32 protein-coding genes and 1 pseudogene (1 of these 33 running past the window's edge) are annotated in these 57671 nt (G+C 60.3%); 5 read left to right on the top strand and 28 right to left on the bottom strand.

Features of this window, described 5'->3' with window-relative positions; genetic code table 11:
• The 4 genes from J2X24_RS20945 to J2X24_RS20930 all read right to left on the bottom strand — a co-directional run.
• Positions 1 to 1155: the 5' portion of a tryptophan halogenase family protein gene (locus J2X24_RS20945; protein WP_209725805.1), read on the bottom strand. The gene continues 351 nt to the left of window position 1, outside the view; the window shows 1155 of its 1506 coding nt (coding positions 1–1155); its start codon is at positions 1153 to 1155; the stop codon falls past the left edge of the window.
• A complete protein-coding gene (locus tag J2X24_RS20940; RefSeq protein WP_209725803.1) occupies positions 1136 to 3049 on the bottom strand; it encodes a glycoside hydrolase family 3 protein in 1914 nt (637 codons plus the stop codon). Before J2X24_RS20940 ends, J2X24_RS20945 begins: the two co-directional genes overlap by 20 nt.
• Before the next feature lie 213 nt (positions 3050 to 3262).
• Positions 3263 to 6070: a TonB-dependent receptor gene (locus J2X24_RS20935; RefSeq protein WP_209725800.1), complete on the bottom strand. Its 2808-nt coding sequence runs from the start codon at positions 6068 to 6070 to the stop codon at positions 3263 to 3265.
• A gap of 314 nt (positions 6071 to 6384) precedes the next feature.
• On the bottom strand, positions 6385 to 7440 hold the full coding sequence (locus J2X24_RS20930; RefSeq protein ID WP_209725797.1) for a LacI family DNA-binding transcriptional regulator: 1056 nt from the start codon (positions 7438 to 7440) through the stop codon (positions 6385 to 6387).
• 179 nt (positions 7441 to 7619) lie between these two features.
• On the opposite strand from J2X24_RS20930, the gene J2X24_RS20925 reads away from it, so the two are divergent.
• Entirely contained in the window at positions 7620 to 10697 is a 3078-nt protein-coding gene (locus J2X24_RS20925) for a glycoside hydrolase family 2 protein (protein ID WP_209725795.1), read from the top strand.
• A gap of 3 nt (positions 10698 to 10700) precedes the next feature.
• Here J2X24_RS20925 and J2X24_RS20920 read toward each other — a convergent pair whose 3' ends face one another.
• The 9 genes from J2X24_RS20920 to J2X24_RS20880 all read right to left on the bottom strand — a co-directional run bounded on the left by J2X24_RS20920 (position 10701) and on the right by J2X24_RS20880 (position 24011).
• Positions 10701 to 11351: an HAD family hydrolase gene (locus tag J2X24_RS20920; protein ID WP_209725793.1), complete on the bottom strand. Its 651-nt coding sequence runs from the start codon at positions 11349 to 11351 to the stop codon at positions 10701 to 10703.
• Complete coding sequence (locus J2X24_RS20915) at positions 11344 to 12303, bottom strand: N-acetylglucosamine kinase (protein WP_209725792.1); 960 nt, start codon at positions 12301 to 12303, stop codon at positions 11344 to 11346. The genes J2X24_RS20920 and J2X24_RS20915 overlap by 8 nt, the downstream gene beginning before the upstream one ends.
• A 3-nt stretch (positions 12304 to 12306) precedes the next feature.
• Positions 12307 to 13488 carry an SIS domain-containing protein gene (locus J2X24_RS20910; RefSeq protein WP_209725790.1) on the bottom strand — a complete coding sequence of 394 codons (1182 nt, stop codon included), beginning with the start codon at positions 13486 to 13488 and terminating at the stop codon, positions 12307 to 12309.
• Positions 13481 to 14782 carry a D-tagatose-bisphosphate aldolase, class II, non-catalytic subunit gene (locus tag J2X24_RS20905; RefSeq protein WP_245345009.1) on the bottom strand — a complete coding sequence of 434 codons (1302 nt, stop codon included), beginning with the start codon at positions 14780 to 14782 and terminating at the stop codon, positions 13481 to 13483. The genes J2X24_RS20910 and J2X24_RS20905 overlap by 8 nt, the downstream gene beginning before the upstream one ends.
• A gap of 190 nt (positions 14783 to 14972) precedes the next feature.
• A complete protein-coding gene (locus J2X24_RS20900; RefSeq protein WP_209725786.1) occupies positions 14973 to 15878 on the bottom strand; it encodes a DMT family transporter in 906 nt (301 codons plus the stop codon).
• A 2-nt stretch (positions 15879 to 15880) separates the two neighbouring features.
• Complete coding sequence (locus tag J2X24_RS20895) at positions 15881 to 17962, bottom strand: glycoside hydrolase family 36 protein (RefSeq protein ID WP_209725784.1); 2082 nt, start codon at positions 17960 to 17962, stop codon at positions 15881 to 15883.
• Positions 17963 to 18091: 129 nt separating this feature from the next.
• Positions 18092 to 18886 carry a transcriptional repressor AgaR gene (agaR, locus tag J2X24_RS20890; protein ID WP_209725780.1) on the bottom strand — a complete coding sequence of 265 codons (795 nt, stop codon included), beginning with the start codon at positions 18884 to 18886 and terminating at the stop codon, positions 18092 to 18094.
• A gap of 149 nt (positions 18887 to 19035) precedes the next feature.
• Positions 19036 to 20538, bottom strand: coding sequence for a tryptophan halogenase family protein (locus J2X24_RS20885; protein ID WP_209725777.1), 1503 nt, complete (start codon positions 20536 to 20538; stop codon positions 19036 to 19038).
• 110 nt (positions 20539 to 20648) lie between these two features.
• Positions 20649 to 24011 carry a TonB-dependent receptor gene (locus tag J2X24_RS20880; RefSeq protein ID WP_209725774.1) on the bottom strand — a complete coding sequence of 1121 codons (3363 nt, stop codon included), beginning with the start codon at positions 24009 to 24011 and terminating at the stop codon, positions 20649 to 20651.
• A gap of 500 nt (positions 24012 to 24511) precedes the next feature.
• On the opposite strand from J2X24_RS20880, the gene J2X24_RS20875 reads away from it, so the two are divergent.
• Positions 24512 to 26401, top strand: coding sequence for an NPCBM/NEW2 domain-containing protein (locus tag J2X24_RS20875; RefSeq protein ID WP_209725771.1), 1890 nt, complete (start codon positions 24512 to 24514; stop codon positions 26399 to 26401).
• Between the two features lie 350 nt (positions 26402 to 26751).
• Here the strand turns inward: J2X24_RS20875 and J2X24_RS20870 are convergent, their stop codons facing one another.
• The 6 genes from J2X24_RS20870 to J2X24_RS20845 all read right to left on the bottom strand — a co-directional run bounded on the left by J2X24_RS20870 (position 26752) and on the right by J2X24_RS20845 (position 39007).
• Positions 26752 to 27852: an amidohydrolase family protein gene (locus J2X24_RS20870; RefSeq protein WP_209725768.1), complete on the bottom strand. Its 1101-nt coding sequence runs from the start codon at positions 27850 to 27852 to the stop codon at positions 26752 to 26754.
• Between the two features lie 45 nt (positions 27853 to 27897).
• Positions 27898 to 29358, bottom strand: a complete 1461-nt coding sequence (locus J2X24_RS20865; RefSeq protein ID WP_209725766.1) for a DUF4832 domain-containing protein — start codon at positions 29356 to 29358, stop codon at positions 27898 to 27900.
• 214 nt (positions 29359 to 29572) lie between these two features.
• Positions 29573 to 32371, bottom strand: a complete 2799-nt coding sequence (locus J2X24_RS20860) for a TonB-dependent receptor (protein WP_209725764.1) — start codon at positions 32369 to 32371, stop codon at positions 29573 to 29575.
• Between the two features lie 476 nt (positions 32372 to 32847).
• Positions 32848 to 34533, bottom strand: a complete 1686-nt coding sequence (locus J2X24_RS20855; protein WP_209725762.1) for a glycoside hydrolase family 43 protein — start codon at positions 34531 to 34533, stop codon at positions 32848 to 32850.
• A complete protein-coding gene (locus tag J2X24_RS20850) occupies positions 34523 to 35797 on the bottom strand; it encodes an MFS transporter (protein ID WP_209725760.1) in 1275 nt (424 codons plus the stop codon). The genes J2X24_RS20855 and J2X24_RS20850 overlap by 11 nt, the downstream gene beginning before the upstream one ends.
• Positions 35798 to 36070: 273 nt before the next feature.
• Positions 36071 to 39007, bottom strand: a complete 2937-nt coding sequence (locus J2X24_RS20845) for a TonB-dependent receptor plug domain-containing protein (protein ID WP_209725758.1) — start codon at positions 39005 to 39007, stop codon at positions 36071 to 36073.
• Positions 39008 to 39593: 586 nt separating this feature from the next.
• Here J2X24_RS20845 and J2X24_RS20840 point away from each other — a divergent pair.
• A complete protein-coding gene (locus J2X24_RS20840) occupies positions 39594 to 40370 on the top strand; it encodes a FadR/GntR family transcriptional regulator (RefSeq protein WP_209725748.1) in 777 nt (258 codons plus the stop codon).
• A gap of 200 nt (positions 40371 to 40570) precedes the next feature.
• Here the strand turns inward: J2X24_RS20840 and J2X24_RS20835 are convergent, their stop codons facing one another.
• Complete coding sequence (locus tag J2X24_RS20835; RefSeq protein WP_209725746.1) at positions 40571 to 43258, bottom strand: TonB-dependent receptor; 2688 nt, start codon at positions 43256 to 43258, stop codon at positions 40571 to 40573.
• A gap of 504 nt (positions 43259 to 43762) precedes the next feature.
• Here J2X24_RS20835 and J2X24_RS20830 point away from each other — a divergent pair.
• Both J2X24_RS20830 and J2X24_RS20825 read left to right on the top strand, forming a co-directional pair.
• Complete coding sequence (locus J2X24_RS20830) at positions 43763 to 45229, top strand: tryptophan halogenase family protein (protein ID WP_245345005.1); 1467 nt, start codon at positions 43763 to 43765, stop codon at positions 45227 to 45229.
• Positions 45230 to 45508: 279 nt separating this feature from the next.
• A complete protein-coding gene (locus J2X24_RS20825; protein ID WP_245345004.1) occupies positions 45509 to 46303 on the top strand; it encodes a GntR family transcriptional regulator in 795 nt (264 codons plus the stop codon).
• 85 nt (positions 46304 to 46388) lie between these two features.
• Here J2X24_RS20825 and J2X24_RS20820 read toward each other — a convergent pair.
• From J2X24_RS20820 to J2X24_RS20785, 8 genes and pseudogenes are all read right to left on the bottom strand, one after another.
• Positions 46389 to 46631: pseudogene (locus J2X24_RS20820) on the bottom strand (Ca2+-dependent phosphoinositide-specific phospholipase C); the annotation flags it as partial.
• A 73-nt stretch (positions 46632 to 46704) separates the two neighbouring features.
• Entirely contained in the window at positions 46705 to 47151 is a 447-nt protein-coding gene (locus J2X24_RS20815; RefSeq protein ID WP_209725742.1) for a DUF7919 family protein, read from the bottom strand.
• Between the two features lies 1 nt (position 47152).
• Positions 47153 to 50239, bottom strand: coding sequence for a putative adhesin (locus tag J2X24_RS20810; protein WP_209725740.1), 3087 nt, complete (start codon positions 50237 to 50239; stop codon positions 47153 to 47155).
• Between the two features lie 83 nt (positions 50240 to 50322).
• Complete coding sequence (locus tag J2X24_RS20805) at positions 50323 to 51072, bottom strand: tetratricopeptide repeat protein (RefSeq protein WP_209725738.1); 750 nt, start codon at positions 51070 to 51072, stop codon at positions 50323 to 50325.
• Positions 51072 to 51887 (bottom strand): hypothetical protein, encoded by an 816-nt coding sequence (locus J2X24_RS20800; protein ID WP_209725736.1) that lies wholly within the window; start codon positions 51885 to 51887, stop codon positions 51072 to 51074. The genes J2X24_RS20805 and J2X24_RS20800 overlap by 1 nt, the downstream gene beginning before the upstream one ends.
• 98 nt (positions 51888 to 51985) lie before the next feature.
• Positions 51986 to 52180: a hypothetical protein gene (locus tag J2X24_RS20795; RefSeq protein WP_209725734.1), complete on the bottom strand. Its 195-nt coding sequence runs from the start codon at positions 52178 to 52180 to the stop codon at positions 51986 to 51988.
• A 126-nt stretch (positions 52181 to 52306) separates the two neighbouring features.
• Positions 52307 to 52720, bottom strand: coding sequence for a hypothetical protein (locus J2X24_RS20790; RefSeq protein WP_209725732.1), 414 nt, complete (start codon positions 52718 to 52720; stop codon positions 52307 to 52309).
• Positions 52707 to 57203 carry a LysM peptidoglycan-binding domain-containing protein gene (locus J2X24_RS20785; RefSeq protein WP_209725729.1) on the bottom strand — a complete coding sequence of 1499 codons (4497 nt, stop codon included), beginning with the start codon at positions 57201 to 57203 and terminating at the stop codon, positions 52707 to 52709. The genes J2X24_RS20790 and J2X24_RS20785 overlap by 14 nt, the downstream gene beginning before the upstream one ends.
• Positions 57204 to 57671: the final 468 nt, after the last annotated feature.

Genomic DNA, 57671 nt, shown 5'->3' with positions numbered 1-57671 from the left:
AATGCGTGAAAACTCGAACTCGCTCTGGGCGTTGAACTCATCGATGGTGCGCGGGTCAAAGGCTGTGTCCGGGAAGAGCGACAAGAGACGCAGCAGATGGCTCTGGATCAGGTGAATGCTGGTCGATTCCAGCGGCTCGAGGAAACCGCCCGAAAGCCCGATGGCCACGACATTGCGATTCCACGACTTTTTACGGCGGCCCGTGGTGAAGCGGATGACGCGCGGATCAGCCAGGGCCTCGCCATCAAGATTGGCCAGAAGCGTCGCTGTCGCCTCGTACTCGCTGATGTGGGCGCTGGAAAAGACATAGCCATTGCCTATGCGGTGCTGCAATGGGATGCGCCACTGCCAGCCGGCGGCGCGCGCCGTCGCCTTGGTATAGGGCACGAAGTCGGGCGTCGAGGCGCACGGCACCGCCACGGCGCGGTCGCACGGCAGAAGGTGCGTCCAGTCTTCATAACCTGTCTTCAAGGTCTGTTCGATCAGCAGGCCGCGCAGGCCTGAGCAATCAATAAACAGCTCGCCGTCGATGCGCTCGCCGCCTTCCAGCACCACCGCCTCGATGAAGCCATCGTCGCTGCGTTGCGCCACGTCGATGATCTTGCCTTCGGTGCGGCGGACGCCCCTGCCCTCGGCCTCACCGCGCAGGAAGCGGGCAAACAGGCCGGCGTCGAAATGGTAGGCATAGGCGATGTCACGCAGCGGGCTCTCCGGCATGTCCGGCCGCGAGCGCATGAAGCGCCCGGCATAGGCTGCCGCCGTGTTGATCGAATAGTCCGCCAGGTTTTGCGGCACGCGGCCGCTACCACGCGCCTTGACCCAATAGTGGTGCATGCGCAACCAGCCGAGGTCCTGCCCTATCTTGCCGAAGCCGTGCATGTAGCTGGAACCTTCGCCGTTCCAGCCGTTGAACGCGATGCCCAGCTTGAACGAAGCCTGGGTCGCCCGCATGAAGGCGTCTTCGTCGATCCCGGCCAGGCGGTTGAAGGTCTTGATCGCGGGGATAGTCGCCTCGCCAACCCCAATCGTACCGATCTCATCGGACTCGATCAGGCGAATGTCGAGATTGGTTGCCAGGCGCGACAGGAGGGCGGCGGCCATCCAGCCGGCGGTCCCTCCCCCCGCGATGACGACTTTACGGATTGGCTGCGGCATGCGTGGGACACCCTGTCACATTCGCCACGTCCAGCGTGGCCGTTGCCGCAGGTTTAGCATAGCTGAGGCCATAGCCCACCGGGAACAATGCCGCGCCTTCGCACGGCGTCGCCGGCCACGAGAACGGCAGGACGCCATGGAAGTCCTTGCTGCCGAACAGGACGTCGGTGACGCCCTTGCCTTCGGTGCCCGGCAACCAAGCGGCCACGAACGCGTCCGAGGCATTGATCAGGTCATTGGCATAGACGGTGCGGCCGGATTCAAAGACAGTGACCACCGGCTTGCCCTTGCCCGATACGGCCTTCAAGACATCAAGATCGGCCGGGAAGCGCGCACTGTGTGAGATCAGCTTACCCGGCTTGATGTCCCCCGCCCCTTCGGCATAGGGCGTTTCGCCGATGACGGCGATGACGGCGTCGAACTGGCTGACATCGACATCGGCGCCCGTGGCGCTGTAGGTGATCGTGCCGCCGGTATTGGCCGATTTGATCGCGCTCAGCACGCTGTCGGCATTGGGATAGTCAACATTGGTATTACCCGTGCCCTGCCAGGTGATGCTCCAGCCGCCAGCTTGGTTGGCCAGGTTGTCGGCGCTCTTGCCGACGACCAGCAGCTTGCTCCCGGCCTTCAGCGGCAGGGCGGCCTTTTCGTTCTTGAGCAGGACCAGGGTTTCGGCGACGGCGCGGCGGCCGAGTTCGCGCGCCAGCAGTGCCGAAGGTTTGCCGGCATAGGCATTGGCTGACGGGCGGGCGCCAAACAGGCCGGCGCGGACCTTGACCCTCAGGATGCGTGTGACGGCGTCATCGATTCGGGCCTGCGAGATCGTGCCCGCCTCGACATCGGCGACGGTCTTGTCGATGAAATTTTTCCAGTCGAACGGCACCATGATCATGTCGACCCCGGCATTGATGGCCTGCGGGCAATGGTCGTTGCTGCAGCCGGGGATCTGCGAAATGGCGTTCCAGTCCGAGACGACGAAGCCGTCAAAACCCATCTTGTCCTTGAGGACGTCGTTGAGCAGGTAGCCATTGCCGTGCATCTTGCCCCAGGCCTTGCCCGTCACCGGATCGGTCCAGCTGTTGTAGGATACCATGACGGTCTGGGCGCCGGCCTCGAGCGCGCCGAAATAGCCAGGCGCGTGGGTATTGATCAGGTCGGTCTCGGAGACTTTCGTGATGCCCTGGTCGATGCCTTGGTCGGTGCCGCCGTCACCGATGAAGTGCTTCGCCGTGGCAATGATATTGCCGGCCTTTTTGAAGTCGCCCTGCATGCCGGTCGTGTAGGCCTCGCCATAGGCGCGGACCAGTTCAGGGTCGGACGAAAAGCTTTCATAGGTGCGGCCCCAGCGCGGGTTCTGCACGACGGCGACGGTCGGCGAAAACGCCCAGTTGACGCCGGTGGCGCGCGCGGCCCTTGCCGTGGCGACGCCGATCTCGCGGACCAGTTCCGGGTTGCGCGCAGCGCCCAGGCCGATATTGTGCGGGAAGATGGTGGCGCCGTAGACGTTGGAATGGCCGTGCACCGCGTCCGTGCCCCACAGCAGCGGAATCTTCGCGGCATTGTAGAAGCTGTCGGCCATGGTGATCCAGGTTTTCGGCGTCGCGTGCTTGTCCATATTGGGCCACGAGCCGCCGCCATTCAGCACCGAGCCGAACTGGTAGGCCTTGATGTCCGCCGGGGTGACGGTTTTGATCTCGACCTGCGTCATCTGGGCGATCTTCTGGCGCAGCGTCATGCCGGCCAGCAGTTTCGCCACCTTCGCCTCGACGGCCGCATCGGGAGAAATCGCGGAGGTTATCTTCGGCCACCCTTTCAGCGGCTCGGCGGAAACGGAGCCGGCGGCCATGACGGCGGCCATCATGGCGATGCGTGCGGCGGTATTGAGCAGGGACATGGCGATATCCTCGCGGCTTTAGCGCTGCCGCGTCATGAAACTTGATATTCGGGAAAAGGACGGAGGGATCCTGGGGATCGATCCCTCCGCCAAAGGACCTTGCTGCCGGTTCGGTTCCGGCAACCAGGGAGAAGGCTATGCTTTATCGCAATAACTAGCCGAAAACCGGTGACCACTTTTGGCTACGCCGAACGTTGTTTCGGCATATTGCGACTACTGGAACTTATACGAGAAGCCGAACAGGATGGTCTGGCCGTATTCCTCGTAGTTTTCCGGGAAGGAGGTGCCGTCGGCCGCGCGGTTTTCGCTGACCTTGAGCTGGGTCTGATAGTCCGAATTGGCCAGGTTGTAGCCCTGGATCATCCAGGTCACGCCTTTAAGCGGCCCATCCTGCATCTCGTAGCTCAACTGCGCGTCGACCTGGTTGTCGGCCAGGATACGGGTAACGGCGCGGTTGGCATAAAGCGCATAGGCTTCGCCGAGGAAGGCCGAGCGATAGCGATAGCTGACGCGCGCCGAGAAGCCGTTCTTCTCGTAATAGCCGGTGACATTGGCGACGTCGCCCGAGAAGCCCGGAAGCTTGGACGGATCGATCGGATCTCCGGACTCGACGTCGGTCCAGCCTCTGGCGAAGCTGCCGATGACGCCAAAGCCCTGCAGCCAGTCGGCCACCAGGGCGCCGTCGAGCGCACCCGAAAGCTCGATGCCGCTGACATTGCCGCCGCTGTCGTTCACCGGCAAGGTAAAGCGGCCGATATTGCTGATCGGCGGGATACCCGACGGATTGGACCAGCCGGTGAAATCATAGGCTGTTGTCTGGCTGCGGATATAGTTGCGCAGCACCTTCTGGAAGAAGGCCGCGCCGATATAGCTGGTGCGGTTGAAGTAGCGCTCGTAGGAGAAGTCGAAACCGTCGGCGATCCACGGCTTCAGGTTCGGGTTGCCGCCACCACCGCTCCAGGTGCCATCGACGCCGACGCCGGCATTGCGGCTGGCGCGCATGTCGTCCATGCGCGGACGGGCCATCGAACGCGCCGCTGCGAACCGTACCACCGAGTCGTCAGTCACATCCAGGATCAGGTTCAGGCTTGGCAGGAAATGGCCGTAGGTGGTGTCGGTCGACACCCACTTGCCGACCGCCGGAACCAGGGGCCCGTTGGCGCGCGACACGATTTCGTTGCCGGCCGAGGTCTGCTTGGCCTCGACATATTGCAGGCCGAAATTGCCGCGCAGGCCGTGCGAACCGAGCGCGCTGTCGATGGTGAATTTGGCGTAGGCCGTCAGCAGCTCTTCGTCCACCTGCCAGTATTTGTTGAGATTGTCCTCGTTCTTGATGGCGCGGCGGTCGTAATACTTGCCGACGACATTGGTCAGGTCGTAGGACAGCACCCCGCCGAAATTGGCCCAGTCGAGATTGGTCGGCTCGTTGAGGTCGGCATCGGCGACGCGGACACGCGTGCCGTGGCAGTCGCTGGTTACCTGGTCCCAGCCCTTCAGGCACAGGTCCCACTCATCGACGCCCTTGGTCTTGGTCCGGTGCGAGAAGTCGACGCCGAATTCGACGCCCTTGACGCCGCCCCATTCGACATCGTGCGCGGCCGAGATGCGCGAGGTCAGCAATGCATCGGTCACCCGCGGCGTACGGATGGCGCCGTCGTGGCCCCAGCCGCCCCAGGGGGCAGCATCGCCGAGATAGACATTGTTGGCATCGGCGTAGTTGAAGCCCGGATCGAGCGACGGGAAACCGCCGTAGGCGATGTTTTCCTTGATGGTGTCGAACGTGCGCGTAACCGGCGTCGGGCTGGTGCCATAGCCGGCATAGGTTTCGGCGATGGTTTCCTTGCGGACGGAACGCGAATAGCCGAGATCGACGACGGTGCGCCAGTCGCCGATATTGAAGCGGTTGTTCGAGCCGAACGAGAACATTTCGTCGCGGCGCAGGTTGTTGTCGTTGCGCACAATCGGCGCGACGCCGCTGACGGTCGCTTCCTGCACGACCGGCGAGCCGCCGATATCGGACACCTTGACGTCCGAGAAGCGGACATCGTCGGTCCACTGGGTCTGGTACCACTGGGCGCCGTGGGTCACTTCGTCCTGGTCAAAGACCGAGTAGTAGAAGTCGTTCACGCTGCGGAAATTGTCGTTCGGCTTGAAGTCAAGAACGGCCATGTAGCCATCGCGGGTCTGGTCGCGCGACGTCGCCCAGATCTCGACGCCGTGCAGGCCCATGGCGTCGCCATTGCCGGCGCCGAAGCGCGGCACAGCCGGCGATGAACCCGGGACATCGCCCTGCTTGTCCCACCACCAGCTCTTGGAATGCTGGAGCTGCGACGGATCATCGAGGTGGGCATAGGACAGGGCCACGCCCAGCTTGCCATCCATGAACTGGTCGATATAGGCGACGCTGAGGCGGCTGCCCCAGACGCTGGTGTCGGCGTTGAGTTCGCCATTGGTGTTGTAGGAGCCGCGGACATTGACCGACAGGACGCGCTGCTTGTGATCGAGCGGGCGCACCGTATTGAGCACCACCGTGCCCGACAGGCCCTGGCCGGTCAGCGACGCGTCCGGCGTCTTGTAGACGATGGCCGAGGCGACCATTTCAGACGGATACTGGTCGAATTCGGCGGCGCGGTTATCACCCGATGACACCTGCAGGCGGCCATTCAGAAGCGTCGCGGCGAAGTCGCCCGACAGGCCACGAATCGAAATGGTCTGCGAACGGCCGCCGACGCGCTGGGCGGCCAGGCCCGGCAGGCGGGCCAGGGATTCGGCGATTGAGGCGTCCGGCAGCTTGCCGATGTCTTCGGCGGAAACGGCTTCGACGATCGAGGTGCTGCGCTTCTTCAGCGTCAGCGAGTCCTGCAGGCCGCGGCGGATGCCGGTAACGACGACGGCGTCGCCCTCTTCGCTGGGTGCGGTCTCAGCTTGGGTCGTCGCGGTATCCTGCGCATAGGCGCCGGTCGCGGCCATGGCGAGGATCAGCGCACACGCGGCTGTGGCGTGACGGTGTCTGGCTTTCATTTGTTTTCCTCCCGTATCGGAATATGTGCCCCCGCCCTCTTGACGGAGCGGAATTGGAAGCGCTTCCAACGAATGCGCAGATACGCCGGTTCATGTCAAGTCCAACATATCGAAGATTTTTGAAACCGCTCCCAATTGCGGCGAATTCACGACGCCCGTGACGGAAATGGCACGCATTGTCGCAGTGGAACTGCTTATGCGTACTGGTGAAATGCCACGGGGTTAATCGCGGGTTAACGAGTCGCGATCGGCGAAGCGGCCGCTCACCGCGCGAGAAACACGCGGGCGGTCAGAAATGGAAGCGCTTCCATAAATTATACGTGAGCGGGCTGGCTCGCGGCGGCGGATTCGCGGATCACCACCCGGTGGGCGATGGCTTCGAAACGCGGCGGCGGGGCAGAGCCCCCGGTCTTGACGCGCTCTACGATCATCTGGACGGCGCGATAGCCCATGGCTTTCAGGGGCTGGTGGACGGTCGTCAGCGGCGGCCAGATGATTTCCGACACCGGCGTGTCGTCGAAACCCACCACCGACAGGTCACGCGGCACATTGAGCCCCATCTTGTGGATGCTGAACAGGGCGCCCACGGCCATGTCGTCATTGGCGCAGACGAGCGCGGTGATCCCTTGTCCGTCCTTCAGCAGGCCGGGAGTCAGTTCGATCCCCGACTTGAACGTGAAGTTGCCACGCGCCGCCACCACGGCGTCCTCGCCGATGCCGGCCTGGGCCAAGGCGCGCAGGAAACCGGAATAACGCTGCTCGGCTGACAGGTGGCCCTGCAAGCCCTTGAGGAAACCGAAACGGCGGTGGCCGAGGCCGACCAGATGCCGCGTCAGTTCATAGGCGGCGACCTCGTCGTCAATGCCGACGCCCGAAGCCAGCTTCTGCGCCGCCTCGCCGGGCGAGATGCAGACGACGGCCACATTGCGCCCCTGCAACTGCTCCAGAAGGTCGGTGTCATCGGAAAAGGGGGGCGTCAGGATCAGGCCGTCGCACCGGCTCTGGTCAACGAATTCGATGATGCGCGTTGCCCGGGTCAGCGAATGCTGATTGGCTGTGTGCATGACCAGTTGAAAACCGAACTCGGTGCAGGCGCGCAATGCGCCCAGTTCCAGGCCGGAATGATAGAATGAGTTGGGCTCGCTATCCAGGTCCGAAGCGTAGATCAGCCCCAGCACCTGGGTCCGGCCGCCGGCCAGGAAGCGCGCCTGCATATTGACCTTGTACTGCAGCTTCTCGACGGCTTCGAGAACGCGCGCCCGCACCTCGTCACGGACATTGGGTCCACCGTTCAGAACGCGGGAGACCGTGGCGCGGCCGACGCCACTCAGCGCGGCGACGTCGTCGATGGTCGGTTTACGAGCGGGCAAAGGCAGCGTCCGGTTACTGGAAAGTCGGTGCAATCATTTCGTGTTTTGGCGCACTTGTCCATCCACTGTGTGCATCACGCCGTCAAAGCCTCTTTCTATAATCATACAATTACGTCTATACCTGTCGCCAATATGGAGGCACCGAAGCCCTCCGCACCAGACAAACAGGCAGGTTGCGAATGATCACAGGTTTGACGCGCGCGCTTTTCATCGCCCTTTCGCTTCTTTGCTTTGGTGCGTCGCCCGGTCTTGCCGCGCCCGAAACCGAACGGGTCTACCTGTCGGGCCAGGGACCGAAGGACGCCGTCCCGTGGGAATTTTCCGTCACCGGCGGCCGCCGCGCGGGCGAAACCACGACCATTCCCGTGCCGTCCAACTGGGAGCAGCACGGCTTCGGCACCTATAATTACGGCGAACAGCGCCTGGCACGCAGCAACGAACACGGACTCTACCGGCTGCGTTTCACGCCGTCGGCGGATTGGAAGGGCAAGCGCGTCCGCCTGGTTTTCGAAGGCGTCATGACCGACGCGACGGTCAAGGTGAACGGACAGGTGGCGGGGCCGACGCATCAGGGCGCCTTTACGCGCTTCTCGTACGACATCACGGACAAGCTGAAGCTGGGCCAGGACAACATGCTGGAGGTCGATGTCGCCAAGGAATCCAGCAACCGCGATACCAATTGGGCCGAACGCGACGCCGACTACTGGGTGTTCGGCGGCATCTTCCGGCCGGTCTGGCTCGAGGTCTCGCCGACCGAAGCCATCCGCCACGTCGCCATCGATGCCCGCGCCGACGGCAACCTGACCGCCGATATCCAGTTCGACGGCGCCCGCGAGGCGACGCGCGTCCAAGGCCAGGTGGTCACGCTGGACGGCAAGCCCGCCGGCGCGCCGGTTTCCTTCACCCTGCCCGCTGGCGGCGCCGGCAAGGTCCGGCTGGCGACGCGTATAGATGCGCCTGCCCTTTGGACGGCCGAAACACCGAACCTCTACAGATTGAAACTGTCGCTCTACAAGGGCGATACGGTCATCCACACCACTTCCGAACGCTTCGGGTTTCGGACCTTCGAGGTCCGGCCGGGCCAGGGACTTTACCTCAACGGCCAACGCATCCTGCTGAAGGGCGCCAACAGGCACAGCTTCCGCCCCAAGACCGCCCGCGCGCTCGACCGGCAGGACAGCTATGACGACGTCCGGCTGGTCAAGTCCATGAACATGAACGCCATCCGCATGTCGCACTATCCGCCTGACCCGGCCTTGCTGGAGGCAGCGGACGAGCTTGGCCTTTATGTTCTCAATGAACTGAGCGGCTGGCAGCACGCCCACGACACGGTCAATGGCCGACTCCTGATCCGCGAAATGGTCGAACGCGACGTCAACCACCCGAGCATCCTGTTCTGGGACAACGGCAATGAAGGCGGCTGGAACCGCGATCTCGACGGCGAATTCGCGCTCTACGACCCGCAACAGCGCCGCGTCCTGCATCCATGGGAACTGCACGACGACATCGACACCAAGCACTATTCCAACTGGGCCGACCTGACCAAGCGCCTGGCGGACAAACATCTCTTGATGCCGACCGAGGTCCTGCATGCGCTTTATGACGGCGGCGCGGGCGCGGGGCTCGAGGACTACTGGAATGCCATCGCCGCCTCACCGCGCGGCGCCGGCCTGTTCCATTGGGCGCTGGTCGACGAAAGCATTGCCCGCACTGATCGCGGCGGCGCCATCGATTCGTTCAGCACCTATGCGCCCGACGGTCTTGTCGGCCCCAATCACGAAAAGGAAGGCAGCTACTTCACCATCCGCAACATCTGGTCGCCGGTCCAGATCGCGGCGCCGGACCTTTCGGCGGCGTTCGACGGCACGCTGAAAGTCAGCAATCTCTACGACTTTACCTCGCTCGCGCAGGTGCGCTTCACCTGGCGGACGATCCGCTTCGCCAGCCCGGCCGCCAAGACCATCGCGCCCAAGGTCCTCGCCAGTGGAACCTTTGCCGGTCCTCAGATCGCGCCCCATGGCAACGGCACCTTGAAGCTCGACCTGCCCCGCGACTGGCAAACGGCCGACGCCATCACCCTGACGGCTACCGGCCCGGACGGCCAGGACGTCTGGACCTGGACATGGCCGGTCTCCGCGCCAACGCTTCCCGCTGCTCTCACGAGCGGCAAGGCACATCTCGTCAGGACGGGCGGCGATATCCGCATGACCGCCGGCAAGACAACCGCAACCTTCGACCCGGCGACGGGCCTGCTTCGCCACATCAGCAAAGGCAGTAAGACGATTGCGCTGAGCAATGGACCGCGCCTCGTCTTCGCGCGGCCGCGCGACGCGCAACCCGCCTGGACCGAGGTGACAGGCAGGGGCGGAGCGCAGATCGCGGCGCAGATGGCCAATGTCATCGAGATCGACCTGCCGCTTGAAAAGACCGACAGCTATGCCGGCTTCAAACTGGAGATCAGCGACGGCACGGCGTGGCGGACGATCTATGACAGCACGCGCCGCGCCTCCGATGGCATCCGTTACAATTTCCCGCCGCAGATGGTATCGGCCGTGCGCTACTCCACGCCCACCAGCGAGGCGGGCCGTGTCATTACGCCCAAGACGGTCCGCATCGGTTTCGAGGCCGACCGCTTCCCCCTCCCCGCGGGTCCTGCCATCGTGACCACGGGCACCGCGGATGGTGAGGCCTGGCTGGAAGCCCGGTCCGAAACCGGCCTCGGCCGCTTCCGCTGGACGCTGCGCGGCGACGGATCACTGAAGCTCGACTACAGCTACGCCATCACCGGCAACTACATCTATCACGGTATCACTTTCGATCACCCGGAAGAGCGTATTCAATCCATCCGCAGCCTGGGCAAAGGGCCCTATCGCGCTTGGCAAAACCGCCTGCGCGGGCCGGAACTCGGCGTCCGCGAAGCCAAAAGCAGCATCGACCGCCCCGGTGCGGCCGTCTATCCGGAGTTCCAGGGCTATTTCGCCGGCCTGCGCTGGGCGCGCTTCGATACCGATGCCGGTGCGTGGCTGGCCTCCAGCGCGTCCGACCAGACTTACTTGCGCGTCGGCACGCCGCAACTGGGGCATATCAACACCTCGCCAGAGTTCCCGGCCGGCGATATCTCCTTCATGCAGGCCATTCCCGCCATGGGCTCGAAGTTCGTTACCCCGGAAAACACCGGCCCGGCCAGCCAACCCGCGCAGGCGGACGGCACCTATTCAGGCTCCCTGGTGTTCACGATTATGGAGCCCGGACGATAACCGCTATCGCAGCCTGCGCCACAGGGCAGCGTCGCTGAAGTCGGTGACCGCCATGTCCGCTCCGGCAGCCTCAAGGACATCGCGGCTCTGCGCGCTCAGGAGGCCGACGACATAGAGGCCTGCTCCCTTGGCCGCGATCACGCCGGGCACGGAGTCCTCGAAGGCGATCGCCTCCGCGGCCCGGCAGTTCAGGCGTGACAGCGCTTCGAGATAGGGCAAGGGATCGGGCTTGGCGCGCGGCAGGAGCTCGCCATAGACAATGGTGTCGAACCGGCTGGTCAGGCCCAGCGCCCCCAGCATATGATCGACATTCAGCGACGGCGCATTGGTAACGAGACCGACCTTCAGGCCCCGCGCGTCCGCCCACGACAGCAGCCGGTCAAGACCGGGCGTCGGCGCAAGCGTCGTGGCCAGCCGGCGAAACGCCGCCTCCTTGGCGTCGGCGAAGGCGCGCTGCTGGACCAGGGGCATGTGCGGAAAGTAACGCGCGAAGATGTCGGCATTGGAATGACCCGAGATATGGATGCGGAAATCATGCTCGGTCAGGCCTATGCCCTCCTCGGCGAAGGTCGCCTTCATCGCCTCGAAATGCACAGGATCGGTGTCGCTCAGCGTTCCGTCGAGATCGAACAAGAGCGCCTTCAGGTCAGGCATCGGCGCGAAGGGCGATGGGCTGGCCGGCCAGCCGCGCCGCGTACAGGATGGCGCCGACACCGGGCGAATACAGCGGTTCGACGATGTCATAGCTGCGCGACAAGGCGCTTAGGTGCCGGCGCAGCGGTTCGAGGATCATCTCGCCGCACTTGAAGACACCGCCGGAGTAAGAGACGCGCACCCTTTCGTCGGACGGAGTGTCGAGCTGCAACCGGATGGCGTCGACGATCGCGGCCAGTTCGCGCCCCGCCTGGTCGAATATGCCGCGCGCCGTGACGTCGCCGGCGTCGACCGCGCGAGCGACCAGTTGCGACATAGCGGCGATCTTGTCGCGCGACGGCGGTTCGCGGCCGAAGACGGCGCCGCAGATATCGAGGTCGACCTTCAGGTCCATCGCGGCCATGAAGACGTCATACAAAGGCCCTTTCGGCAGACGTCCATCGCCCATGCGCGAAAAGGCGTTCAAGCCCTGGACGGCGATCCAGTGCGCCGAGCCCTCGTCGGAAAATATCTCGCCCCAGCCGCCGCCGCGCGCCGACCGGCCCGCGTGCTCGCCATAGCCGATCGACCCTGTGCCGGCCACGATGTTGATACCATCTTCGCCACCCAGCGATCCGGCCCAGCCGCAGATCATGTCGTTGCCGCAGCGATAGCGATGATGGCCGAGAACCGCTTCCGGTATGACGTCGAGAAAGGCCTGGGCGTGGGAATCCTCGCCATAGGCCGGCAGTCCGAAAAAGGCGTAGCGCACCTCTTCGGGCCGCACGCCGGCGCCGTTCAGCAGGGTGCCCACGCCTTGAGCCAGCAGTTCGTGCAGGCCGTCGAAGCCGATCTGAATATAATAGCTGGTCCCCAGCTGGTGGCTGGCGACGACGTGGCCGGTTTCATCCGCCAGGACGAAGCCCGTCTTGGTGCCGCCGCCATCGACGCCCAGAAAGTAGGACCGCGCCATCCCTTACCGGCCTTCCAGCGCGTGGATGCGCACGCCCTGGACGACGCGGTTGACCGTACCCGAGGCGTTCGGCTTGTCCGGTGTCAGGCCATGGCGCAGCGATTGGTAAAACGCAAAGATCTGCGGCGCGGCGATATAGGGGAAAAGCAGGTCAGCGTCGTCGGCTGTCTCGAGCCCCCGCACCTGGATGGTGTCGGCGGCATCAAGGCCAACGCCATCCCGGGCCGTGATGGCGATGACACGCGCGGCGTCGCCGTCGCGCAGCAGTTCCTCCAGCAGGTCGGCATCATAGCAGCGCGTATAGGCGTCATTCGAGAAGAAGACGACGACCAGGGTCTTGTTGTTGACGATGGTCTTGGGGCCATGGCGGAAGCCGAGCGGCGAGTCGAACATGGTGACCAGCGCACCATTCGTCAATTCCAGAAGCTTCAGCCCGCTCTCACGCGCCAAACCCTTGAAAATATGGCTGCCGAGATAGACGATGCGCTCGAAGCCCTGATCGGCGGCCAGTTTCATAGCTTCCGAATAATCGGAAATAACCGACTGGACAGCCGTGGCGATGGCGTCGATGCGCGGAGCGAACGTCTCGATCCCCGACAGGGCCGACAGCGCCGCGAACGTCATGCAGCTGAAGCTCGACGTCATGGCGAAGCTGCGGTCGTGGGTCGCTTCGGGCAGCAATATGGTCAGACCACGGTCCTGCGCCGCATAACGGGCAAGCGCGCCGTCGTCGTTGCAGGTGATGACCAGGTGGTGCAGCCTGGTGACAAAGCGATCGGCCAGCTCGACGGCAGCGATGCTTTCCGGGCTGTTGCCCGAGCGGCCGAATGAGACCAAAAGGGTCGGCGTGTCGGCTTCGAAATAGAGCTGCGGCGCGCAGGCGAGATCCGTCGTGGCGATCGCCTCGACCCGGCGTTTCAGCTGTGTCGCCAACACGGGCGCCAGGCACTCACCGATAAAGGCCGAGGTACCCGCACCGGTCAGGATGATGCGCGCATTAGCGGGGGCAAGGACCGGCGCCAGGAAGGCCGCGATCTCATCGCGACGCGCCATCAGCAGGCTTTGCGTTTCGCGCAGCATTTGCGGTTGCTGGGCGATCTCGCGCGCCGTCCACAATCCGCCCCTGGCTTCCAGGGTCTTCGCGTCGAAGCCAAAAAGCGCTTCATTCGTCAGGGTGTCAGGCATATGCCGGCTCCGGGGATACTACGTTCATGGGGGTACAGGCCGCCTGATAGCCGTCGAGTGTCGCGCCGATATGGGCGATGACGAGGTTGGCGGGCGTCAGCGCCAGGCCGCCGCCGCGGATCGCCGCATAGGCGTCCGGCAGGTACTGGCTGATGAGCGCCAGTGGAGGCGGATTGGTGCCGAGATTGTCGAACATGGTCTCCTGAGCCGCGGTAATGGCCGCATCCGGCCAATAGTAACGGATGCGGTCCGACAGACTATATTGCAAATCGAAGCGCAGTTCAGGCCCTGTTGCGTGATAATATTTCGCCCAATTGCGCGGCTCGGCCGCCATGCGTTCGAGCGTAATCTTGCGGAAGCGGGATTGCTTGTCCTCTGGGATCCATTCCTGCTCGATGGCGTCAAGCGCCCACAAGGCTTCTCTAAGCGCAAAGGTGACGCCTGGACCGACCTTCAGGATGGCGAAATGGTCCTCGACCAGTTCCTTCAGCGCCTTCGGAGTCTGGTAGTCGGTCGAGTGCGCTTCGAACAGGATACCCGGCAGGAACTCAATGGCGCGGCTTAAGCGGACCGCCTTTGAGCGCTTATAGTCGATGACCTTGTGGTGGTCGAATTCGACACCCGGCTGGACGACCGTGCCGACCACGCGCTCCCAGGCATCATTGAGGCCCAGTTCGGCAAAGATGGCGCGGTGGGTTTCGATCGTCGCCAGGGCCGCGTCGGGCGTGGTCACTTCCAGCTCCGGCAGGTCTTCGGCGGCGCCGCCAGGCACCGGCACCTCGGTGCCAATGACATAGACGCACTTTTCACCACCGACACGCGCTTGCGTATCTTCGGCGATGCGGATCAGGCGCGCGGCGCGACGGGCGATCGTCTCTTCCGGCAATGGCACCGGATCATCGACGCACGACATCGAGCAGTCGGCGTGAATCTTGCGGAAGCCGGCCGCGACATATTGCTCGATCAGCACATCCGCCTTTTTCATGGCCTCTTCGGCGGTCAGAGACGTCCACGGATTGGGCCCCAGGTGGTCGCCACCCAGCAGGATGCGTGAACGGTCGAAACCGACCCGGTCGGCAATTGCGAACACAAACTCACGGAAGTCGTCGGGACGCATCCCCGTATAGCCGCCGTCCTGATTGACCTGGTTGCAGGTGGCTTCGATCAGGGTCACATCAAGTTGCGATTTCAGCGCGTGAACGAAAGATGCTTCGATCACGAGTGGGTGCGCCGAACATACCGAATAGATCCCGCACGGCGTTCCGGACTTATGGCGCGATACCAGATCGAGCATGGCCTTCATAACGCGAGGCTCCCTTGAATAAATGCGTCTTTATAAAATGAGTCTTAGCGCAACACTGCGCCTTACGCAATCAAAACAATGAAAACGAAACATATAAAATTTCGGTCAGTTCAAAATGAAATCATATCCGGGCGCGATTTATGTTGCGCACCCGGATATGAGCGAAAGGGTAAAGAAAGGCTCAGGCCGCCAGCGCCAGCAGGGCCGAGGCAATGAAGGCCAGAATCAGGCCGGCGATCTTCAGTTCACCGGGCACGACATTGGCGACCAGCAGCGAAATTGCCGCCGTCACCAGAGGGCCGCCGGCATTGGTCATCGGCGCCACGACGATCGCCTTGCCATAGCGGAAGGCATAGACGAGGCTGAGCGCGCCAATGGCGTTCAGAATCTGGATGCCGGCCGCAAGCCACGGCCCATCCAGGCCCCAGTTCACCGGCCTGGAAAAGTCGGTCATCATCCACGCCGCCGGCACCAGCAGGAGCCCGCCGATCATCATGTAGAAGAAGATGCTTTCGGCGCTCATGCTGTTATTGGCAAGCTTCATGAAATAGGCCTGGATACCCCAGCACGCCATGATGATCAGGGCCAGCGGGAACCAGCTGCCGCCGCTGGTCAACGACGAAAAGCCGGCCTCGAGCGAAAAATCGAACATGGGCAGGGCGACCAGCGCCAGGACAACGCCGAGCACACCCAGCCACGTCGTGCGTTCGCGCAGAAAAACGAACGACATCAGGATAGTGACCAGCGGCGACAGCGAGATCACCGGGAAGATGAGATAGGCGGGCCCCGTCGTCACCGCATAGAAGAGGATCATCTGCCCGCCGGCGCCGAGCAGGCCGATGGCGAGACCATAAAAAATCGACCTCCAGTCGCGGTCGAGTTTCCAGCCGGCCTTGGCCAGCACAAAGACGGCCGGCAAGATCATGGTCAGCGCCCAGACACAGTAGACAAGCGTTTCCGGAAAGCCGCGCTGGGCGGAGATGCCGGTAAAGGCGCCCCACACGCCCCACAGGACGACGGTGCCGAGCGCGAAGATCAGCCAGCGTTTGTCGGTTTTGGACGTGGTGGCGGGTGAGACTTCGCTCATGATCAAGCCCTCCCGGCCGGCACGGCTTCGATCAGCAGGAAGCGCTCGAACTTTGCCGGAATGCGGCTTGTCTTGGCCGTTACCGTGCCCAAATCCGCACCATTGAAATAGTCGGTCAGTTTGTAATTGCCGGCCTTGAGGCCCCGCAGTTCGACCTGGCCGTCCCAGTGGGGCGCGTCCTTGGGCGTGTAGAAGGCATAGTAGAGCTTGCCGTCCTTTTCGACCGCGTGGGCTTCCGGCTTGTCGAAACCGATATCGTAGAGCTCACCGAGATACTGCCCTTTGGGCAGCATTTTGGCGTTATAGATGTCGACCCATTTGCGCCAGACCGCCTCGCGTTCCGGCGTCAGGCGAAAGTTGGCGTCCTTGCCCCTGCCCTCGTTCGGCCAGGTAAATTTGGTCGAGATGACGGCGCCGATGCCGACCGTCGAAGCGAAATCGTTGCCGCCGTCACTCAGTTCGACGTGGTCGCCGGCATAGGCCGCGTCGCGGCCCATCAGCGCCTTCAGCGACTTGCCCTTAAGACGAACCTGCCAGGACGACAGCGGATCCGAGGCTGGCACCTGATTGGTATAGGGCAGGTTATGGAAGGCGTAGGAGGTGCCGCACGGGCAGAACTCAACGACGGCCTGCGGATTGGCGGCGCGCGCCGTGTCATAGACCAGCTTCCAGAAATCCTGGAGCTTTTCGACCGACTCTTCCGGACGTGCGTGGTTGTGCGCCGGGTTGTAGCACGGCGCCACGCCGTTCATGTGCTGGCCGTCGAGTTTCAAGCCCTCATAGCCCCACTCGTGGATGATCTTGTGGACCAGCTTCTGGGTATAGTCGCGCGTCGGCTGATAGGCCGGGCACAGGTAGAAGGCGTTCCACCAGGTGACGTCCTGCACCGCGCCGTTGGCGTCGAGCAGCAGCATGTCCGTATGGTCGTGCAGCAGGTCCGAACCCGGATCGACGGCCAAGGGTGCCAGCCACAGCTTGGGTTTCAGCCCGGCGGCGCGGATCGCCTTGACGAAGGCGACCATCTCGGCCTCGGTGCGGAACTTGCGCGGGTCGAGGCTCCAGTCGCCTTCATTCGTCTGCCAGCCGTCGTCGAGTACAGCCCACTTGAAGCCGAGTTCCTTGACCTTGGCATAGGTGCCTTCGACCTCGGCGACATTGAAGTTGCGATCATAGCCCCAAGCGCACCAGATGGCCTCATAGGAACCTTCCGGGGCTTTCGGCGCCGCCAGTCCGCGTTCGGCCATGACGCGGCGATAGGCGTCGAGCGTCGCGTAATAGTCGCGGGTATGGATGGTGACGAAGGTGTCGAGCGTATCGAAGCTCTCGCCGGGCTTCAGCGCAATGGCACGCTCCTCGGAAATGGCAATGGAGGCGCCGACCGGTGTCGCCAGCAAGGGCAGTGAGATCAGTTTGGGCGTCAGTTCGATATGGCCGGTGGCGATACCCGCATCCGGGCGCCAGACGTCGACGACCGGCGTGCCCGAGCCATAGTCCGAAGCGTTCATGCCCATGAAGTTCGGTTGATCGAAGCCGTCCTTGACCGGTTGTACCCAGTCGCGGCGATCGGGATGGGTCGATCCCGACCACGACCAGAACCCAGCGCCCGACGCCTTCAGCGTATGGCCGTTGCCGCGCCATGAGGCGATATCAAGCGCCGCATTACCGGTGTTGCGATAACTGGTCCTAACAAGACCAAAGCCTGGATAGTTGTCGTAAAAAGTCACCGACACCGTCTTTTCAAGTCCTTCGGCGGACCGGCCGCGCATGGTGAACTGCGTGCCCTTGCCGTGGCGGTTACTGACCTTGATTTTCGATTGCCCGCTCAAGGCAAAGGCGTCGATGGTGCGGCCGTCCTTGAGCGTCACCGTATCGGATGGCGCGAAATCGGTGAGCGCCAGATTGTCATTCCTGCGCACCAAACGGCTATAGAGGCGGCTGTCATATTCGATGGTCAGGGCGGCATCACCGGCGGACGCCAGACTCAATTCGGCGCTAAATGCCCTGCCAGCTAGGCCGGAGGCGATGGCGGTTCCGGCCATAAGACCGAGAAGCTGTCGACGGTTGGTGAGCGGTCGCGAAATCATGGAACTCCCCTTCCCGGCCGCGGCGGCAGCCAGTCTGTTTGCTTATGCCAATCATGCACAGCTATGGGGATTAGGCAAACAAAAACGAACGAACCGAAATTAAAAGTTTCGTTTTGTTGCCTTAGACAACTACGCCAGACGCAGTTCAAAGCCAAGACGGCCGGACGCTTCGCGCACTAAGTCCGGCACGTCGCCGTCGGTGATCAGGATATCGACCTCGGAAACGTCGATGATTCGATGCAGGCAGACCTTGCCGAACTTCGACGAGTCGGTGATGGCGATGACCTGGCGGGCGCTTTCGACCATCTTGCGGTTCAGCAGCGCTTCGGGTTCGTGGTGGGTGGTGATGCCGCGTTCGACATCGAAACCATCGACGCCCAGGAAGAGCTTGTCGAAGACCAGTTCTTCCAGCGCGGCAACGGTTTGCGCGCCGTAAAACGCCATGTTCTTGCGGCGCAGCTCGCCGCCCAGCATGACGATCTTGATCTTGCGCTTCTGGGTCAGGGCCGCCAGGACGTCGAAATCATTGGTGACGACCGTGATGTCTTCTTCGTCGGGCAGGAAGCGCGCGATCTGCAGCGCCGTGGTGCCCGAATCGAGAATAACCGAATCACCGGGCTTGATCAGCGAAGCCGCCAGCCGGCCAATGCGTTCCTTTTCCTCGGTATGGCTGACGCGCTTGGCCTCGATCGGCGGTTCGGCGCTGACATTGACAACCTCGGACGAGATGGCGCCGCCATAGGCGCGCGTCGCGATGCCGTGCTCCTCAAGATAGTGCAGATCCTTGCGGATGGTCTGCATCGACACGCTGAACTGCTCGGACAGAGCAACGACCTGCACGCTGCCGCGCGACTTCAGCATCGCCGTGATCTGACGCCGGCGCTTGCTGGTGTCGCGCATCAATTTTCCCGAGCCTTCGGCCATAGCCATCTTCCTTGAAACCGTCCCCGTGCCGGATATTTCGCTTATCCAACAGTTCGCGCACGTTTTCAACGCCATGCGAACCGGACCCCCGGCGGAACAAGGTAACATACAATATACGACATAACGAAAGATAAATTGTATATTGAGCGCTACGAAGCGCGCCGTCCGTGGCAGTACTGGATGAAGGCTTCGTGCGCCGGCAGGGCCGCTGCCGTCGTCGCGACCAGGTTGCTGATCTGGGTCATGTGGTGCGCCAGTTCCTCCCCTGTCATCATGTCGGCGACCGGGTGCCAGCTCCTCGGCCGCAGCCCCTGCCCGGCCAGAACCGAGAACCAACTGTTCTCGCGGAACAGCTCATAGGGCGGCTCGACATAGTTGCCGGTGTGGTGGAAGATATCGAGGCGCGCGCGTAAGGAGTCCGGGATCTCCATATGCTTGCAATAGGCCCAGAAGGGCGTGTCCTCGCGCTCGGTGAGCTTATAGTGCGCGATCAGGAAGTCGCGCACGGCCGTATATTCGCCCAGCATGACGCGGTTGAAGTGATCCTCGACGTCCGGATCGAAACCGTCCTTCGGGAAGTAGCTCATCAGCTTCGACAGGGCCGACTGCACCAGGTGGATCGAGGTCGATTCCAGCGGCTCGAGGAACCCCGAGGCCAGGCCGAGCGCCACGACATTCTTGTCCCACATCTTGCGGCGGTGGCCGGTGACGAAGGACAGTTTGCGCGGTTCGGCCAAAGCCTTGCCGTCCAGGCGCGACATCAGGGCGTCGCGCGCATCCGCCTCGCCGATAAAATCGCTGCTGAAGACATAGCCGTTGCCGGTCCTGTGCTGCAAAGGAATGCGCCACTGCCACCCGGCCTCCCGCGCCGTGGCACGGGTGTAGGGGACCGGCGCCTCAATGCGCTTGCACGGCACAGCCCAGGCACGATTACACGGCAACCACTGCGACCAGTCCTCATAGCCGCACTTCAGGGTCTGTTCGATCAGCACGCCGCGAAAGCCCGAGCAGTCGATAAAGAAGTCGCCTTCGATGCGCTGGCCGTCCTTGAGGTCGAGCGCCGTGACGAAGCCGCTGTCCGGATCCTGATGAACCTCCGTCACCGTGCCCTCGTGGCGGATGACGCCGCGCGCCTGGCTATAACGGCTTAAGAAGCCGGCATAGAGGGCCGCGTCGAAATGATAGGCGTGGTTGAGCGGCGGCCGCGACGGATCGTTATTGGGCAGGACGCCGAACCTGCCAGTGCGGGCGGCGACGGTTTCAAGATTGAAGCGGCCGGGGTCCCAGGTGCCGGTCTGTGCCGAATGGCGAAGGAACCAGTGAATGAAACTGACACCCCCCATATCCGCGCCATAGGCGCCGAACGGGTGCAGATAGGCATCGCCGACCTTGCCCCAGTCGACGAACTCGATACCCAGCTTGAAGGTCGCCTCGGTCTCGCGCACCATGTCGGCAGCGGAAATGCCCAGGATCTTGTTGAACATATTGATCATAGGAATGGTGGCTTCGCCGACGCCCACCGTTCCGATCTCGGGCGACTCGATCAGTGCGATCGTGTGGTCCTTCGTGCCGAACATGCGCGCGATGCAGGCCGCGGCCATCCATCCGGCCGTCCCGCCGCCGAGAATTACGATTTTGCGCACCGCCGTCATAACCGGAACTCCAAAAAGAAAAATGGGCGGACCGTCTTCTCCGGGAAGCGAAGACGGCCCGCCCTTAGTCAGGCTTCTAGGGAGGGAAGCCAGGGGAAGCTGCTAAATGACTAATACTTGAAGCGCACGCCGACCTGAATACGCTTGTCATACTCGAACCAGCCGGCCGGCATGAACTTGGCTTCGGTGTTCGGCGCCAGGTTCGTGGGACCCGCGACCTGCTGACGGATGCGAACCTCGGTGCCGAGCAGGTTGCTGCCCTGAACGCTCAGTTCGATATTGTTCGTCAGCGCGTAACGGAATGAAGCATCAAGGAAACCTTCGGCGTCGTTCCACACCGGGAAGCCGATACAGCAGTCATTGACCGACGACACGTATTCCGAGCGCCAGTTATAAGCCAGACGGGCGCCGACCTTGCCCTTTTCGTACATGACGATCAGGTTGTAGGCGTCGTCCGACAGGTTCTCCAGGCGGCCGGCATTGATCATGCCCGACTGGGCCGAACGCGCCGTGGCGACACCGCCGTCGCTGTCGACGATCAGATTGGCGTTCTTGACACCCGAATTCTTGATGTGGGTGTAGTTGGCCTGAACGCCCAGGCCGTCAAACGGCGCCGGCAGGAAGGTGAAGTAGCGCTGATAGGCGGCTTCGAAGCCCTTGATCGTCGCGCCTTCGCCGTTGACCGGCCCGGTCACCACCACATCACGCGTCACGCCATTGTTGGTGTACGGAATGACGAAGGTGCCGTTCTGGATGTAGTCGTCGAACTTCTTGTAGAACAGAGTGAAGCTCATCGAACCCACCGTATCGAAGTAGTTTTCCACCGCCAGGTCGAACTGATCCGCCTTGACCGGCTTCAGGCGCGGATTGCCCGTCGTGCCGGTATAGCCGAACTTGTAGCTGACCGGCTGGCCGGCGCTATTGAGCACCAGGTTTGGATTGCCGGCGACGATGTCGGCCTGGTCGATAAAGCTGCGGTTCAGGGTCATGAAATTGCGCAGCAGGCCGATATCGGGCTTGGAGATGGCGCGCGATGCTGCAAAACGCACGAACCAGTCGTCGGCGACGCCGACGCGCAGGTTGAAGCTGGGCAGGACGTTCTTGTGCGTCGTCGTGACGTTCGACACCGCACTGCCGCCATTGGAGAAGGCCTGGTCTTCTGTCGATGCCGCCGCCAGGCAGCCCGGCGATATGGCGTACTGGTTGGGCCCCAGCGCGGCGATCTGTTCCGGCGTCAGCGGCGTACAGACAAGCTGGCCGGCGGTGAACGGCGTGGCGAAGTTGACCGCGCCCAGGCTTTCGACCGTCGTGTTGACGAAGCGAACGCCAGCATTGCCCGAGACGCTGAAATCGCCGATCATGGCGTCCGCGCCACCGAACTTCAGCATGACATAGGCCGAGTCGGTCTTTTCACGGACCTGCAGGCGTTCGCCGGCGGTGAAGCAGCTGTCGGCCACCTCGTTCGGGCGTTCGCAGATCGGGTTCCAGCCCGAGGACGCCGTGCCGCCCTCGTCGGTCTGACCTGAGATGGCGAAGCGCTTGGCCAGTTCTTCGGGGTTCGAGATAATGTCGTGCGACATAAAGACGAACTGGTTGTGGCTCAGCTGATCGCCGCCAAACATGTCGCCGCCGAATTCCCGCGTCTCGTAATAGCCCGGCTCATAGCCCTGGAACTTGACCGAACCGTCGGGATTGGTGGTGCGCTTGGAGTCAAGGAACCACGAATCGGCCGGGTTGACGCCCCAGTCGGAAGCGATGCTGGCCCAGTTATAGGACGACCACAGGTGGGTCTGCTTGCGGTCGGCGAAGCGGACACCGGCGCGCAGGGCATCCAGCCACGTTCCTTCGAATTCGTAGGCCATGTCGGCGCGGACCGCCTTCAGTTCGCCTTCGCTGTCGGTGATGTGGTCCATCGCTGATTCCGGCGAATAGTTGCGCGCATCGGAAAGGGGATCGGTGCCGATGACATTGTAACCCGACGGCTTGAGCAGGCTTAAGGCCGGATACTTGCCGGTCAGGTCGAGACCCAGGTCGGCATAGGTCGTGAATTCGAAGGTGATGTCGTAATTATAGGTCGTGGCCTTGACCATCTGGGCATCGAAGTTGAAGCGCAGTTTGTCGGTCGCGTCCCAGACGAAGTTCAGCGAGACGTCGTCGATCTTGCGCGTTTCGTGCGAATAGCGCGTCGCCGTGTTGACGATCGGCGCGCCGCGGCAATCCTGATTGGCGTGGCTGACGTCCGACTTGATACAGGGCTGAATGACCGGCAGGGCGACGCCGAACTGGTCATAGGTGCCGTACTGATCGGTCGAGCCGGGGACATATGAGGTGCCGGTCGACCAGTCGATCGCACCATAGCCCCATCCACCCTTGGAACGGGTAATGACGCCATTCTGGAACAGACCATCCGATCCGAAGGTGTAGGGCGTCCCGCCGCCGGCTTCATTGAAGCCGAGGCCCGGCGCGTCGGGCGGCGCGATCTGCGCCGGATCGTTCCAGACGGTCGAGTGCGTCGTCGACGCCGGATCGACCCAGAACCAGTAGCTGATCAGTTGGTCTTCGTTCCAGGTGTTCTCGTACTTGGTGCTGTTATATTGCAGGGTCGCCCGCATGGTGCGGTCGTTGTTCTGCCACTGCGCCGCCAAAGATACGCCTTCGCGGGTACGCTCATAGTCGGTCTTGTTGAAGGCGATGCCCGACGGAATATAGTTGGTCTCAGCCGTATAGGTGCCGGGCGCGAACACCACCATGCGCGGGATGGTCAGGGCGTGGCTGGTCGTGTCGGTCTTGGAGTAAGCGCCGTTGAGCAGCAGGCCAAATTCGCCGATATCGGTCTGCCAGCGATCCGAGTAGAGCGCTGACAGGCTGGGGGTGATCGATTCGCTGAAATTGCCATAGTTGGCTTCGGCCGAGGCGGCCAGGACGCGGCCCTTGCTGTCGAAGGGCGTGCGCGTGCGCAGGTTGACGGAGCCGGCAATGCCACCCTCGATCATTTCCGCCGTCATGTTCTTGTAGGTATCGACGCCCGCCATCATTTCCGGCGGGACGTCCGACCACGACAGGCCATAGCCCGAAGTGGCGCTGAAAGTATCGCGGCCGTTGAACTCGGAGCGGACCTGGGGCAAGCCGCGAATGATGACGCCCGACGGCTCGGCCGAATAGTGCATCACGTCGTCCTTGGCGGCCGAACGGATGACCGAGACGCCCGGCACACGCTGCAGCGCCTCGGCGACCGACTTGTCCGGGAAGGCGCCGATATCGGTGGCGGTGATCGAATCGACGACCGTGTCCGCGTTGCGCTTGATGTCCTGGGCCGTCTTCAGCGCCTTGCGCGTACCGACCACCACGACTTCCGACTGCGGTTCCTCATCCGCAGCCGCCGTATCCTGCGCGAATGCCGCCGGCGCGCACAGGCCCGAGGCCGCCATGACCAGTGTCACAACCGAAACGCCCGCTGTTTTGGATATCCTCATCTCCGTCGCCCTTTTCGTTATAAGGTTATATCTGCGGCCCGCGTTTTCGTCACCCGAAAACAAACGAAGCTAACATTGCTTTTCGATTTATATCACGCACATTTTTCGTCCAGCATTAAGTTGCGAAACCATTCACAATCGCAATATACCGCAACATAAAAGACACATATATATCATACAAAATACATCCGCCCGTCTTCGGAAGCTGGTGTCTTCGCGTGGAAAAGCGTATGACACCGCTTGCCAAGCCGCCTCGAAAAATGCCGCTTCAATTGTTTTAATTGATATTTTTCACACGCATGCAGCCTTTAAACCCGGCACGGCCGTATTCACAGGTGAAAAACCTGTATTTCGTGCCGCAGGACACATCTCATCGACCGCCGTCACAATATGCGAAGGGGTACGCAAGACAAATAAAACGAAATTTTTATCCTTCGCTTGTTGATCGCTCTCCGCAAAAATGTGAAGCTCGCAATTATCGTACAAACAGGAGGCGGCTCATGAAGGTCCTGACAATCGCGCTTGGCGCCCTGCTCATAATACCAGTCCATGGTTTTGCGGCGGAAAACGGCCTTGCTCCAGCGGGCAAATGGACCGCGCCCAGCATCGGCAATGCGCCCACGCCACCGATGGGCTGGAGTTCATGGAACGCCTTCCGCACGGAGGTCGACGAAGACAAGGTCATGGGCGCGGCGCAGAAGCTGGTCGACAGCGGCCTGGCGAAGCTCGGCTATCGTTATGTCAATATCGATGACGGCTGGTGGCTGAAGCGGCGCAAGAGCGACGGCCGCATGATCATCCGAACCCAGATATTTCCCTCGGCCAAGCCAAAGGGCAAGGGTGAAACCAGCTTCCGTCCCTTCACCGACCGCCTGCACAGCATGGGGCTGAAGGCCGGTATCTATAGTGATGCGGGCTACAATGCCTGCTCACAGGCCTACGACCTGCATTCGCCCAACCTGCCCGAAGGCGACACAGCCGAGCGTCAGGTTGGCCTGTACGGCAATGTCGACAAGGACATCGCGCTTTATTTCAAGGAATGGGGCTTTGACTATATCAAGGTCGATGCCTGCGGGCTGAACGTCTATGGCGCCGACCGCGAGATCGTGAAGACGCATAATTATAAGCCCTTCCCGCCCCTGATCGACAGCAACTATATCGGCCGCACCAAGGTCGATGAGGTCCGCAACATCTATAAGGACATCGGCACGGCGATCGCCAAGTACAATCCCGACAAGGATTACGTCTATTCGATCTGCAACTGGGGCACAGCCGATGTCCGGTCCTGGGGCAATGAAGTCGGCAATCTGTGGCGGACCAGTGGCGACATCACGCCGACGTGGACGCGCATGCTGCACACCTTCGATTCGGCCTCGACGCGCGCGCTCTACGCCCGGCCGGGCGCGTGGAACGATCCGGACATGCTCTTCATCGGCCATGGCGATTTCGACCAGAACCACCTGACCGAGGCGCGGTCGCACTTTTCGCTGTGGGCCATGATCAATGCGCCGCTGATCATCGGCTATGATCTGCGCAATGCGCCCAAGTCTTTACTGGACATCTGGGGCAATGCCGACCTCGTTCGCGTCAACCAGGATTCCGGCGGCCACCAGGCCGTGCTGGCCTACGACAGCGATGACGTGCAGATCTTCGTCAAGACGCTTGCCGACAGCAACACCAAGGCGGTCGCCATCTTCAATCGCGGCCTGTTGAAGGCTGATGTCAACCTGATCGCCAGCCACCTCAAGATGGCGGCGGGTTCGGAGATCAAGCTGAAGAATCTGTGGAGCGGCGCGCAATCGACCTTCACCAACGAGACGACCTTCAGCGTTCTGCCACGCGAAACCCTGGTCTTCGAAGTGTCGGGCACGCGCGAACTGAAAGACGGCACCTACCTGTCCGAAATCCCTGGCCGAATCCACGTCGCCGAGGACGGCGTCGTCAATCCGACGCCCGATCCTGTCGTGCACCAGATGGTCGGCCAATGGAGTGGCACGCGCAATGCCGGCGAACGTCCGGCCTATACCGGCTGGGGCGGTGCGCAGGCGGACGTGTCGCCTTATCGCGAAGGGCTTTCGATCGCCGGTCAGGCGTTTGGATCGGGCATCGGGACCTTGAGCAATTCCCGCATGGAGATACGCAGCAACAAGCAATTCAAGCGTTTCGAGGCCCGTGTCGGCGTCAACGATTCCGGTGTCAATAACAGTCAGACCGTACGCTTCGCAGTTTACGGCGACGGCAGGAAGCTGGCGGAAAGCGGTGATCTGGCCTTTGGCGCGACCGCTGCGACGTTGTCCGCCGACATCGCCGGCGTAGAGGTTGTTGAACTGGTCGCCACCGGCCCTGACGGCCAGCCCGTCACCTGGGGCGAGGCGAAGCTGGTGAATTGACTCTGATCACTCCTCCCTGTCGCGTAGCGATGGGGAGGGGGACCGCGCCGGTTTACCGGCGTGGTGGTGGGATTTCTTGCTTACTGCCATAGTAATCAGCTACTCACCGGCCGCTTTCGTATACGTGGCCCAAGCAAGAATCCCCACCACCACATCTTGTTCGCCATTGCTTCGCGCAATGTCTCTCCCGTGCGGTCCCCCTCCCCAAATCTATTGGATCTGGGGAGGTAGAAGGCTAGATCCGTATGATTTTAAGTGGAAACATCATACCGATCTGAGTTTTTGTTTTGTCGCGATATTTAAGGCGAAAACCCCAAAAAACGCATCTTGGCACTTTTCGCCATATCGCTCTAAGTCTTCAGTCCCAACACCCTTCGCGCATTGCCGTAGAAAATCTTATCGATCACCGGCTTCGGCAGGGCCAGTCCCTTCACGTCGGCATCGAGGTCCCAGATCGCTTGCGTATCGCCGGTCGCCAGATAGCGCCAGTGCGAAAGCCAGGCGTCATGGATCTCCTTGCGAATCCCAGCCGGATCGGCGTCCGGATTCATCGTCAGGTCCGAGCCGTAGAGAATGCGATCCTGGTACTTCAGGAAGAAGTTGCGCACCTTGTCGTATTCGCGGTGCGACTGGTACTGCAACTGGCCCATGCGCGCCGCCGTTTCCGCCGTCGCATTGGGGAAGCGGTCGAGGAAGGCCGACAGGGCATCGACGCTCCACTCCAGGCTGGCCATATGCGCGCCCATGAAGTTCAGCTTCGGATGGCGATCGAGAAAGTCGTCGCGCACCGCCATCAGGTGCTCGTACGACGGCCCTTCCGGATGCATGTACATATAGTAGTTCGGATGGTTGCTGAAATAGGCCTTGTCGTTCTTGGTCGTCATCTGGTCAAGCGGCAGCCAGCAGTTGCGCGGCTCGCCCTGGTGGTTGATGAAGACCATGCCCAGTTCTTCGATACGCTTGATGACGGGATCGAACCGCACGTCATCAAGCATGATCAGGTTGCCCGATGCGTCGCGCTCGATCAGGCCGACATTCTTCCACACCTTGACGCCCCGCGCCCCGCGCGCCCTGGCGTCTTCGACATGGGCGATGGTCTTTTCCGCCCAGCCCGGCTGATCGAAGCCCTTCATGCTGAAGGCCGTGGCGAAATGAAACCGCTTCGGATCGGCCTTGAAGAGCAGCGACGATACCTTGCCCTGCGCGTCCAGCGACGGGAAGTCGGGATAGTCGACATTGATGGTCAGGAGCTCGAAATTGTCGGCCACGGCCTGTTCGGCGAACGCCGTATTGTCCCAGTTGATGTGGACATGGGTGTCGAACTTGCGCACGCGCCTGAAGTCGTCAACGGTATAGGCTGCCTGATCGGCACGGACGACAGCGGGCGCGGCCACGCCCGCAGCGGAAAGACCAGCCAGTCCCATCAGGGCGTTGCGGCGATTAATGATCATGGAACCCTCTCAACACTTCGAAGCTATCTTTGGTTTCAGCGGCAATCAACGGATATCGATCTTGGTGCCCAGGGCGAAGGCGCCAAAGGTGGCGTCCCATCCCTGGCCGATCGCGGGGTCGTCGGCATTGGCTGGCCGGATGGCATAACGGCCGTCGTTGCCAAGGCGGCTGTCGGCGTCGGGCAAGGCCAGCCACATCTCCTTCGTTCCCACCGCCACATCGGCCGGCAGGGTGATAGTCAGGGTCTCGGTGGCTTCGGCGCCCGGCAGCCAGCGCCGGGCATCGGCGCCACGCGCTTCGATGCGACGCAAGGCGCCGGAGACCGGATCGCGCAGGACAACTTGGATCGGGCGCGGATTGTAAAGCCGCGCCCAGCCGGAATTGCGCACTACGATCTGCAAGGTCAGATCGCTCCCGCGCGTGGCGGCGGTGGGATGGCTGACGCTGACCAGGCCGAGCCGATAGCCCATGCTGCGCCGGACCTCGGCCATGCAGCCTTCCTTTGTCCAGTTGTCGTGGAACAGGCGGCGGTAATAGCCGTCATTGAGATAGGTCAGGTTATAACGCGCGCCCTCGGCCAGAATATCGGCGCAGGCCGTGCGCGGCGTGGCGCCGGGATCGTCCGCCGGGTTGCAGGTTTCGCCACCGAAAGGCGCCAGGTCACCGAGTTGATCGAGATAGGCTTGCTGGCCGGCGCGCGCAGCGGCATCTTCGTCAAAGGTGCCGACATCGGTCTGGCTGGCCAGGAAGCAGTCGTTGTGAAAACCCAGGCGAAAAGCGCCTGTGACCGCCTTATCGAGCGCCGGCAGGCCGGGCGTCCAGTCCTGCAGATAGGGCGGATAGCGGAACTGGATAAAGCGCGTCGCCGGCACGGCATCGAGCAGCGCGTCCCGGATCCGGGTGCGGTTGTCGGGCGTCGTCAGATTGTTGGACGAGGTGTGCCATTCGCCCCAGGCGCCGATAAAGCCGGCCTGGACGACGCTGATCACATCGGCATTGCGACTGAACACCGGCTTGAGCTGGAGGAGGTGTCCCTTCACTCGCGCCAGCGGCGCGTCCTGGGCGTCGCGGTATTCGGTCTCGCCGCGCGGATAGTTATAGGTCGCCCGCACGATCAGCTTGACACCACCGGCGCGCGCCGTCGCAAAGGCGGCCTCAAGCCGGTCCAGATAGGCGGCCGGAATATCGGCGTCGCGATAGCGTTCGAGATTGATGCGGACATACATCAGCCGGAAACCGGCCGCATAGGCTTCCGCGACGCTGGCGGCGGTAAGCTGATCGAAGTCGGACTGGGCCGCGCGGTAGAAGCCGCGCTCCGGATTGGCGAAATCGGCATCGCTAGGTTTGAAAACGGCGATAACGGCGGCCGAGGACGATGGGGGCGTACCTTCGGACGCGGCCGAATGCGCCGTTCCCGACCCGCCGCCACAGGCGACAAGGCTCAAGCCCAGCACAGATGAAAGGGCGATGAAGCGCGGTTTCGCTTTGGACACTGACTTGGTCATGCCCTCTCCTGCTTTATGATTGCCCCCCGGCTTAATATTGTGACGTCGAAAATTCCCCCTACCGTCCGCTTCGCGTCCACCTTCCCCGGCCTCGGCGGCAGTCAAAACGGGGAAAGAAAATGCAAGCTAAGCTCCACTCGTTCCTTCCCCGTTTACGGGGAAGGTGGCATTTGCGGAGCAAATGACGGAAGGGGGACTTGGTTTCGAACGAACTCTAGAACCGGTAGCTGACACCCAGCTTGACCGAAGCGCCGTAGCGGTAATAACCCTGCGGCAGCAAGGGATTTCCGTTGATGCTGTAGGTCTGCGCTTCGTCGAGCAGGTTCTGGCCTTCGAGCGACACTTCCAGGCGATCATTGATCTTGTACGAAGCGTGCGCCGTCACCCAGGTGATCGGGTCGGCGACCTCATTATAGCCTTCGCCCAGGACATTGATCGCCGTGACGAAGCCGTCAGTGTGGTCGCCGGTCAGGCGCAGCGAGATCGGCCCTTTTTCATAGACGGCGCTGAGAGAATAGACCGACGGCGCGATGCCTTCCAGCGGACGCTCCTGATCGCCGACCCAGCTCTTGGCCCAGTTGCGCGTATACTGTGCCTGGACGCCGAAGCCGTTTTCCAGGAAGTGCTGCAGACCGATTTCGACGCCATCGACCTTGGCGTGGTCGCCATTGATCGGGCGGCTGACGTTGAACAGATAGCCCGGTACGCCGATGTCCTGGCCCGGCTCCCAGCTCGTCGTGATCTGGTCCTTGATCTTCTTGGTGAAGACCGCGACGTTAAAGATCGAGTTGCGGGCGAAATACCATTCCAGCGAGGCGTCGAACTGGTCGGCCTGGTAAGGCTTCAGCTCGGCATTGCCGCCGTAGATCTGGGTGAACTCACCCCACGACACGCTTTCGGTCGTATTGGTCGGCGCCAGCATGTTGACCGACGGCCGCGCCATCGTCCGTGCGGCGCCCAGGCGCAGGCGCAGCTCCTCGGTGAAGCGGTAGTTCAGGTTGAACGACGGCAGCAGGTAGGTCTCTTCCGAGTCCTGCGTCACCTCGCTCGGGTCGTCATAGACGGCGGTATAGTTGAAGGCGCCGTTTTCGATGATCTCGAGGATCTTGGCGTCCCAGGCCTGGGCAGTCGTCTTGGTGTTGACGATGCGCAGGCCGACATTGCCGGTCCAGCGTTCGGCCGTCAGGTTGGCCTGGACGTAACCAGCCCAGGTTTTTTCCCCGACGCGGTAGCTTTGCAGCGGGTTCCATACGGGCGCCGCCTTCGCATAGTCGTAAGTGCCACCGCCCGGACGCGCCGTGCCGTTATAGGCGGCGAGGGCCTGCTGATAGGCTTCGATATCGAAGGCCAGGAAGGTGCGCGGGAAGTCGCCGCCGACCTCGCTCATGAAGTTCGGCAGGCTGAAGCTGTGCGAAACGACATTGCCGCCCAGGTCTTCGACATTGATGGCGTAATTGCCGGAATAGTAGTCCGCGCCGCCGGTCAGAGCATTGTTGACAAGATCGCGCGACTTCTTGCGGTCGGTCAGACTGACGCCGAACTGCACGCTGTCGAGCCAGCCGCGGCTGGTCGTCCACCGGCCGTCGAACGACGCGCCGTTGATTTCATCATCGATATTGTCGCCGGCCAGCGAGAAGTAGTGCGTATTGAAATCGGCATCGCCGAACTCGCCGTTGGCCAGGCCTGAGGCCAGGTCGCGGCCGTCATCGAAGTCGACGGTGACGTTCGGCACCCGGTCGCCGGTCAGTTCGATGTGCGCGGTATTGGGCTGGTTCATGCGCAGGACGACATAGCTGTCCTGTCCGCCAGAATGGCGCTTGGAGGTCGAACGATATAGGTCGCCCGTCAGGGTCAGGGTATCCGACGCATGCCATTGCGCATTGACGCCGAACAGCTGCGTTTCGACGACGCGGTAGGAGGTCTGGTTGAGCAACTCCGGGTTCATCCGCATTTCGGGATCGGGATTGTCCATGTCGAAGCTGGTGACGATACCGTCCTCGATGACCATGTTCGACCAGCGGCCGGGGGCGAAAAGCGGATAGAAGGACTGCTGATAGCCCACTTCCGGCGAGTCGAGCTTGGTCGACAGGCCGTCGAACACCAGGCGGAAATCGTCGGACGGACGCCATTCCAGCTTGCCGGTAAAGGCGGTCCGCTCCTTCTTTTCCAGGATCGAGCCGACGCGGAACTGGCCCGGGCCGATCAGGCCGTATTCGTCTTCGTCCAACACGCCGTTGCCGTTCGGATCGATGGAACCGCCCCAGGCATTGCCCCACAGCCAGCTTTCGTCGGTCGGATCGGCGTTGCGCGTCCAGCCGCCATCGTTGCCGGCAATGTCGCTGCGGTCGTCGCGCTGTTCGAGCACGACCCCCAGCAGCACGCCCCACGTGTCACCGGCAAAGGTGTTGCTGTAGACGCCCGAGAACTTCTTGCCGTCCAGCTCCGACATCAGGTTGCGGTCGGCTTCGAAACGCAAGCTGCCGTGCGCGCCGCGCTTGTCGAACGGGCTGGCCGAACGCAGGTTGACCAGGCCGCCAATGGCGCCTTCGGTCAGCGAGGCTTCGGCGCCCTTGACGACGTCGGCGCCGCTGATGACATCGGACGGCAGCACGTCATAGGCGAAATCGCGGCCGGCGCCGTCGGTGGCGAGGATGCGGCCGTTGAAGGTCGACAGGGTATATTCCGGTCCCAGACCTCGCACGCTGACCGTCCGGCCTTCGCCGCCGGCGCCGCGCGAAATCGAAACACCGGTGATGTGCGCCAGGGAGTCAGCGACATTGTCATCCGGAAAGGTGCCGAGTTCGAGCGCGCTGATCGAATCGGTGACCGTAGTGGCGTTGCGCTTGGTCCGGATGGCGCGGGCGGAGCTGCCGCGGACGCCGACGATGACGACCTCTTCGCTTTCGACCGGAGCCGGCGCGGGATCCTGAGCGAACGCGGCGCTCGCGGTCAGAAGGGCGGCCGCTCCGGCGCCGGCAAGCGCCACGGCGCGAAAAGACTGACGACGGTACATTTGCAAATCCCCATTTTCATGTTGAACGACCAAATCAGCCTTCGTTTGGAACCGAAACCATCGAACAACGTTTCGATTTCTAATCAGACCTTATGAAAAGGGTAACACCAGCTTCAAAAAACTGTCAAATCGAAACTTAACGAAAGATCGGAGAAAGTTCGCGGCGCAGGCTGATTACGCGGTGGTGACGCGAAAATGGCACATGTGCCTTCTACCCTGCCGGCGCTTGGGAGCGACACCGCTATCTAGATCGGTATGATTTTAAGTGGAAACATCATACCGATCTAAGCTTTTGTTTTGTCGCGATATTTAAAGCGAAAACCGCTTACACTTTTCGCCATATCGCTCTAAAACGAAAGAAAAGCGATTATCCACCGGAGTCCTGCGCGGCGATGCAAAGGCCAGTCAAGCCTTCGGCGGTCCCGATGAATCCGGACCGCCGAAGGTAAGGTGTATTGGAATGGATCAAAAACGAATTATGCAGCGCCGCGGCGTCTGGAGGCGGAGGCCATGGCGCTTGCGCCGGCCCGGTCCGCGCCCTGCCCTGTTCCAGTCTCGGCGATATCCCGCTCCGCGAATTCGAACCAGTCGAAATAGGCCGGACACATCTGACCTGAAGTGTCCTGGCACGCCATCCCGACAAAGGTTCCCGTGAAGCTGGGATGTCCCGCCAAGGTCGCTTCGTCCGACAGGCTGGTCGCGTCGAAGACCTCGTCGAGTTCAGTCCAGGCACCTGCCTCCTGAACGCGGTAACCGAAGATCAGATGTCTGCCATCTGATCTCACTCGCAGTTCCACCGGGCCATCGGGAAGCGGGTGGATATTCGAGAGCTTTTCCGGACAAAGCGGGTTCGGCAAGGCGGACATCACACGAAGATGGCGTCCTAAGGCGGCATCGAAGCTGATATAGCAGTAGTGAAACTTGGTGGCGTTGTAATAGCAGACGAGGCCCGCCGACTGCTGGAAACTGCTTGGCTCGAAGTCCAGAACCGTCGCGGCCTCGTAACAGGCCGAGGTCTGGCGCCGGCCGACCAGGCTTTGCTCAAAATGACTGCCGATCGTCTCGCGTCCGAACAGGGTCAGATGCCCCGGACGCGCGGACAGACTGAAGAGGACGTCGGGATAAGGCGTGCGTAGCCATTGGAATTCGACGGCCAGCTCGCCGCCTTCAAAATCATACCGCTGAGCGGGTGCGCGCCGGCTGGCGGCGGCCGCGCTCACCGGGTTGTCCGGCCGCAGGAGCGGCAAAGAGGGCGCAATCCACCCGTCGGCGGTCCAGTGAACAGGCTGGATGGCCGTTTCGCGGCCGAGCACGCAGGCCTGCGTCCCGGCAACGGGACGGCCACAGAGATAGGCAATGAGCCAGGTTCCGTCCTCGGCTTCGACGAGGTCGCCGTGCCCTGCCCTTTGCAGCGGAATGTCCGGCCGGCCACGGCTGGTGAGAATGGGACCATAGGGGCAGACCTCGTATGGCCCTTGGAGGTCGCGCGACCGCGCCAGGGTAACGGCGTGCTCCCACCCCGTCCCGCCTTCGGCGACGACCAGGTAATACCAGCCGTCGCGGCGATAAAGATGCGGGCCTTCGGTGTAACCAAGCTCGGTGCCTTCGAAGATCAGCCTGGGTTCACCGGTCAGGATTTGGCGTTCGGTATCGTACGGCTGCAGCAGGATACCGGCGAAGCGGTTATTACCGCTGCGGTGATCCCACAGCAGGTTGAGCAGATAGCTCTGGCCGTCCTCATCGTGGAACAATGACGGATCGAAACCGCTGCTGTTTAGGTAGACCGGATCAGACCACTCTCCCGTTATCGAGTCTGCGGTGACGACATAGTTGTGAAAATCCCGAAGCGATGTGCCCTGGGCCCCATATTCTGTTGTCCGGCCGTATCGTCTGACCAGCGAATAGGTCAGGTAGAATTGTCCCTTGGCGTGGCTGAGGCACGGCGCCCACACGCCACAACTGTCCGGAATGCCGCGAAGGTCGAGTTGCGAGGGGCGCCGAAGCGGCCGGGAAACCAACCGCCAGTTCACCAGGTCGGTGGAATGATGGATCTGGACGCCGGGGAACCACTCAAAGGTGGAAGTGGCTATATAGTAGTCACTGCCGACGCGAATGATCGACGGGTCCGGATTAAAGCCGGGAAGTACAGGATTAGGAATCACGCTTGACCTCAGAAACCATGTCGCTCGGGCGGACGAGGAACCACAGCAGAGCCGCGCCCAGCAGGTCGATGCCGCCCAGGATAATAAAGAAGGGAGTGTAGCCGGTCGTCGCAACCAGAGTGCCGATCGCCACCGAAAACAGCAGCGCGCCCAGATTGGCCGCCGTCCCGGCCATACCGGCCACGGTCGCGACCTCGCTTTGGCGGAACAGGTCGGACGACATGGTGATGACGGTCACCGAAAGCGTCTGGTGCGCGAAGGCGCCCAGGCACAGGAGCGCAATGGCGGCATAGGGACTTTGAACGGCCCCGACGAAGACGACCCCCGTCATCATCACCGCGCCGACCGTGAAGGTGAAACGGCGCGCATTGATCAGCGAGATACCGAATTTCTGGAACACACCGACCAGGAAGGGCCCGAACAGGCAGCCGATATCGGCGGCGACAAACGGCAGCCACGCGAAAAGGGCGATCTGTTTCAGGTCGAAGCCACGCACCTGGGTCAGATAGAGCGGCAGCCAGAAGACCAGGGTGCTCCAGGTCGGGTCGGCCAGGAAGCGCGGTATGGCGATGCCCCAGAAGTTGCGCTGCTTGAGGATCTTCCACATCGAAGGACGCTCGGACGAAGCGGCCAGGTGCTTTTCCTGTCCTTCGTGGATGTATGTGCGCTCGGTCTCCTTGAGCGCGGGATGCTCCTTGGGCGACCGGTAGTTCATCAGCCACAGTATGGCCCAGGCGACACCAAAGGCGCCGGTGATGACAAAGGCAGACTGCCAGCTGTAATAGAGAATGCAGAAGGCCACGAGCGGCGGGGCCAGCATCGAACCAACCGAGGCGCCGATATTGTAGAGGCCGCTGGCGAAGCCGCGTTCCTTGGCCGGAAACCACTCGGAAACGACCTTAAGGCCGCCCGGCTGGGCCGTCCCCTCGGCGAACCCCTGCAGGCCGCGCAGGACGGCCAGGGTCTGCCAGTTGCCAGCCAGGGCGTGCGCCATGGTGATCAGACCCCAGGCCAGCGCGAACAGGAACATGCCCATCTTGAGGCGAATAACGTCGAGGATATAGCCCGCAATGGGTTGCAGCATGATGCCAAACTGAAAGACGCCGGTAATGACGCCGTAGTCCTTCTCGGTCATCTTCATGCTGGTCATGAGCGTCGGCGCGGCGACGCTGAGCGTGCTGCGGGTCAGGTAATTGAGTATGGTGCCGACTGTCAGCAGGAGAATAATGCCCCACCTCACGCCACCGCTTTTGAAAAACACCATAAGAAATCTCGCTGACCCGATACGGAACCAGAGCGATATGCCAAAAAGTTTGCAGCGGCTTTTGGCCTATCGCGACAAAACGAAAGAGTGCGCCCCCTTCAGGGAAAAAGGGGGCTTGTGCGACACACACACCAGGGAGACGGGAAGGCTCGTTACCCACGCACCCTTCATGAACAGTGCCGGAAATTACACGGGGGACGGTAATTGCCGGATGGCTGCCCAGGAGAACACCCTGTCCGCCGCCGCCAGTGCGGCGGCAGACAGGAACACTGATTAGTAGCTGATCCGCACACCGACACGGTAGAAGCGGCCCAGGATATCGTAAAGCGCCGGGTTGATATCCAGACCGGTATTGGTCTGGGGCGAAGCCTCCGGCTCGACATTGAACAGGTTGTCGATCTTGAAGTAAGCCTGGACGCCCGGACGGATGTTGTAGGAGCCGGCGACGTCGACATAGGTCGCGCCGTCCATGTGGTTATTGTCCAGCGTCGGATTGTTCGACGTCGATACCGGACAACCCGATGAGCAAACCACGTATTGATTGCCGATCACGCCGTCGCTGAACCAGCGTTCCTGAAGGGTCAGGCTGTACTTGTCCGTCGAATAGGTCTGGACAAACAACGCCTTCCAGTCCGGCGTGGCGCCGGAGTTCTGGCCGGCCGTCTGTTGCGCGATCGTGCCGGGCAAGCCCGGAAGGGTAGTGAAGTCGCGAACATTGGTCGCCATGGCGCGTAAGACCAGATTGCCATCCAAACCAAAGGGCTTCGAATGCTGATAGCTGACTTCGTAATCGACGCCGCTGGTCTTGATCGAGGCGGCGTTGATGTTGCCGACGTTGACGTAAGGATTCGGCCCGGTCAGGTCGAACGTATTACAGGCCGCAGGCACCGAACCGTCGAAGCAGTACTGCACCAGCTGGGTCGCGTTCGGTCCGGCTGCGATCGCGTCCTCCAGCTCGATGCTGTAGTAGTCGATCGAGGCGTTGAAGCCCGGCAACCATTCTGGATTGGCCAGGACGACGCCGAACGAAAAGTTCTGCGCCAGCTCCGGCTTGAGACCCGGGTTGGAGCCCTGGTTCTGCGAAATGGTCAGCGTGGTGTTGGTGAAGGGGTTGGTGAAGTTCGGCATGTTCGTCGACGTCGTCGGGCCGAACAGGTCGTTCAGGTTCGGCGCGCGCACGTCCTGCGACCGGACGGTGCGCAGGCGGATGCCGTCCAGCGGGGTATCCCAGGTCAAGCCGACCTTCCAGGCCTCAACGCTGCCCGAGGTGCTGTAGTTGGTCGCACGGCCGGCGGTGTTGAGGTTGACCTGGCCCAAGGCCTCGCTGTTGAGCAGCGGCACATTGAACTCGAGGAAGGCTTCGGCGACCGTATAGCTGCCGCGGCCGTTGCGATAGTTGCCGGCGTACCAGTTGCCCCCGCCGGTGCTGAGCGCCGGATCGGCCGGGTACTCGGCGCTGTAGGGCGTGGTGGTGCCGTTGCCGTACGGATCGGCGACGGCGCGATAGGCTTCGCGGCGATATTCCGCACCGAACGCCATCGATACCGGACCGGCCCACAGCGAGAAGGGCTCGCCAGAAATGCCGAAGCTGGCGACGTCCTGCGTCTGGATGGTGTGCTGATAGGCGCCAACCGCCGGCTGGAGATACGCAATGGCCGAGGCGCTGGGCGTCTGGTTGCCGATGACATTGATCGGCTGACAGCCATTGGCGCGCGCCACCGGGTCACGGCAGACGATGGCGCCGTTAAGCTCGATGGCGTCGATGGCCGCCGTGAAGCGCGCCTTGAGCAGCAGGTTGTGGACGCTGATGTCCGACTTTTCCTTGCCGTGCTGATAGTAGGCGTCGTAGTTCCAGTTGGTGCCGAACAGGTCGAACTTGCCGTTGGCGCCCAGGACGAAACGCTCCTGCGTGCGTTCGGTGTCGACGCGGATGAACGGCAGGAAGGGCGTGACCGTCCCCAGCCTGAAGTTGGAGATGCCGTTGTTCGTGCACTGCGTCTTGATCGACTGGGGCACGTAGGGGTTCGCACACTGGATGGTCAGCCCGGCCTGGGTAAAGCCCGGGTTAGGCTGGTTATGCGTGTCGACCTTGGCCAGGTTGACGGTGAAGAAAAGCTCGTGATTGTCATTCAGGCTGAACGAGGTGCGGTTATAGAAGTTCGAGCGGATGATGCCCGACTGCAGCGTCGCCCCGATGCCGACATTGGCCGAGGTGTCGCCGCCGATACAGAACCCAACATAGCAACCCGCGACCGTCCCGCCTGCGTCCTTGCCCGGCACGCCGGCCGGGCCGCCCAGGCCGTTCGAGCCATAGACGAAGTTATAGGGGTTACCGTTCTGGTCGAAGGCGATACCCTGCAGCGGACCGGCGGTGATCAGGCCGTACTTGCCATATGTGATCGATTGGGCGTGGTCCAGGTTGCGGAACTGCGGCGAACCGTTGTTCGTGATGCCGGTATTGACCAGGGTCGATGAGCGATACCAGTCGCGGCCATTGGCCGGCCGTTCGCCAAAATCGCCGGGGCCGACGCCCTCTTCGCGATGATATTCCAGGGCGAAGGCCGTATGCACTCTGTCGTCGAAGAAGCCCCGGCCGAACGCGACCTGGGCGACACCCGTCCTGTCGTCGCCATAGGTGGTCTCACCCAGGGCGAAATTGGCCTTGAAGCCCTTGAAGCGCGTGTCCGTGACGAAGTTGACCACGCCGCCGACAGCGTCGGAACCCCATGAGGCGGAGGCGCCGCCGTTGACCACGTCCACGCGCTTGATCAGCAGTTGCGGGAACAGGCTGATGTCGGCCGCGCCAGTGCCGATATTGGCCGGAACGACGCGCTGGCCGTCGAGCAAGGTCAGGGTGCGGCTGACGCCCAGGCCGCGCAGCGCAAACGAGCTCAGGCCCTGCTGGCCGCTCGAGGTCGAGAAGGTATTGGTTGTCGTGCCGCTGGAGCCTTGGAGCGACGGCAGTTGCGCGATCGTCGTGAAGACGTTCGGCTGGGCATTGTTGGCGATTTCCAGTTGCCCGATCGAGCTGGTCGGCGTTGGCGCCTTGAAGCCGCGCGTGGTGATGCGCGATGAGGTGATCACGACCACGCCGCTGTCTTCACCGGCGGGCTTGGTCGTTTCCTGGGCGACGGCGCAGAGCGGAAGGCTCATACCACACAAGATGGCGACGCCTGACACGCCGCGCAGGATATTTTTCAAACTTTTCATGTTTTCCCCTGTAGGAAATTCTCTTACTTGTTGCCAATCATCCCTAGGGCCGCAGATCAGCAATGCTCCGCCTTGCACGGAACACTTACGTATTCTGCGAGTACCAAGTTGTAAGTTGTCTATTTTATAGTTTCTTGTTCAGGACCATTGCACGGGGGTCAGCAATTCTGGCGAAGCCTGGGGCAAACTGAATATGGCCAGGCTTCGACTCATCAACTTCCCGGTCGATTAAGTCTGATGTTATATATGATGCATATTGCGTATATTCGTCAACAAGTTTCCACAGCGCCAGTACGTCAACGCGTAGCCCGCGCAATGAAATCAGCAAAATTCCAAAATATATATTTGATTATGTTATATAAATATATTCACGCCTTACCCTCATACGCCGTCGCCATAAAAAGCGCACGCTAAAATTCATCAGTCTAAACGCATTAAACGGTCTGCTTATTTAAATCAAAAATAGGAATTTGCCGGCAAAGATAGCCTGCGCGCCATCGAGTTCGTTTGCTCACCGAGGCGGTTCACGTTATCTATGAAGGGACAAACCATTGGAGCCATTCAGCTTGACCTTTTACGGACGTTCATGAGCAAGGCGCAAAAACGGCGACAGGTCGTAACCTGGGACAGCGATGCCGGCGAAGGCCAGGCCCCGGCCGGCAGGAGTGCGGCGCGGCTTCACGATTTGCTGGCCCAGAAGCTGGCGGCCGAAATTATCTCCGGGCGCAGGCTGCCTGGGGACGTCCTCCCCACGGAACTGGACATGTCGATTTCGCTCGGCATATCGCGAACGGCCGTACGCGAAGCCATGCGCATCCTGACGTCAAAAGGCCTGGTCGAGCCGCGGCCCAAACGGGGAACCTGCGTCACCGACAAAACGGCCTGGAACCTGCTGGATCCCGATGTCATTGGATGGATGTTCGCGAACGAACCCGATGACCGGCTGGTCCGCAACCTGTTCGAACTGCGGCTGATCATCGAGCCTGCGGCCGCGGCCCTGGCGGCCCTGAGGCGGAATGTTACGCACCTGGCTCAGATGTTCCGGGCGCTTGAGATCATGGACCGCGACACCCTGTTCACGGAATCGGGGCAACAGGCGGACAAGGACTTTCACGCGGCGCTTCTGGCGGCGGCTGACAACGATCAACTAGCCTCCCTGAACGCATCGATTGGCGCATCCGTCGCCCTGTCAACGCGATACAAGATCGAACACGACGTACTTGGCTCCGATCCGGTCGCCGCCCACAGGGCCGTCTATGACGCCATTGCGCACGGAGACCCCGCCGAGGCGCGCTGGTGCATGGAATCGCTCATTCGGCAGGCCTCGAAGGACATTGTCAAAAGACGGGATCCGTCGAACTGAATTGTGGATGTTCGCCGGACAGGACGCCAGGCTTGAAGCCGAACGATATCTCGTGATTGAGACAAGATTAAAGAGTGAGGTGACGTTATGCCGCCCCACTCTCTTCTCTCACCGGCTTTGCAATTACCGGATTCAGGCGGGTCCGAGCCCGAAACGGTCAGGCTTCAAAGCCGGGACGCCCTGCTGTCCGTAAATATAACCTACATCTTGTAGTTCACACCGACGAAGAACCGCCGACCGTTCTTGTAGAAGGCCGTTGGCGCCTCTGCGAACGAGCTGAACGAGTAGTAGGTCTGGTCCAGAAGGTTCTGGCCGTTGGCGTAGATCGAAAGGTTGTCGTTGATCTTGAAGCTCGCCGACAGGTCGACCTGCTCGTAGGAGTCCGTGAAGTCCTTTGAGTTACGACGCCCGATACCCGTGAAATATTGGGAGCGATAGTTGTAGCTCAGACGAACCTGCCATGGCCCTTGCTCATAGTAGGGAATGATGTTGATGTTGTCGCGCGACAGGTATGGCATGTTATAGGCCGTCGTGCCGGTGTCAGCATCCGCGAACGTATAGTTCGCGATGATGCCGAACCCGTAGGCAATGTCCTTCTGAGCCTGCAGGGCAAAACCGGTAACCGTTGCGTCCTGGGCGTTGAACGGCGAACTGAAGGAATAGGTCGCGTTGGCGCCCGTCAGCCGGTTGAAGAAGACTTTGTCCTGGGTATCCTGGACCACGTAGGAGCTGATCTTGCGGTGGAAGAATTCCGCCGCGAACAGGCCGGATTTACCGACGTACCATTCCACGGACCCTTCAAAGTTCAGGGACTCATAAGGTTTGAGATTGGCGTTGCCACCGCCGCCGGTCAGCGTACGATCATTCAGCTCGACCGTGCCGGCCAGCTGGCTGTAGCGCGGACGGGCGATCACCTTGGCGGCGCCGAACTTCAGCAGCACATTGTCGGACGCGTCATAGACGATGTTCGCGCTGGGCAGGAACTTGGTCTCCTTTTGCGTCACGGTCATGGGGGTGTAGGTGACGCCGCCGTCGGCCGTTTCCCAGTAGTTGGAAACGTCTTCGGTCGAAACCAGGCGCCCGCCGACATTGCCGTGCCAGTTGCCCTGGCGGAAATTGCCTTGCAAATATGCCGCGGCGATGTCTTCCTTGACGGTAAATTCCATGCCGTATTTCGGACCGTTGTAGCGGGTTACGCTGGCATCGATCACGTCGAAAATGCCGGCCTGGGTCAACCCCAGGTACTGCATTGCATTGCCGCTTCCGCCCATGTCGGCCCAGAGTCCGTCCGGAGTGTTCTCCGAAGCGAAATCGCTAAGGTACAGGGTCTTGTTGGCGAAATAGTCCCAGCCTTCGGCATCGAGCGAGTTTTCGTGCTTGGTCAGCTTGGCCCCGAACATGACGGTTTCGAAGACGCCCTCCAGGCTACGCTTGAAATCGATCTGTCCGTACGTCTCCTTGTCAGTCGTACGGCTTCGCTCCATGCCCCCCATCTGGACGTAATTCGCCGTCACGCCGTTGATCGTGCTGGGTGTCGTCGACGGCGTACGCGCAAGAGCCTTAGCCGTCGTCGGCGCGGTATCGTAGTTGATGTTCGTGCTGTCCGACGTGAACCCGAATGTAAAGCCCGAGTTGAAATCGAAGCTGATCATCCGTTCAGGTTCTTTGCCGCCCGTGGCCTGAGTCCAGCCGACATTGCCGCTGATCTTCCAGTCCCCCGCCTGCCACTTGCCGGCGAGATTGATACTGTCCGTCTTCACGACAGTGCTGCGCAGGATGGCATCGTACTGCGTAAGCGAGCCGGTACCGGCGGCCTTTGCCGGAATATAGGCCCCGCTGATCAAACCGTTGGCTACCGTAAAGTTCTGGGCATTGGCGCTGTTCCAGACCGGAACCGCATACATGGACTGATTATAGTTGGTGTAGTCGCCTTCGATATGCAGGGCCGACAGATCGAACTCGGTGTCGTCGCTAGGCTTCCACTGTACGGCCGCACTGAGCCCCTTGCGTTCGCGCGTCTGGTCAAAATAGGCCCAGTTGAAGCAGCAGGGCACATTCGCCGCCGCCAGTTGCGTATAGGACGCCACCGTCGGCGCCGCCCCGTTGATATTGGGGCCACTCACAGCCGTAATGTTACCCGAAGAATCGGTCGTGGTCGTAAAGGCGCTGTTGAAGGCGCCGGCGCCCATATAGCCGAAGTATTCGATGCCGGCGCGATGCAGTTGCTGTTTGTCGTAGGTCGCCGCGACCAGCACGCCGAAATTCCGGTTGCTGTTGCGCCAGCTGTAAAGCGCCGAACCGCGTATATCGCCCTTTTCCGAACGGTCATTGTAGCTGTACCCCAGGGAACCGGCCACCGTGCCAGCCTTCAGGTCGAGGGGTTTACGCGTTTCGAGAATGACCGTGCCGCCGAGAGAACCTTCGTCGATCCAAGGTTCCGGGTTCTTATAGACCTTCAGCTGGCCGACGATTTCAGGCGCCATCAGCGAATAGTTGAATGTGCGGCTGGTCGGATCGTTCGGGTTGCCGCCCCAGTCGGCCGATGCGATCGAATGGCCGTCGACCAGGATCCTGTTCAATGCCGGATCCGTTCCGTGAATCGATACCTTTTCACCTTCGCCAAAATTGCGGTCCACGCTGACACCCGGAAGGTGTGACAGTGACTCGGCGATGTTGGTGTCAGGGAATTTACTTACGTCTTCCGCCGAAATCGCATCGACGATGGCGTCGGTCCGCTTTTTCAACTGCGCCGCTTTTTGAAGGCTTCCGCGGATACCTATGACCACGACGTCCTGGCTGTCATCCACATTGTCCTGCGCGAAGGCAGAACAGGATAGCATGGCACCGGCGATCGCAGTGCTCATCAATATCGAACGCTTCAATTTCATGTTTTTCCCTTTTCCCGACAGATTGTTCTTGAGGCGCGCACATCCTAATGGGCTGAAAAGTCCAGCTTTTCGGGTCTGTACCAAGGCATTGAGCCGCCGCTGATGGACATTGGTCAACATCAATTAATTAATTTGTTTTATTATTTTAGACCAACAACAAGACCAATTTTTACGGTTGTCATACAAGCCTCCGGTGGCATAAAACCGGCTGCTGAAATTTTATTCTTTAAAAACATTTTATTAGCGACGCCCACTTCATTCCTGTCGCGAAGTTAGACCAATTTCACATATTGAGACATATTTGCGACATCGACGCAAAACCACCCGCACCTCCCCTTGCGCCCCCAGGGCAAATTCGGGAATTCTGGCCGTATCATTCAGTAATTGAACGGTTTTTGAGCGCGCTGAACGCTGCGGGCTCTTGCAGCGTCTGGCATTGGTCTGATGGAAAATTTCGCGCCTCTTGGAAACATAGTCATCGTAGGTGGCGGAACAGCGGGCTGGATGACCGCTGCATTGCTCGCGAAACTTACGCAGAACAAACTCGGCAAGATTCATCTTATCGAATCAGAGGCGATCGGCACGATCGGAGTCGGAGAAGCCACGATTCCGCCGATCCTGGACTTTAACCGGCTGCTTGAGATCAACGATGCGGACTTCCTCCGTGAGACGCGCGCCACGTTCAAGCTCGGGATCGAGTTCCGCGACTGGAAGCGCCTTGGCGAAAGCTACATGCATCCGTTTGGAACGGTCGGCGCCGGCGTTGGGCGGGCGGCGTTTCACCACAGCTACATTCGGGCCCGCATGGCGGGCGACCCTACGCCATTTGAAGCCTATTCCCTGGCCTCGGTGGCCGGAAGGCAGGCACGTTTCGCGCCACCTCCCGCCGGTGACCGCGGCGTTCATTCAACGATCGGCTATGCGTTTCATTTCGACGCCGGCCTGTACGCGGCCTTTCTGCGCCGCTACGCGGAAGCGCGGGGCGTCACACGCCACGAGGGCCGAATCATTCATGTCGCACAACGTCCGGAGGACGGCTTCATTTCCTCCGTGACGACGGAGAACGGTCTGACGCTCGAGGGCGATCTGTTTATGGACTGCACGGGCATGCAGGCCCTGCTTATGGAAAAGACCCTGCAGACAGGCTTCGAAGACTGGAGCGCCTGGCTGCCGGCCAGCCGCGCGTGGGCGGTCCCGAGCGCGAATGCCGGCCCCTTGCTGCCCTATACCCGCTCCACGGCCCACGGCGCGGGCTGGCAGTGGCGCATTCCGCTGCAACACCGCATCGGGAACGGAATTGTCTTCTCGCATGACTTTATCGAAGAAACGAAGGCCTGCGATATCCTGATGTCGCATCTCGACAGCAAGGCGCTGATGGATCCCCGACTGATCAGGTTTCGCACAGGCAGATCGAAAGCATTCTGGAACAAGAACGTCGTGGCGATCGGCCTTTCCGGCGGGTTCATGGAGCCGCTGGAATCGACGTCTATCCACCTTATTCATTCAAGTCTGATCAAGCTCATGGACCTGTTTCCCGACGCGGATTTCAATCCGCTGCTGGCAAAACAATACAACACCGCGGTCGGGCTGGATTTCGAAACAATCCGGGACTTCCTGATCCTGCATTACAAGGTGACCGAGCGGACGGATTCCGAGTTCTGGAACTACTGCCGCAACATGTCCATCCCCGCCTCTCTCCAATACAAGATCGATCAGTTTGTTGAAAACGGGCGTGTGGTCATGTCACGCGGTGACCTCTTCCAGCTTCCAAGCTGGCTCTCGGTCATGCTCGGTCAGGGCCTGATCCCAAAACGCTATGATCCGCTCGCCAAACTCGTCGAGTCGCGAACGCTGACGGAAACCCTGGCGACGATGCGAGAAACCATTGCAAGCCATGCCGGACGCTTGCCTTTACATTCCCAGTTCCTCCGTCAGATCGGTATGGAGTTGTCCGGGGAGGACCAGGCGTGATCGCGCCTCCCGTTATCGAAGGCGCTGAGCCGCACGGGAGAGGAACGATAATTCTATAATTTTGCAAAATGGAATTGACGTTTTTCCAGTTTGCTTTCATCCTCGAGAAACTGAAGCGCTGGGCGGCAAAGGTTCTTCCGGCCCGTTCCGTATGCCCGAAACAGAAAAGCACCGGAGGAAGCTGTGGCCCGGCCGCTTGAGTTGCGTTCAGCGATTGCTCATTGCCGGATAATGCCCGGCTTTTGTTCGTTGTCAGCGTCCATATGACGGAGGCTCGAAATGCCTGATACCGCGCTAACGGATCCTTCAGAGTCTAACCCAATTCCCCAAAAAATCTCGCTTATGGAGGCGCTTGGGCCGCTGGATACCGGCAGCAAACGGCCAGCCTACCTGATGCTCAAGACGGCGTTTCGACAGGCAATTCGCAAAAAGCTGCTTGAGCCCAATGCGACGCTTCCGCCGGAAAGAGACCTGGCGAAACTGCTGAACCTGTCACGGATGACCATCCGCAGGGCGATGGAAGGCCTGGTAGAAGAAGGTCTGCTTCTGCGCCGGCGAGGCTCCGGGACATTCGTGGCCAACCGCGCGGAGAAAAACTTTTCGAAACTCACGTCATTTACGGAAGACATGATATCGCGCGGCCGAAAGCCCAAGTCGGAGTGGCTGGAAAAAACCCGTTCCGTCGCGTCGACGGACGAGTTGCTCATTCTGGGCCTTTCGCCGGGGTCCCATGTCTATCGCCTGTCAAGGCTTCGCTTCGCGGACGGCAAGGTCATTGCGCTTGAATACACGATTGTCCCTGCCAACTGCCTGCCCTCTCTCGAAGTGATAGAGGGGTCACTTTACCGGGCGCTTGAACAGGTTGGAAACCGGCCGGTCAGGGCTTTGCAGAGGTTGCGCGCCGTGCTGTTCACACCCGAACAGGCCGAAAAATTGCGAGTCAGAACGGGGGATGCTGGCCTGATGATCGAACGCCGGAGTTCTTCGGCCAATGGCCGTTGCTGCGAATACTCAAAATCGTGGTATCGAAGCGACGCCTACGACGTAGTCGCAGAGTTGAATGACGCCGCTTAAAGCCGGGCATCAGATACTCACAAGGCATATTCATAAGCGACGCGTCACTCGAGCAAGGATTGGCTTGGCGAAACCCCGCCTTCAGCCTGACGACGAATTTCAGGCCCAGTGGATCTGCGGCGCCGAGATAATAGTCGCTGCTGATGATTTGCGCGCCTGAGGCGATGGCGGCTTCAAGACGGCCCAGATCATGCGCCCGCGCCTCGCGCGTGTCGGCATCGGCGCGCGTGCGCACAAGAAAGCCTGATTGGACCAACCGGCGGATACGCGCGTCTTCCGCCCGCGAATCCTGGATGTTGAACACCGCCGCTTCGGGGCGCAGCGTCATCGTAGAAAACGGGCTCCGGGTAGTCCCACCCTGCCCCGTCCGCGAATAAAGAGTGCTCTCTGCGGCAATAACTCTACGAAGACATAAGTTTAGTCGCTATCTTTTCGTACTCTGCCTGAGCATTGAACTCACAATGCAAATCAAATTCTTGTACCGCGTTTAAGAATTCAGACGGAGGAAGATATTGATGCTCCGTTATGTAATGAATTATCATCGAAGGAGACGCGTAAAAACCTCCATGACCGTCAGGAATCCAAATTTCCGTTGAACCAATGCGGAGCTCAGAATTGTCAAAATCATCGGCCTCGCAAAGGTTGCAAGGATGAATGCCCCGAATGGGATTAACGTGAATATTCACCTTTTCATTCCCAACCATTGCTGATCGCAATTTTTCAAAAGTGTTGATCGGGACTACGCCGATGGCAAATGGATGGTTGTTATCAAGCCAGCCGACGGCTTTCACGCTTGGAAAAGGACGCGTTGAATAATAATTATATGCGGCTAGTTCTGGAAAAAACATGTTAATACCTCTTGACCACAGTGCATGCTGCCCAGCTTACGCAACCCAAATTTGGTTCAAGTATCGTCGACAGAGGTGTACTCCCCCCAACTGTCGTTGAATTCCTATAAATAGTAAGTCCGTTGGGCGCTCGCAAAGTGTAATCTGGAATTGTACTGCCCGGCAAATATGTTGTCATGCCTTCAATGTCGTTGGCAATACGGGGATTCCGCTGCGCGGCGGCGGCTAAACCTTCCCAATCACCTCGCTCCATGAACTGACCAGTCTCATCTAGGATGCTTATACCCTCTCTTGGCAAGGTGATGGCAGTACCTTCAGGGACAACGAAATCTCCGGAACCGAGTCTGTATTCACCATGTCCGGCTATAGCACGCCCCGAGCCTCCGTCCAGCACTGTCCTAGCATATGGTAACCCTTCCGATCCTCCTAACGCCCTTTCCGCAACAACAACCTCCCTGGCGATGAGGCGTTCCGTGGTGCCTCCCACCTTCGAGAGGGTGCTCAGCTTACTTAACTTGGTGGCGGGAAGAGCCATCGATCCCACCTCGAAAGCGGCACTGCCGCTGACATTGCCGAGCCTTTTGGCAAAGGCCTCCGGGCCCTGTGCCGCCGTGGCCTTCCAGCCGTCAATGTAGTTGTCGGCAAGCCTTCCGCCGTCCGCTATGGGATTGGCTTTACCTGTGATGGTATCCCCGGCATAGTTGAGGCCGTCGGCAACCAGACCTCTCATCGGCTCGACGATTGTTCCGGCGTTTGGAAGCCCAGGCGCAATGTTCACGCCCAATTTGCTTGCGCCGTAATTGGCCCAGGCGATCGGATTGCCGTTATAGGCCAAGCTGCCAATGCCTTCGACCGCCCCCCCAAGCGCTTGAACCGCACCGATCTTGAACTCGGCATTGTAGGTTCCGATGCTGCGGCTAAGCGTCGCTAGCCCCTTATGGCCGCCACGGTCAAGCTGCTGTGCGCTCCAATGGAAAAATTGCGTTTCCGGAGCACGGTACGCGGCATTTCTGAGCATATCCGCCGCGCTCGACTTGATGTTGCTGTACGTCGTCGATATCCACGACCTGGTCTTGTCCCACCAAGACCGCTTCTGGCCGGTGATGGTGACAACATCAGTTTCCGCACCTGAGCCACCGCCTGGTCTCGAAACACTGAAGTTCGACGCAGTGTTCGTAGTCGTGGGTTGCCACCCTGGTTTGCCGTCAGTGATGCCAAGGAAATTACCTATGGCGCCCACGACATTCTTGGCCCCGCTCCAAAGGTGGCTCCAGAACCCCCGGCGTCCTGTGCCCCCCATAAGCCAATTATCTCCAGCCCCTCCGCTGATTACGTCTGAGGAATAACTTGCGTGGGTTGAGCCGGCATAGCCTTGTTCCCTCGCAAGCCTGTCAAAGAGAGAGTCATAGTCAGAATGACCAGCTTTCTTCGCCGAACTCAAAACCGCATCACTGATCATGCCGCCGATGGTGCTTCCAATGGCGTCCGGCAGGGCGTCCCTTACGCTCTTGCCGAAGCTGTCGCCGGTCAGGATGCTGCGGGTCGCCGCGCCGGCCAGCAACGAGGCCGTGCCCGTCAACGCGGCCGTACCTAGCTTGTTACCCCTGGCCAAGTCCGACGCTATCCCGCTGAAGCCATAGGTGACCCCGCCCGCCACACCGGCCACGGCAAGGCTTGTCCAGTCGAAGCTCTTCTGCACGCCGAACGCCATATTGGCGCCCTGACGAATTATGCTGCTGCCCACGCTACGCGCCGCGGAGTGTAACGACCCTGTCAACTCCTTGAAATCATAGCCCTTGGCGTTCTTGATCCAGCCAAGTTCGGCCTCGAAGTGCGCGCCTATGGCGGCGGCGGCCACTTCCGCCCAGTTGAACTTCTTCTGGTTGCCGACCGCAATGCGGAAGCCCTGCTTGACGATGTTGCCTGCGGCAGCACCTGCCTGCGGTCCGGCGATCGGTGTCACGACCGCCTGGACCACGATTGAGATGATCGTCGCGATGATATCGCCGATAACGCCACAGCCGCCGCCCCGCTTGGGCGCAGGCGGCTGGGGCTCGGGCGGCCGGGTGGGCGTGGTATTGCCCATGGCGTCGGACGCATTGTACGGCTTGAACAAGCCAGACGCGTTATGCATGTTGGCGATCTTGCCCGGGATTGTCAGGCTCTGCCCTGCCGCAAGCATGCTGTTGCCGCTCAGGCCATTGGCTTCAGCGAGCATGAACCACAGCGAAGCATCGCCCCAGACATTCTGCGCCACCGATTGCAGCGTATCGCCAGCCATCACAGTGTAGGTGCTGCCCGATTGCGCGACCGATGTCGTGTTCAGCGCCTGGTAGTTATGGAATGTACCGCCGACCCCGGTTACCGGCGTCGCCGTATAGGCTGACGTGCTGGGATAGGTTGCGTTATTGCGGTTGGTTGCCAGTTGTTGCGCATAGTCCGTTTGGCTGGCCAGCAGATCATTGCCGACGTCGCCGACGACGTGGCCTTCCAGATAGAAGAAGTTGCGGTACGCGCCCTTATTGCCGCTGTTGGTTTCCTTGCGCGACAGGACCTGGCCGAAGCTGTCGGTCTGATAGGTCACAACACGGCTGACGCCGGCGTCGTTGACCTGGCTAAGATTGCCGTTGGCGTCGTAGCTATAGGTCGCTGTGCCCGAAGTTGGACCCGAGACAGAAGAGGTCGACGATTTTGCCTGGTTCCACCAGACATAGCTGTTACTGCTATTGATCGTCTTGACCAGCGACCCGTTCTGGTACTGCTTATTAACCGAACTCATCACGACGCCCTGTTCGACCCCGCCGGACAGGTAGTTGTTGGTTATCTCATTGGTATAGTTGGTACCATTGTCGTTGTAGGTCTGGGTCGTTTCGAAAGTGACCCGGCTGTCGGCGTCGTAGGTCGCCGACCGCGTCGACAGGACCGTTGCGCCGTTTGCCTTGTACTCGGTATAGGAGGTCAGGCGGCCCAGCACGTCGGTCACGCGCGCTGCCCCCAGCACTCCGCCAGTCAGAACCGTCTTGAGATAGCCATCGGCCGTGTAGGCATAGGTTTCGACATGGCCGTCGGAACCGTGGGTCGCGCTCATCCGGTCGCCACGGTTTCCCCTATTCCGTCCGTCCTCCTATTCCCGTTTTGGTTACCGAGCTCTCTGCGGCAACAGAGAAGCCCTTATTTAAACTTGGCTATCTCATTACGCGCAAGATACCATCGTATGGACTCTGTCTGATAGCCCAATTCAAACACTTGGCTCATACGCTTCCGGCAGCCGATTTCGTTGTCTGTTATGCGTTGCAGTGTGCCGTCGTGGAAAAGCGCAATACCGAGTTCGCTCTTCACTAGACGACTTGTTACTGTGGCCCGAAGAGCGGCGGCCAGCGTCCGCTCGTTGGTAACTCCCTCCAGAACATCCTCAAAGCTCACCTCTCCTAATACCTGCTTTACAGTAAGGACGGGATAGCGAAATTGCGTCGGTCGTTTGTCATATTTGATGTTAAGTTTACGTAGATAATCGAGCGCATATTCGTAATTGTCTACGTCACCTGTTGTTGCGCTCATATAATGCAAAATGAGTCCGAAGGTAGCTCCGCCGGCCTGATCGGGAGCCATATTGATTGATCGATCAAGAATACTGGCGCACAGCTCTCGTGTGAGTGCTATCGCACGAGCACGATCATCAAGACACCAGTAAGCACAACTAAGTTGGAGTTGCTGTCCGGGGCTGTCCGGATTTTTCGCCTTCTGATAATTATGAACATGCTCCAGAAAAGGAAGCGCTGCCACAAAGTCGCCCACCTCACAATAAGACTTTGCCAAACCGTCAACCCACGCAATATCGTCAGGTTCATTCGTTAGTTTACAGCGAAAAGCATCAATCGCTTCGCTGAAACGGCCTTCCATGAAGTAATCAAGTGCTTCCATTAGAAATTAAATCCATCCCTGATATTGCCATTCGCATCGTAGGTAACCGGGCGAACTGATCTGGGATCGTAATCCCATTTTCTGATCTGCCTATTCATAGTACTCAATCCAGATTCGGAATTAGGCTTAATTTCTATATGTTCGAAACCGAGTTTTTTGGCGTAGATCGGGTCAATCGACATGTCCACGCCTCTTAATCCCGGCCCGGTTCGATCGATAATCGATCCTAAAGGCACACCGCGAGATGTTAGCTCGTCCGTCAACATCCGACTAGCGGGTGCGTGCGCCTCATCACCGAAGAGTGTCGTGCCAAATTTAAGGTTTGCGGATGGGGTATATGACCCGATCAAGCGAGGACCTGTCGTCTCTGCCACCACAACCTCCCTGGCGACGAGGCGTTCGGCGGTGCCTCCCATCTTCGAGAGGGTGCTCAGCTTACTTAACTTGGTGGCGGGAAGAGCCATCGATCCCACCTCGAAAGCGGCACTGCCGCTGACGTTACCGAGCCTTTTGGCAAAAGCCTCCGGACCTTGAGCCGCCGTGGCCTTCCAGCCGTCAATGTAGTTGCCGGCAAGCCTTCCGCTGTCCGCTATGGGGTTGGCCTTACCCGTGAAGGTATCGCCGGCATAGTTGAGGCCGTCGGCAACCAGACCTCTCATCGGCTTGACGATTGTTCCGGCGTTTGGAAGCCCAGGCGCAATGTTCACGCCTAATTTGCTTGCGTCGTAATTGGCGTCGATATTGCCGTTGACGTCGTAGGTGTTGGTCGACTTGCCCGGCAGCCGTTCGGCCGAGTTGGTCTTGACGGTGATCACCGACGTCTTGGCCTGGCCCCACCAGACAAAGCTGTAGTCGGTGTCGATCGTCGTCGTCGTCGAAGACCCGCTCTGGCTCTGGACCTTGCGCGTGTGCGTCAGAGCCCCCTGGTCCGCCCCGTATAGGTCGAACCGCTGGGCAGCCTGTAGTCGTTGGTGATCTGGCTGGTATAGGTGACCGTGACATAGGTGATGTCGGTCTGCGCTGTCACGCGATTGTCGCCGTCATAGGTCATCGACCGCGTCGACAGAACCGTCGTGCCGTCTAATTGGTATTCGGTGTAGGCGCTCACCCGGCTCAATAGGTCGATCGTGCGTGCCGCCCCCAGCGCGCCGCGGTGGTGATGGGAATGTAAGTGGGGAATGTCACTCCTGTCCCCTATTCTGCCTACTACTCCCCGGGCCTCTATATCGATTTCTCAAAATGAGAAAAGCCCTGGCGATATATTAAGCTCTTTCGGAACTATGTTGTACTTGATCGGCAACAAATGTTCAACATTTTCCTCCAAAAAAGACGCGAGACGCTCCAGTTCAGCCCGCGAATAAACAGAAGCAAATTTGTTAAATGTAAACCTCTGATCGCCCTTCAAGACCTCTATAGCAAAGACATCTTCGGTTCCCATAGTATAGACAATAAATCCTTGCAATTGATTACCTAAAGCCGTGAGAAACCGCGAACGAATTAATAATGAGTCAGCATTTGCTAACGCCTCTTCGGTAAGAGGTATCGGCACCAGCGAGTCCTCGCTTTCGTGAAAATCCGATGACCATACCCACACGTCTCCGAGTTCCAAATGCTTTTCTCGAAATTCGGCATCTTTAATTTTCACCATATACCCCATTCTCACGAAGAACCGTACGCGCAGCTGAACGATCTCCGGCTTTAACAACAACAATGTTTTTGCCATCATTGACCGGGCGAAATTTCTTCAGAAATTCTGCTCTTACCGATGGGTCTGACATATCCAACGTCTTAACCGGAATATTGTCAAGCTGAGCAGCATTGAAGGCTACCAAGCGTCGGTTGTCTAAGGACCATAATTTACCGTCATGTTCCACTAGGCGGATTGCGGGAAAATCATCTGCCGACACTGCGCCGTTACGTAGTTGCGCAACGGCATCGTTAATAGTTCCGCCGTCGCTGAAATTAGGGCTGACAGTGTCCTGTGTAAATCGAATATCCCGCGGGTTCATTCGTGCAGCCGAACTCCCCGGATCAAGAATGGACAGTACTGATTTGCCTTTCACCAAAACAACGGCAAGACCACCGCCCAATACTGTATTGGCGACAACACCTGAGACATTCCCTGATACATCGCCAAATGCTTGCGGGCCGATTGAGACGGGACGGTTACCTATATCAAATCCGATTTCCCAGCCTTTGTCCGTAGCAAGCTGAGTAACAAATTGGTCGGTTGAATTTTGTACATACTCAATGGCTTGCCCCGAAAGCCTATCAAAGGTAGCCCCGCCTGCCTTTTGGGCAATCTCAAATGCGATGCCTTTTACTGGTCCCCCGGTTAAGGTTATCTTGGCTGCCTCATATGCAAAATTTGCCAAGTCAGGGTTTTCCAAAGCAAGCTGAGTCGCTCCGGCCAGCAGGTGCCCCCCGCCAGCGAAACTATTCTGAATAATTTCGGACCCGTTCGGTCCGACCTTGTATTTCCCCGTAACAACAATGTCGCCATTGTGAGCAGTCGAACCTGTACTTGTTTCGTCAACGACCTCATTGTCCCATGGCTTAAAACGTAAGCTGTCCCGTTCGGGGTCGACTAAACTCGCCTCGGGAGACTGGTTTAGGTAATGGGCGTTATGGTTCACTACCCTTATCCCGCGTCTTGTCGCCTCCTCGAAAGATATACCGACTGTAGCCTTATCAGACAGCGATAAACCCAATGTCGTGTGCTCGTTTCTGAGTATCTGCTGAATTTGGTCTTCTGACGCTCCTTGTCGCCTTAGATTTTTTACATATTCAATAGAAGTCTTGTTTTCATTCGCATCCGCCGGAAGTCCCGCACGTTCCAGCGATCTCGTCGCCTTGCCGGTCTCCATCGCACTGACAACAGCATCACTGACCATATTTCCGATGGTGGTTCCAAGCGCATCGGGCAGGGCTGCTTTAAGGCTCTTGCCGAAGCTGTCATGGGTCAGAAGCGTGCGGGTCGCGGCCCCTGCCAGCAAGGAAGCGGTGCCTGTTATCGCGGCGGCACCCCACTTGTTACCCTCTCCTGCCCATTTCGACGCCGTGCCGCTGAAGCTATAGCTGACGCCGCCCGCCACACCGGCGACCGCAAGTCCCACCCAATCGAACTTCTTCTGCACCCCGAACGCCATATTGGCGCCCTGATGGATCAGACTGCTGCCCACGGCCCGCGCGGCGGAGTGCAGGGCGCTGGTCGTTTCGACGAAGTCCTTCGCCCCCTTGGCATTCTTGATCCAGCCGAGCTGGCCTTCGATATGACCGCCAATGGCGGCGGCGGCCACTTCTGCCCAGTTGAACTTCTTCTGGTTGCCGACCGCGATCCGGACAGCCTGCTTGGCGACATTGCCCGCCGCAGCCCCGGCCTGCGGTCCGGCGATCGGTGTCACGACCGCCTGGACCACGATCGAAATGATCGTCGCGATGATATCGCCGATAACGCCACAGCCGCCGCCCCGCTTGGGCGCAGGCGGCTGGGGCTCCGGCGGCCGGGTCGGCGTCGTATTCCCCAGGGCTTCCGTCGCGTTATACGGTTTGAACACACCCGAAGCATTGTGCATGTTGGCGATCTTGCCCGGGATGATCAGGCTTTGGCCCGCCACCAGCTGACTGCCGGCGCTCAAGCCATTGGCCTCGGCCAGCATGAACCACAGCGAAGCGTCGCCCCAGACATTCTGCGCCACCGATTGCAGCGTATCGCCGGCCATGACCGTGTAGCCCGAGCCCGACTGCGACACCGTCGTTGCATTCAGCGCCTGGTAAACCTGGAAATTACCTCCCGACGGGCCCACATAGGGCGACGTTGTGGAGTTATTCGCGTTGGTGCGGTTGGTCGTCAGTTGCTGCGAATAGTCCAGTTGGTTGGCCACTCCGTCGCTGCCGACATCGCCGACGACATTGCCTTCCAGGTAGAAGAAGTTGCGCCAGATGCCCTTAACACCGTTGTCCGTTTGCTTGCGCGACAGGACCTGGCCGAAGCTGTCCGTCTGATAGGTCACGACGCGGTTGACACCGGCATCGGTGACCTGGCTCAGATTGCCGTTGGCATCATAGCTATAGGTCGCATTGCCCGAGGTCGGGCCCGATACGGAAGACGTCGCCGACTTTGCCTGGTTCCACCAGACATAGCTGTTGGTGGTGTTAATTGTCGTGGTCAACGACCCGTTCTGGTACTGCCTGTTGACCGAACTCATCAGGACGCCCTGATCGACACCGCCCGACAGATAACTGTTGGTGATCTCATTGGTGAAGGTGGTGCCGCTGTCGTTGTAGGTCAGGGTCGTTTCGGACGCGATCCGGTTGTCGGCGTCATAGCTTATCGACCGCGTCGACAGGACCGACGAACCGTTCGACTTGTACTCGGTATAGGAGGTCAGCCGCCCCAGCAGGTCCGTCGTGCGCGCGGCGCCCAGCACACCGCCGGTCAGGACCGTCGTCAGATAGCCATCAGCGGTATAGTTGTAGGTCTCGACGTGGCCGTCAGAGCCATGCGTCGCGCTCATCCGGTCACCGCGGGCGTTATAGGTGATGTCTATGCCCGTCCCGCCCTTAACGATCGTCCCGCCCGATATCGTACCCTTAACCAGGGTGAAGCGGTCCATGCTGTCGTATTTGTACCAGTAGTCCTGGACTTTGGTCGGATTGCTCGCGCTGTTGCCGGGCTGGTAGGTGATCGCCCCCAGCCGGTCGAGGTCGATATAGGTCGTCAGGACCCGGCGGCGGTTGCCGTTGGCGTCGTAAGCAAACTTGACGTTGGCATTGGCATCACGGATCTCCGTGACGCGGTTAAGCGCGTCGTAGATAATATAGGAATTTTGATACGTCCCGACTGCACCCGTGCGCGAATAGCCTTCGATGATCCGGTTGCCGTTGCGGTCATAGCCGAACACCGACTTGATGCCGGTGGCTGTGTCCGTCACGCTGCCCAACTGGCCGCTGGACGTGTAGGTATAGGTCAGGGACTGCCCCGCCGAACTGGTCTGCTGCGTCAGCTGGCCAGCCTTGTCGTAGGTGTAGGTATAGTTGTGGTCGCCGAAATCCTTGCTGGTGACGACCTTGCCGAAATAGTCGGTCGTGGTCGTCGCCGTCTTGCCGGCGAGATTGGTCGTCGTCTGCGTCCACGAACCGATACCGCTCTGGCCGGCGACCACCTTGCCTGTCGCGGTCCTCGCGTTCCAGGTGAAATTGTAATTTGTCGTCTGGCCGCCGAAGGTGACCGATTTGGTGACACGGCCCAGAAAATCGTAATCGGTTGTCTCGGCGCCGCCCAGGACATTGTTGGTGTGCCGGATACGCTGGCCAAATCCGTCATAGACATAGGTATCGATGAGCCGCGAGCCATCCGTCCGCGCCGCGTGTTTGCTTTCGATCAGCCGGTTGTTCTTGTCGTAGGTGTTGGCTGTCACCGCACCGATGGCGTCCGTCACGGTCAGCGCGTTGCCAAAAATGTCGTAGGTCGTGATGACGCTGCCGCCATCGGGATTGTACTGCGTCGTTACAAGCCCGGCCGTGCCGCCATAGCCCGTTCCCGCCAGCAGCACCTGCGTCATCAGGTTGCCGTTGGCATCCCTATGCCCGATCTGGCGTCCGGACTTGTCGTAGTAATATTCATCAACCGGGTTTATCTGGCTGGCGACGTCATTTTCAGAGACGGACGTGACCTGTGCGCCCGTCCGCTTGATCAGGTTGCCAAACGCATTGTAGGTGAAGGTTGTTGTATTGCCACGCGCATCGGTCTGGCTGACGACCTCGCCGAAAGCGTTGAAAGCCTGGAAGCTGTCGCTATGGACAATTACGACCGGATTATCGGTCATCGCCACGAAGCTTGTCACTGTCGGAGTCTTGTTGCCGTCAAAAGCAACCGTTCCCGTCTTGGCGTCGACAACTGCGCCGTTTGAATCTATCGCCTGATATTTGACTTCCCAGCTGGTGTTAGCGGCGGCATTGAAAGGTGGCCTCGTCAAATCGACGGAGAAGCCGCCGACGACCGGCACACCAAACAGATCGTAGGTCTGTGACGCTGTCACGGCTGTATAGCCACCGGAAGAGCCGGCCGGACGCACATAGGCCGTTAACGTCGTCGCATTGGGAACGGCGAACTTCAGCGCCTTGCCCACGGGTTTGACGTTTGCAAGTACAGGCTGTCCGCCCGGAGCTTGTATCGGGTACAAATGCTCGGCCAGGGCGACAGAGTTCTGAATGACCTCCGCCTTTATCGAGTATGTTTTCTGACCGCTACCGCCGCCACCTTGTCCGGGTGGGGGCGCATTCGCCACAGTAAACGAGTAGGATGCAAATTGCGTCGCGCCAGCCGAAAACGGACCAAATAATGGCTGGGCGACTCCGTCTATGGAAACTCTTAAATAAAGAGGGCCCGCACCACTATAATTTGTCAGATTGGGGGAACTGATTTTTACGGTAACCACACCTGTGGTCGTATTTGCCTGCGTTCCCGCCCCATAGCTGGTGTCGAACTGGATGTAGTCCGTAGTATCGACGACGACATTGCCGCCGCTGGCGACGGTGCCGTCGAGATTGACGCTGACGGGCCGTCTGACGTCGATCAGTTCGTTGCGTTTGTTATA

Source organism: Asticcacaulis solisilvae (assembly GCF_017875235.1).
GTDB lineage: Bacteria > Pseudomonadota > Alphaproteobacteria > Caulobacterales > Caulobacteraceae > Asticcacaulis > Asticcacaulis solisilvae_A.
Note: the sequence above shows the minus strand (reverse complement) of the source record. Positions and strands in the feature narration are given on the sequence as shown.

What these genes read in the sequence shown, in the direction of transcription:
- J2X24_RS20825 (WP_245345004.1), top strand. Translation starts at nt 45,509, where the DNA reads ATGCCTGATACCGCGCTAACGGATCCTTCAGAGTCTAACCCAATTCCC.
- J2X24_RS20835 (WP_209725746.1), bottom strand. Translation starts at nt 43,258, where the DNA reads ATGAAATTGAAGCGTTCGATATTGATGAGCACTGCGATCGCCGGTGCC.
- J2X24_RS20815 (WP_209725742.1), bottom strand. Translation starts at nt 47,151, where the DNA reads ATGTTTTTTCCAGAACTAGCCGCATATAATTATTATTCAACGCGTCCT.
- J2X24_RS20840 (WP_209725748.1), top strand. Translation starts at nt 39,594, where the DNA reads ATGAGCAAGGCGCAAAAACGGCGACAGGTCGTAACCTGGGACAGCGAT.
- J2X24_RS20885 (WP_209725777.1), bottom strand. Translation starts at nt 20,538, where the DNA reads ATGACGGCGGTGCGCAAAATCGTAATTCTCGGCGGCGGGACGGCCGGA.
- J2X24_RS20900 (WP_209725786.1), bottom strand. Translation starts at nt 15,878, where the DNA reads ATGAGCGAAGTCTCACCCGCCACCACGTCCAAAACCGACAAACGCTGG.
- J2X24_RS20860 (WP_209725764.1), bottom strand. Translation starts at nt 32,371, where the DNA reads ATGTACCGTCGTCAGTCTTTTCGCGCCGTGGCGCTTGCCGGCGCCGGA.
- agaR (WP_209725780.1), bottom strand. Translation starts at nt 18,886, where the DNA reads ATGGCCGAAGGCTCGGGAAAATTGATGCGCGACACCAGCAAGCGCCGG.
- J2X24_RS20920 (WP_209725793.1), bottom strand. Translation starts at nt 11,351, where the DNA reads ATGCCTGACCTGAAGGCGCTCTTGTTCGATCTCGACGGAACGCTGAGC.
- J2X24_RS20845 (WP_209725758.1), bottom strand. Translation starts at nt 39,007, where the DNA reads ATGAAAAGTTTGAAAAATATCCTGCGCGGCGTGTCAGGCGTCGCCATC.
- J2X24_RS20895 (WP_209725784.1), bottom strand. Translation starts at nt 17,962, where the DNA reads ATGATTTCGCGACCGCTCACCAACCGTCGACAGCTTCTCGGTCTTATG.
- J2X24_RS20875 (WP_209725771.1), top strand. Translation starts at nt 24,512, where the DNA reads ATGAAGGTCCTGACAATCGCGCTTGGCGCCCTGCTCATAATACCAGTC.
- J2X24_RS20905 (WP_245345009.1), bottom strand. Translation starts at nt 14,782, where the DNA reads ATGCTCGATCTGGTATCGCGCCATAAGTCCGGAACGCCGTGCGGGATC.
- J2X24_RS20940 (WP_209725803.1), bottom strand. Translation starts at nt 3,049, where the DNA reads ATGTCCCTGCTCAATACCGCCGCACGCATCGCCATGATGGCCGCCGTC.
- J2X24_RS20830 (WP_245345005.1), top strand. Translation starts at nt 43,763, where the DNA reads ATGACCGCTGCATTGCTCGCGAAACTTACGCAGAACAAACTCGGCAAG.
- J2X24_RS20935 (WP_209725800.1), bottom strand. Translation starts at nt 6,070, where the DNA reads ATGAAAGCCAGACACCGTCACGCCACAGCCGCGTGTGCGCTGATCCTC.
- J2X24_RS20790 (WP_209725732.1), bottom strand. Translation starts at nt 52,720, where the DNA reads ATGGTGAAAATTAAAGATGCCGAATTTCGAGAAAAGCATTTGGAACTC.
- J2X24_RS20850 (WP_209725760.1), bottom strand. Translation starts at nt 35,797, where the DNA reads ATGGTGTTTTTCAAAAGCGGTGGCGTGAGGTGGGGCATTATTCTCCTG.
- J2X24_RS20870 (WP_209725768.1), bottom strand. Translation starts at nt 27,852, where the DNA reads ATGATCATTAATCGCCGCAACGCCCTGATGGGACTGGCTGGTCTTTCC.
- J2X24_RS20880 (WP_209725774.1), bottom strand. Translation starts at nt 24,011, where the DNA reads ATGAGGATATCCAAAACAGCGGGCGTTTCGGTTGTGACACTGGTCATG.
- J2X24_RS20915 (WP_209725792.1), bottom strand. Translation starts at nt 12,303, where the DNA reads ATGGCGCGGTCCTACTTTCTGGGCGTCGATGGCGGCGGCACCAAGACG.
- J2X24_RS20865 (WP_209725766.1), bottom strand. Translation starts at nt 29,358, where the DNA reads ATGACCAAGTCAGTGTCCAAAGCGAAACCGCGCTTCATCGCCCTTTCA.
- J2X24_RS20910 (WP_209725790.1), bottom strand. Translation starts at nt 13,488, where the DNA reads ATGCCTGACACCCTGACGAATGAAGCGCTTTTTGGCTTCGACGCGAAG.
- J2X24_RS20805 (WP_209725738.1), bottom strand. Translation starts at nt 51,072, where the DNA reads ATGGAAGCACTTGATTACTTCATGGAAGGCCGTTTCAGCGAAGCGATT.
- J2X24_RS20810 (WP_209725740.1), bottom strand. Translation starts at nt 50,239, where the DNA reads ATGAGCGCGACCCACGGTTCCGACGGCCATGTCGAAACCTATGCCTAC.
- J2X24_RS20925 (WP_209725795.1), top strand. Translation starts at nt 7,620, where the DNA reads ATGATCACAGGTTTGACGCGCGCGCTTTTCATCGCCCTTTCGCTTCTT.